The organism is Geofilum sp. OHC36d9 (genome assembly GCF_052400685.1).
In the GTDB taxonomy this organism is placed as follows: domain Bacteria; phylum Bacteroidota; class Bacteroidia; order Bacteroidales; family Marinilabiliaceae; genus CAZHHH01.
Window position 1 is genome coordinate 1 of the sequence record NZ_JBQTGJ010000018.1, and the last position, 57,671, is coordinate 57,671.

The window sequence follows — 57,671 nt, forward strand, 5'->3', positions numbered from 1 at the left end:
CAGAGCTCAAATATTTGCTGCCGCAATATATCGATAAATCACTGTTAATCTAGCATGCCCTTAATAGGGTGAATACATTTCAACAATGAATATGGGTGCAATTAAAATATTTTATATTATTAAAAAAGGGTTGACGAAATTTTCGTCAGCCCTTTTTTTAATGCTCTTTTATAATATGTATTGGTAATCTATTACCAGATTTTAGCTCTTTTTTCCGGCGCCATATAGCGTTTCCCGGATTCGGTAATGTTGAATGCCTTGTAAAATTCTTCCAGGTTATAAATGGTTCCGTTAACACGGGCTTCGCCGGGAGAGTGTGGATCTTCGTTAATTTGCTGACGTAAACGTTGCTCGCGTATGTGGTTGCGCCATACCTGTGCGTATGATATATAGAATCGTTGCTCAGGGGTATAGCCATCGATGAGTCCGGGTCTGCCGGTTTCTTTTAATTTATTTTGCAATGCCTGAAATGAGATGTTTAATCCACCTAAATCGGCAATGTTTTCGCCCAAAGTAAGTTCGCCATTAATGGTTAGTGTGTCCAATACTTTGTAGTTGTTGAAATGATCAACTAACACCTGGGTTTTTTTCTCAAAACGTTTGCTGTCGTCTTTGGTCCACCATTCCTGAAGGTTTCCGTTTTTGGCAAATTGTCGTCCCTGATCATCAAAACCATGCGTCATTTCGTGGCCTATAACCATTCCGATGGCTCCAAAATTTACGGCGTCATCACCATCAATATAGAAGAACGGGGGTTGAAGAATCGCAGCCGGAAACACAATTTCATTCATGGTTGGGTTGTAATATGCATTGACGGTTTGCGGGCTCATAAACCATTTTTTACGGTCTACGGGCTTGCCTATTTCTTTAATGTTGTCTTTTACATTGAAGGCATTAGCTGCCAAAACATTTAATATGTAAGGTTGGTTTTTAATCTCCAGATCTGAGTAATCTGTCCATTCGTCGGGATAGCCAATTTTTACGGTCATGCCCGCCAGTTTATCCAGTGCCTTTTCTTTGGTGGTATCGCTCATCCAGTCCAACTGGCCTAAGCGTTGTCCAAATGCTGTACGTAAGTGCTCCACAAGGTCCACCATACGGTTTTTCGCTTCGGGGGGGAAGTAAACTGCCACATATTCCTGACCTAATGCTTCTCCCAAACTGCCATTAATTTTTGCCAAAACGCGTTTCCAGCGGTCGCGTTGCACGGTTGTTCCGGTCATTGTGGTGCTGTAAAATGCGAAATCAGCTGCTTCAAAATCTTTTCCAAGATAATGGGCTGAGTTGTTTAAAATGTTCCATTTGAGATAGGTTTTCCAATCGTCGACGGCCATTTTTTCGATTAGGCCTGACATGTTTTTGAAAAATTCGGGCTGACCAACGTTTAAACTGTCAATGGTGATAGAACGTGCTTCCAGATAGTCATTCCAGTTAAATGCGGGTGTAAGATCCTGTAGTGCCGCAATATCTTTTTTGTTGTAAGTGGCATAGGGATCGCGAAGCGTGATCTTGTCCATTGACCCTTCGGCCAAAGCAGTCTCGATGTTCATGACAGATTGTTTGGCCGCCAAAGCCTCTTCTTCTGTGTATCCTGCCAGGACAAATATCTTTTGGATATACTGTTCGTAGCTGTTACGAATCTCGGTGCTACGGTCATCTTCTTTGAGGTAGTAGTCGCGGTCCGACATGCCCAGTCCAGCTTGTTCTATGTCAGCAATCATCATTTCCGTGTTTTTGCTGTCCTGGGTAGCACCCAGCCAAAATAAGGGATCAAGACCTTTTTGATGCATTTCGGCAACGGCATTGACAACTTCATCTTTGGAATTGATGAGGTCAATCATTTCCAGATAATTTTTTATTGGCTTGATGCCCTGGGCTTCCAGAGAGGCGGTGTCCATTGCGCTGTTGTAGAAGTCGCGTATTTTCTGACGATTGCTTCCTTGTTCTGCCGTTGCGTCATTTCTAATGGACGCTAATAATTCTGACAATTTGGCTTCGTTTTCTTCATTAAGCTTTTCAAAAGATCCGTAGCGACTGTAATCGTCGGGTATTGGGTTGTTTTTTAACCAGCCGTTGTTGACGAACTGATAGAAATCGTCGCCGGGATTAATCGTTGTATCCATATTTGCTACGTTAATTGCGGGCTCTGAATTTGAGCCGGTGCTACAGGCAACCATGCCTGCCGATAAAATTGCCATGGCAACAGAGAGTTTTTTGCAGTATTTGATGTTTATCATATTTGGGTGTTTTTATTACAGATTATAAAATTACACTTATTGATTAATATTAAGTGTAACATTTATCAGTGTGACGGTGAAAATTTAGTTTTTTTAATATTGAGTTCATAAATTAAGACTGTGTTTTGTAATACGCTTGATGATTTTTTTTTGGGTGGCAACCGTTTTGTATAAACATTGGCTGTTCGTTTTTTTTATTTTATGTGTTAAAATAGAAACACCGGATTAGTCAAACCTGACTAATCCGGTGTTTCAAAAACAAATTAGGTTAATGTTTAGTTTCGTTTCCGTCTTGGAAAATTACTTCTTTTGCCAAAACTTCCTTGAAAGTCATTTGGTTTACGGCGGGTTCTTTTTTCAGCACCCATGGTTTGAAGTGTCAATGGCACGCCTTTGTAACGGGCTTTTTTGAAGGCCTGAATGAGTTGTTGCTCATGTTCACCGTCGGCTTCAAAGATGGATATTTTCGATTGAATATCTATTTTCCCTATGGCGATTTTAGTGTCTGGTGTTTGTCTGTTTATCAGACTGATTAATACATCCGGACGCAGATCGTTTTTGGAGCCAATGTTGATGCTGTAACGCGTAAATTTACTGCGGCTGTCTCTGTCGCCTCTGAAACCTCTGGGACCTCTGTCTCTTGACGATGATCCGGCAGTGGCATTGAGGTCGGTTGCATTTTTATAATCGTTGTGTAATTTATTAAAGCCGAGTGCTACAAATTTTTCAATGATTTCATCCTTACTGAAACCACCTAGTTTTTCGGTAATTACAGCTTCAAATTTTGAGATGTCGAAACCACTTGCCTCAGCGGCAGCTACGGTATCCAGATAGTTTTCCATCCGTTTTTTGAAGACTTCCTCACCGGAAGGGATCGGACGGGCTTCAAATTTCTGACCAGTTTGTTTTTCAATGAAGGAGACTCTTCTTCGCTCTGCGGGCGCCAGAATTGCGATTGAGATACCTTTGTGTCCGGCACGTCCGGTACGACCACTACGGTGTATGTAGTTTTCGGGGTCGTCGGGTAAATGGTAGTGGATAACGTGCGTCAGGTTGTCAACATCCAGACCACGGGCAGCCACATCGGTAGCCACCAGGATTTGCAGGTGACGGTTACGAAAGCGTCCCATGACATAGTCGCGTTGCGCTTGTGACAGATCGCCATGCAAGGCATCAGCATTGTATCCGTCGCCCATTAATTTGTCGGCAATATCTTTGGTTTCCTGACGTGTGCGGCAGAATACGATACCGTAAATATCGGGGTTAATGTCGGCTATCCGACGAAGGGCCTGATAGCTGTTTGATGGTGTTGTAACACAGTATTCATGGCTAATATCAGCATTTGAGATGTTTTTTCGGCTCACCGAAATAATTTCGGGCTGATTCATATATTGGCCTGCCATACGTTTTATGTCCGGCGGCATTGTTGCCGAAAACAAAAGCGTTTGTTTAACCTTTGGTGTTTGTTCAAGTATGGCATCCATTTCTTCTTTAAAGCCCATCTTGAGCATTTCGTCGGCTTCGTCAAGTACCAAAAAACGAATGGCAGACAGATCCAGCTTGTTGCGTCGAATCATGTCGTTAACGCGGCCCGGCGTTCCAACGACCATATCGCATTTCTTTTTAATCGCCGATATCTGTTCGTAGATGGGTGCGCCACCATAAACGGGAATAACAGCAAAATTCATCTTGCTGGCATAGATTTTTATGTCACTTGTAATCTGTAAACAGAGTTCGCGTGTGGGGCATAATATGATGGTTTGGATACCATGGGTATTTTGCTCCATTTTGTGCAGGATTGGAAGCCCAAAAGCAGCTGTTTTACCGGTACCGGTTTGAGCCATCGCAATGAGGTCACTTTCTGATTCCAATATAAAAGGGATCGTTTTTTCCTGAATAGGGGTTGGCGTTTCAAAACCAATTTCTGTAATTGATTCGATGAGTTCCGGTTTTAAACCGGTTTCCTGAAATGTTTGCATTAATCATTGATTATAGGCTGTAATAGGCATCACAACCATGGGTAAATAATTTCGGAAAAACATAAACACACCATTTCGACAATAAAACAATCATTGCCAATTCAATTAATCGGATGTAATAATTTGTTCCTGAAATCAGTTCTTTAAGAATCATCGGATAATTTGAAACCAAAGAAACGTGACTACCTGTATAGTTTCACGTTTCTGTAACCATCGCCCTGTATTATTGGTTATCCTCACGTGAAGTAAGTCCCGCTCAGCGGGAAGGAAGCATCCTTTTCGGTATGCGTTTTTCATTAACGACGCAAAGATGGTCGTTTTTTTTTGTAATACCATGTTTTCGTTAGTAAATATGACTGATGTTAAGGTTTTTTAAACTCTTGTTTTTATTTTTATGTGTTGCTGATTTGTTTTGTTGCTCTTTTTTGTGCCGGTTAAAAAGCGCCATCTTTAGCGTTGCGCGTGCGTTTTAAATATTTATTCCGGCAGTGAACTCCCATTTTTTGAGCTGCGTAAGCCTTGAATTTGAACTTTATATTTCAAACACTTAGTTTATAGACAGACTCTATCTATAATTAAATAAGCCTTTTGGAAATGGAACTAAGTAATAGTTTTTTCGTTCGATAGGACTGTTTTAAGTGTTTTGTTGTCTCATTTTTTGGTTGCAATAAAAGTCCAGTTTCTGTTTTATGCTGGTTCTTAAAATAGTTATTTACGGTTTTAAAGTTTTGAATTTTAGTGTTATGGCACGCTTATGGCTTTCTGGACAGGTATTACTTCGTAGTGATGAATTAAATATTTGATAATATTTAATTTTGGTTTTGTAAAATTTATATATTTGTATCGTAAACATAACAGAACAGGATGGCTAAAAATTCTTCAAATAGTGATTTGAAATTTCATATAGAAGTTGATGGTGATGTGCCTAAATTTCGGCAAATTGTTGACTCGGTTAATAATGCAATAGCCGAAAAGCAGCTGAATATAGGTGATCATTTGCCTTCTGTCAATCAGGTTTGTCGTGATTATCAGTTGTCGCGCGATACGGTGTTTAAGGCATATACCATGTTAAAGGAGCAGGGAGTGATCGATTCAGTTCCAAATAAGGGGTATTTTGTGGCCAAAGCGATGCGGCGCGTGTTTTTGTTTCTCGATACTTTTAAAGCCTATAAAGAGGTTTTATATGATTCGTTTACCAAAAATCTGCCACGGAATATTTTGGTTGATCTTCATTTTCATCATTACAAGCCTGAGGTTTTTAAGCGACAAATAGAAGAGAGTATTGGGAAATATGCCAAGTATGTTATTATGCCTTTTGATCATGAAGGGATGGAAGATATACTTGGATTGATACCTGCTGACAAATTATTGATTCTCGATTGGAATATCCACTCTAAAGCAGGAGATAATTTATTATATCAGGATTTTGGGCAGTCGGTTTACGATGGCTTAACCGAGACGCTTGATTTGTTGCGTAAGTACAATGAGTTTCAATTTTTGTACCCTGAGTACACCAATCATCCGTATGAGTCGGTTGAGTTTTTTCGCAAATTTTGTAAGGCGCATCATATCAGGCATTCTGTAATAACCCAATCAGGTGCTTTTAAGGTGACAAAAGGGGTTGCTTATTTTAGTGTCAGCGATCGCATGTTGGGAAATTTTTTGGAGCAATGCTGGGAAAATGGGTTTGAACCGGGAAGTGATACCGGCATTATTTCATATAACGAAACGCCTATGAAGAAGTTTATTTATAAAGGTATTACCGTTATTTCTACGGATTTTAAGCTGATGGGTAAAAAAGCCGCTGAGTTTGTTGGTGGCGATTCTGAGATGCAGTTTTGTGTCCCTACAACTGTAAGAATCAGAGAATCGTTATAATATATTTGTTTTAATAAACAGAACAGAACAGATCAAAAATGATGTACACTTTAGGAATTGATGTAGGAAGTTCGTCGGTCAAGGTGAGTTTGTTGAATCTTGCTGATGGAAGTTGTACTGCTTCGTCTTTTTTTCCATCTGAGGAAATGGCGATAACAGCAGTTAAGGCCGGATGGGCTGAACAGGCACCTGATATGTGGTGGGGTAATATGAAGCTGGCTTTGTCCCAGGTGTTAAAGACATCAGGGGTTTCGAAAGAGGCGATTAAAGCCATCGGAATATCCTACCAGATGCATGGTCTGGTTGCGCTGGATAAGTCGGGTCGCGTGGTTCGCCCGTCTATAATATGGTGCGACAGTCGTGCTGTTGAAATCGGCGATAAGGCATTTAATGTGTTGGGAGCCGATTATTGTTTAAACCATTGTTTGAACTCACCGGGTAACTTCACGGCTTCAAAATTGGCGTGGGTAAAGGCCAATGAGCCTGGAAAGTACGATTCAATATATAAAATAATGCTGCCGGGCGATTATATTGCCTACCGTTTGACGGGTGAAATGCAAACCACCGTATCGGGACTTTCAGAAGGTGTTATGTGGGATTTTGCCAAAAATGGGGTGGCCAAAGAGCTGTTTGATTATTATGGCTTTTCGTCCGATTTGGTCCCTGATATTGTAGGGACTTTTTCTGTTCAGTCGACTGTTTCTGAAAGTGTCGCTGCCGAGTTAGGGTTAAAGGCAGGGATTCCTGTTAGTTATCGTGCCGGTGATCAACCTAACAATGCGTTTTCGTTGAATGTACTGGAGCCCGGAGAAGTGGCTGCAACTGCCGGAACGTCGGGTGTTGTTTATGGTGTAAATGATCAGTTGGCGCGTGATGAGCAGTCGCGTGTTAACACTTTTGCCCACGTCAACCACACGACTGAGCAAAAGCGATTAGGGGTTTTGCTTTGTATAAACGGTACGGGTATTTTGAATTCATGGCTGCGACGAAATGTTGCAGGAGGATTATCATATCCGCAGATGAATGATGTGGCTTTGAAGGCGCCTGTGGGGGCTGAGGGCTTATTGGTTTATCCGTTTGGCAACGGTGCCGAGCGAGTTTTGGGTAATGCCAATGTTGGTGCCGAGTTCAAGAACATGAGTTTTAACATCCATCAGCAATCGCATCTTTTGCGGGCAGCACAGGAGGGTATTGCGTTTAGTTTTCGGTATGGCGTTGATGTTATGTCGGGTATGGGCATTAAAACGAAAGTGGTTCGTGCCGGAAAGGCCAATATGTTTTTGAGTCCGTTGTTCCGTCAGACCATGGCCAATGTATTGAATGCCCGCATTGAGCTTTATGATACCGATGGTGCTTTGGGTGCGGCCCGTGGTGCTGCCGTGGGGGCCGGTTTATATAATAACACTTCCGAAGCTTTTGACCAGCTTAAGTGTTTAGAAACCATTGAGCCTGATTCGCAGCATGTTGTTGTGAATGATGTCTATAAAAATTGGAAAGATAAATTGAATTTTTAACATTTTAATAAAATTATTATGAGCGTTGTTTTAGGAAACAAAGAGTATTTTCCCGGTATAGGGGAAATTAAGTACGAAGGAAAAGAATCAAAAAATCCTTTGGCATTTAAATGGTATAACCCCGATCAGGTTATAGGTGGTAAAACCATGAAAGAGCATTTGCGTTTTGCCGTGGCATACTGGCATACGTTCTGTGGTGAAGGGGGCGATCCTTTTGGTCCCGGCACCAAACTATTTCCATGGAATGGCGCTTCTGATGCAATATCAGCTGCTAAAAACAAGATGGATGCTGCCTTTGAATTTTTTACCAAAATTGGGGCTCCTTACTATTGCTTTCACGATGTTGATTTGGTTAACGAAGCTGCTTCAGTCTCTCAATATGAAAAGAATATGCAAGCTATTGTTGATTATGCCAAGGCAAAACAACAGGCTTCAGGTGTAAAATTATTATGGGGTACTGCCAATGTTTTTAGTAACCCTCGTTATATGAATGGCGCTTCGACCAACCCCGATTTTGCGACAGTTGCCTATGCCGGTACTCAGGTGAAAAATGCCATTGATGCTACCATTGCTTTGGGTGGAGAAGGTTATACTTTTTGGGGTGGTCGTGAAGGCTATATGAGTCTATTGAATACCAATATGAAGCGCGAGCAGGAACATCTTGGGCGCTTTTTAACGATGGCTCGCGACTATGCACGTGCCCAGGGCTTTAAAGGTGCTTTTTATGTTGAGCCCAAGCCTATGGAACCCACCAAACACCAGTACGACTACGACACGGCTACTGTTATTGGTTTTTTGCGTCAGTATGGTTTGGAAAATGATTTTAAAATGAATATTGAAGTTAACCATGCTACCCTTGCCGGTCATACTTTCCAACATGAGTTGCAAGTGGCTTTTGATGCCGGTATGTTTGGTTCAATAGATGCAAACCGTGGTGATTATCAGAATGGTTGGGATACCGATCAGTTCCCGATAAATATTTACGAAACGGTAGAGGCAATGTTGGTTATTCTTGAAGGTGGAGGTTTTAAAACCGGAGGAATCAATTTTGATGCTAAAACGCGTCGTAACTCAACCGATCTTGACGATATTTTTATTGCTCATATAGCCGGGATGGATGTATTTGCCCGTGCCTTGGTGATTGCCGACAAGATGTTGCGTGAGTCTGATTATAAAAAGATGCGTGCTGAGCGTTATGCTTCGTTTGATTCAGGTAAAGGTGCCGACTTTGAAAAAGGTAAGTTGACGCTTGAAGATCTTCGCAATTTTGCTGCTGCCAATGGTGAACCAAAACAACTTAGTGGCAAGCAAGAATTGTATGAGCAGTTGATTAACCTTTATATTTAATTTTGGTTTTTATAACTGGTTAGTTCATATAGTCAGGGTCCGGTGGTTTATTTAATTAGTTATCGGGCCCTGACTTCTCTGTTTGAAGTGTCGTTATGGTTTTAAGAAAGGTTAAAGTCCGGTTGAGACCGTAAGAAGCGATCTTTTTTTATTTGCCATGATGTTTTATGTAAATTCCTTTAAATCATTGATTTATTCCAACTAAACAAACGAAAAAAATCTAGTCATGAACAATGGTCAAAGTAAGATATATGTTACCGCACTAACGTTGGTAGCAACCCTTGGCGGTCTGTTATTCGGTTACGATACCGCCGTTATTTCGGGTGCTGAAAAATCAATACAGGCTTTTTTAATAACGAGTCAGGGACTCAGTGCATTTATTCACGGAGCAACCACTTCGAGTGCTTTAATTGGTTGTATTATAGGTGGTGCTGTATCCGGTTTATTGTCTTCGCGTCTCGGACGTAAAAAGTCTTTGATGATAGCCGCCTTTTTATTTTTTGTGTCGGCACTGGGTTCCGGTTATCCGGAGTTTTTATTCTTTGAAAAAGGCGCGCCTACAATCGGATTATTAATGATGTTTAATTTTTACCGTGTAATTGGTGGTATTGGTGTGGGTTTGGCTTCAGCCATCAGTCCGGTATATATTGGTGAAATTGCACCTGCCAACATTAGGGGACGTTTGGTTTCATTAAACCAGTTTGCAATTATTTTTGGTATGTTGGTGGTTTACTTCGTAAACTGGGGTATTTCCAACGGTCAATCCATTGAATGGATTAATGCAATTGGCTGGCGTCGTATGTTTTTATCGGAAGCCATACCGGCCGGTTTATTTGGTGTTTTGTTGTTTTTGGTTCCTGAAACGCCCCGTTATTTGTCTTTGACCAATCGTCATGAAGAGGCCTTGAAAGTATTGACAAAGATAAATGGCGCTGATATGGCAAAACGTATCCTTTCGGATATTAAAAATACTGTTGAAAATCATTCTGGTAAACTATTTTCTTATGGTAAGCTGGTGGTTATTATAGGTGTTTTGTTGTCAGTTTTTCAGCAATTTGTGGGAATAAATGTGGCGTTGTATTATGCGCCCCGGATTTTTGAAAGTATGGGAGCCGGTAAGGATGCCTCGATGATGCAAACGGTGGTGATGGGACTTATTAATGTTGTATTTACAGTTGTTGCCATTGTTACGGTTGATAAAGTAGGCCGTAAGCCTTTGCTTATAATAGGGTCCATAGGGATGGCTGTTGGCATGATTGCTATTTCAGCTTTGTCGTTTTTTAATATTATTGGAATTGGGACTTTGGTCTTTATCATTGTTTACACGGCTTCATTTATGATGTCGTGGGGGCCTATTTGCTGGGTTTTGATTGCCGAAATATATCCCAATCAAATCAGGGGACGTGCAGTGGCCTTGGCTGTAGCAGCGCAATGGACGGCTAATTATTTGATTTCGTCGACTTATCCGGCCATGATGGAATTCAGTGGTGGTATGACCTATGGTTTTTATGGGCTAATGAGTATTTTATCGGCCATTTTTGTGTGGCGTATGGTACCCGAAACCAAAGGTAAAACGCTGGAAGAAATGGAAAGTCTGTGGAAAAGTAAGAAATAGTTGTGACGGTAGACCAATATGTTGTTATGATATAAGGTTTATCGATGATATAGGCTGTTTTGCCGAGAAATTGATGAGCCGGGATTTATCAACCGATAGGTTTTGGTTTAAAAGAATAGCATCCATAATGACAGGTTTTTACCTGTTGTTGCGGATGCTTTTTTGTGTGTCGTAAGCAAGGAAACACCATTTTGTTCGTTATTCTCGTTTTTATGATGGATATTTATGGTAGTAAACTCATGTTTACAGGTTTTGAAAGGTTTAAAGTTTTTGCGTATGGGAACCAAAATGTAAGTGGTTGCCATGCGTGAGGGATTGGAGCGGAAACCCCGCAGCGGGTTATTTGAAAAATGGGTTGAGACGGCCGACTGTTGTGTGACGCACAAATTGTTTTGCGAAGTGTATTTAAGCGAGGCGTTGCAGCGTAAAGCCCGACCCGAGGAACGAGGGACACGCCAAAATGTTAAATAGTTGGTTGGAAGTAGTTGTTTTTGTATTTTTAAAGTAATTTGTACTTTTAAAAAATATTTTTGAACTTAAATTGTGATTAATGAAAAAGGGATTTTTTCTTTTGTTGGTTGGCCTTCTGTCTGCTACGATGACTATACGGGCGCAGGACAACAGTATGACGCTTCGTTTTGACGAGGCTCAGCATGTGATTAATAAGAATATTTACGGCCAGTTTGCGGAGCATTTGGGCCGTTGTATTTATGATGGTATTTGGGTGGGCCCCGAATCGGATATCGATAATATTAATGGTTATCGTAAGGATGTGCTGGAGGCTTTGGAGGCATTGCAGATTCCTGTTTTAAGATGGCCGGGTGGGTGTTTTGCCGATACGTATCACTGGAAAGATGGTGTTGGTCCGGTGCAGGACAGGCCTTCGTTGGTGAATGTTTTTTGGGGTGGTTATCTTGAAGACAATAGTTTTGGGACGCATGAGTTTTTAAATCTGTGCGAAATGCTGGGTGCGGACGCTTATATTTCTGCCAATGTGGGCAGTGGTTCGGTGAAGGAAATGGTTGAATGGATTGAGTATATGACGTCTGACAAGGATGTGCCAATGGCCAACTGGCGCCGTGAAAACGGTCGGGAAAAACCCTGGGATGTAAAGTTTTTAGGTGTTGGAAATGAAAGTTGGGGTTGCGGAGGCGATATGACGCCTGATTATTACTCAAATTTGCTGCGTCAGTATTCGCTGTATGCCAAACAGTATGACAATAGTTTGGTGCGTGTGGGTTGTGGCCCTAATGGGGATGACATACACTGGACTGAGACTTTGATGAAAAATGCCGGTCGTAACATTGATGGTTTGTCATTGCACTACTATACAATTGCGACTGGGAGCTGGGGAAATAAATCGGCATCGACCGGTTTTGATGAGGCGTTATTTATAAAGGGGTTGAAACAGTCGCGCAGGATGGATGACATTTTGGCCCGGCATACTGCTATGATGGATAAATATGATCCTTCGAAACGTGTTGGTTTGATGGTCGATGAATGGGGTATATGGACCGATTCGGAGCCTGGTGAAACGGCTTTGTATCAACAGAATTCGATGCGGGACGCTTTGATTGCATCAACGACGTTCGATATTTTTCATAAATATTCGGAACGTGTGCAAATGGCTAATATTGCGCAAGTTGTAAATGTTTTGCAGTCGATGATTTTAACACGAGGCGATAAAATGGTTTTGACACCCACTTACTACGTTTTCCAGATGTATAGTCGGCATCAGGGTGCTACCTATATTCCTGTATCGCTAAAAACAGAATCGTATAGTTTTGGGGATGATACCATCCCAGCAATATCAGGTACTGCTTCGGAAAAAGATGGAAAGGTTAGCGTTAACCTGAGCAATACCAATCCACATAAATCAATAAAGGTGACGGTTGATTTAAGTAGTGGTAGTGTTAAGAAAGTGACTGAAGCCAGTGTTTTAACGGCTCCTGCCTTTAATTCTGTGAATACTTTTGAGAATCCGGATGTGGTGAGTTCTAAGTCGTTTAAGAAGTACAAATTGTCGAAGGGCATATTGGAGGTGGTTATGCCACCCATGGCTATTGTTTCTTTGGCGGTTGAATAATATACCAATGCTTTTTATACAAAAAGGCCGGATTCATATTTTGAATCCGGCCTTTTTTAGCTTTGTAGTGCGCCAGTCGTTTTTTAATATAATAATACGCTGCGACTGATAATATGCAGACTGAATTAGATTGGTTGTGTAAAAGAAGTATTTATGCAAACTCAATGGAGTTATTGATTCAACAATAAAACAAGTGGTTTTGTTGTTATAATAAAAGGGTGCTAATCCTTTTAAAAGTTTAAAAAAATGGATACATTAACCTAAAAAATATGTGATATATGCTGGTTATTATTTCTCCATCCAAGACCATGGATTTTGCGTGTAATTTTCCTGAGGTTAAAGCCACTGAGATTCGTTTTCCCATTGAATCGGAAATGTTGTGTGGGTTGCTAAAACAATATGCCCCTGGTGAGCTGGCGCAGTTTATGAGCATTAGCGGCAAGCTGGCCAGATTGAACGTTGAGCGTTTTCAACAATGGCAATGGCCGTTTCCGCAAGGCGCTTCGCGTCCGGCTATATATGCTTTTAAGGGTGATGTTTATTCGGGCTTCGGTGTTGAGTCGTTACCGGCCGACGCTGTTAGTTATGCGCAGAAATCGTTGCGTATATTATCGGGATTGTATGGTTTGTTACGTCCTTTGGATGATATAATGCCATACCGTCTTGAGATGGGGAAGAAACTGGTTAGTAGAGGTGGGGCTGATTTATATGAGTTTTGGCGGGAGCGTTTGACCAATCTGTTGAATGAAGATATAGCAGCGAGTGGATTTAAAACATTGGTTAATCTTGCCAGCCAAGAATATTTTAAGGCCATTGATGAGTCGGAGGTTAAAGTGCCAATTGTGTCGCCTGTTTTTAAGGATTTTAAAAACGGAAGTTATAAAGTGATCAGTTTTAATGCCAAAAAAGCCCGTGGTTTGATGTCGCGTTTTATTGTTGAAAATCGTTTGACTGAGGAGTCTGATTTGAAGGCTTTTGATATGGGAGGATATCATTTTAACAGCGATTTGTCGGGCGACACGGGACTGGTTTTTACAAGGGGATAGTTTACCCTGTCTGGAATTCAGATTATTAATAATTTAAATATATCATTATGAGTTCATCACCTTACATTGAACGTTATGGGAACTTGCTGAAGCAGGAGACGCTTCAGATTCTTGATGATCAGGTGCTGCCCAATACTTTTGTGCTTGAGGCACCGGAGCCTTTTCCCGGCTTTTCGGAGTATTATTCGGAGCATCCCGATGATGTGCGTCCGCTTTACATTTATTTTGTGGTTAAGCAGCTTTACACGCTTGAAGAGGTGACGCGGGCCACTCAGAATATACGTAAGTATTTTCAAAGTGATTTTAATGCCGCTGCCGGTGTTGTAAATATTTATAACAAGGAGTTTAATGTTATTCGTGTTCGTCATTTACAAGGCTTTGACCAGATACCTGAGTTACAGTCATGTTATATTGATGAGGGTATTGAATTCCGCAAAAAGCCGGGGGGTAAAATGGGCGGTCCTGCTGTTATTCGTATTAAGAAGTTTTTTATACTTGAAGAGAAGCACCCGGGTGTCTATTTTGATGTAACGGAGAAAGATCACGGTTATTTTTCTATACCAAAGCAACTGACGTGGAAGTATTTTGAAGATTTAACGAGGAAGGTTAAGTTCAATTGGGACCAATTGGCTTTTGATGCTGCTGTGGGGCATTTCCATGTCAATTATGGTATTCAGGATATGATTCGTATTTATAATCCAAAGCTGGATCTGGAGTCGTTAATGGAGGTTCGGAAGCTCTACTTTGACCGGATTAAGTAATGCCTTAACAAATGCCCAGATTCAGCGTTTTGCTCGTCCTGAAAATGGTCACTTACAGGAGTAAACGCACCTTTTTGGGACTTCGCAAGTCTTGAGTTTGAAGCCATCTTATCTGCCACTAAAATTTCAGGGCATTTACTGATTAAGGGGTTTCTGTTTGGATAGCCGTTTTGTTGGTTTGTTATTAATAAAAAAACCGCAGTTGCCAGTGTTTCACTGTCGACTGCGGTTTTATTATGGTGTGGTGTTGCCTTTATTTCAATCCGATTTGGGGAGTTGCGAATGTGGATTGTTTTAATTTATGCCACCCATTGCAGATGTTAATTTTTGGCCGCTTCATATCTTTTATTGACCTCATCCCAGTTTACGATGTTCCAGAAATTATCGACATATTCGGCCCTTTTATTTTGATATTTCAGATAATAAGCGTGCTCCCAAACGTCGAGAGTTAAAAGGGGCTTGCCTTTGACTTCAGCAACATCCATCAACGGGTTATCCTGATTTTGTGTTGAAGAGACGGCCAGCGAACCATCATTTTTAAGAACCAGCCAGGCCCATCCACTTCCGAATTGTGTTTTGGCCTTATTGGCAAAGGCTTCTTTAAAATTATCGAGGGAGCCAAAGGATTTATCAATGGCGGCGATGAGGTCGGCAGAGGGCATTCCCGCACCATTTGGCGCCATGTTGGCCCAGAATAGGGTGTGGTTGTAGTATCCGCCGCTATTGTTACGAACGGACCAGTTTTGTGTTGAGATGGTTTTGAAAATTAGCGCCATGGGCTTATGTTCCAGTTCTGTCCCTTTTACAGCGTCCATAAATTTGTTATAATACCCCCGGTGGTGTTTGCTGTAGTGTAACTCCATGGTTTGTGCATCGATGTATGGTTCCAGCGCATCGTAAGCGTATGGCAATGCTTTAAAGGTGTGTTCAACCGGAGTGAACTGCTCGGGTTCAGCGCTTTTTGTTTGTTGTGATGAAGGCCTGTTACATGCGGTAAAAGCAAGTAATAGTGCGCAACTGCTGATAATTATTCTTTTCATTGTTCTTTATTTATGAGTTTTGTGTTTTGTTATCGTTGAATTTTTATTGCTATTTGTAACGCGCCAGTATTAATTGCAGGTTTCGATTATCGCTGTTATGTTTAAATGAATAATGTTTGCTATAATAACAATTGTATACAAAGTCTGTTCAATGTTCAAAATTGCGGTTTTGTGGTTGCTTTATATAAAGCTTCGATTAAAACATGGATAATTCCTTATCTTTGACTTTTGTTAAATCTGATTTTTAATAAGGATGAAAGACGAAAGCCAGGTGAATAATCCGTTACATGGAAAAACACTGGAGATGATTGTTCAGTTTTTGGTGGATTATTATGGTTGGGAGCAGTTGGGTATTAACTTAAAGATGAATTGTTTTATCAATAATCCCAGTATGAAGTCGAGTTTAAAATTTTTGCGTCGTACGCCCTGGGCTCGAAAAAAAGTAGAGGATCTTTATCTTTATTTGATTGATTAATTATAGTGTTATGCGCTTTTCAAAATACAATTTTATAGCACCATTGCTAACGAATTTAAATGAGTTGGGCTTTAAGCGTCCGACCGATATTCAATATAAAACGATTCCCGCAATTTTGTCAGGCGAAGATGTGTTGGCCATTGCCCAAACAGGAACGGGAAAAACAGCTGCTTATGCGATACCTGTTATTCAATTGCTCTGTACCCGTCGTTCGTCGGTAGGTAGCTCCGGCCCGCGTTGTGTTGTCATGGTGCCGACGCATGAATTGGCCATACAAGTGGCGGGTGTTTTTCGGGATCTGATGAAGGACTCAGGTTTGGTGGTTATGGGGTTATTTGGTGGTGTCGACCAGATGCCACAAATTACGCAACTTAAAAAAGGTGTTGATGTTGTTGTGGCAACCCCGGGGCGTTTGTTTGATTTATCGAGCCAGGGCCATTTGTCTTTAGATGCGATTGAGATACTGATACTGGATGAGGCCGATCATATGCTGGAGCTGGGATTTTATCATGATATGCAGCAATTGGTTCGGAATTTACCCAAAAAGCGACAAACATTGTTTTTTTCTGCGACCATTGATAAAGAAATTAAAGATTTGGCGTATGGTTTGGTTCGGCGTGCGGTGAGAATCCAGATATCACCCAAGGATCCTGTGTCGCGAAATATTGATCATTCGGTGATGTACGTTGAAATGGATGATAAGCGTTTTTTCCTTGAAAATATTGTCAAAGGACATCCGGAAAGTAAAATACTGGTTTTTGTACGTACAAAAGTACGGGCCGAAAGGGTTGTGAATGCCATGGCACGTGTTAATATTGCCGCAGAAGCCATTCACGGCGACAAGGATCAGGCAGACCGTACCAAAGTGCTGGCCCGTTTCAGAACTGGTGAGAATAAGGTGTTGGTGGCGACCGATGTTAGTGCCAGGGGTATTGATATTCCAAATGTTGAGTACGTGGTAAATTATGATTTGCCGGATGTTGCAGAGAATTATGTTCACCGCGTTGGACGTACCGGACGTGGTACAAATCACGGTATTGCTATTTCTTTTTGTAGCCCCGACGAACAAGTATTACTGGACGAGATTGAATCTTATCTTGATAAACCAATTGCTGTAATTGAATTATCGCCGGATGATTACGAAACAACCATTGATTTCTCTCCGGCAGCTAAGCACGACTGGAAATCGGTGGTAAAGGAAATGGTTGAGATGGAAGAGTCGGGTACGAAAAAGAAAAGAAAGAAGAAAAAATAATTTATTCTGAAGTTTGCCTGCGAATGATTCAAAGAATTATGATTGTTGTTTCGGTTTACCGGCTGTTTATAGGGTATAGGCCACCCCAAACCGAATTCCGTTTTCGCGTATATGCTGCTGTGAGCGGTTGGTTGTGAAGGGGATCAAAGAATAGGTTTTAGCATAAGGGTTTATAGATAATGAGATCTTAAAATTGAAATCATATTTGATACCCAAGCCAAAGAGCGCACCAATCCCTGTTTGGCTGTCGATTGATGCGTTGTTAGAAAAATCAAAACCCAGGAATATTCCACTGTTAACAAAGATGTACTTCAGAAAAACAGCTTGCAATGCAACTGGCAGACTGATTACGGAAAGATTGCTGGTTTGATAGTGATTATCTTCGTGTGTTCGGTTTGTATATGTGATAATTTCATGCTGCGAATATTCAATTCCCGTTTCTGTTTTTAACCAGTTATTTATGTCGTCGATGTGATTTAAGCCAACTGAGAAGGATTTATTGACTTCATAGGTAGGGGCTTCGATGAGGACTTTAGATCTGAATATGTTGTTGTCGCCATAGGGTGAGAAATACAGTCCTATTTTACTTTCTTCAGGTTTCGTTATTGTTTGCTGTCCATTCAAAAATAAGATATTTATAAGCATAAATAGAATCGTAGCAATGTGTCTTTTCATGTTGGGTTTGGTCCTTTAAATCTTGTTTTCTGTTTCTTCTATTTAAACAGGTATTTTCTGTTCTGTTGTTTGCGCGTTGTTGCCGGGGTAAATTGGTTAGCCTCTACGATACGAATGAGTCAAATTTATATTGATTAAATTTTGGTAGGTGCGCCAGCTCTTAAAATGATTAAATTTTCGATTGTATATAAAATCCAGCGTTTCCATTCTGCTTATTTTTAAAGTAGTGATTTTTGAAAGATAAATCACGTTTGTGGGTTTGATCGTGCCTCAAAACCTGAAGTTTACTTTACCGCTACTGTTGTTTTTGAGTAAAATAAAATGTTACGCATAAATATACTATTAATTTTCGATATGGTTAAATGACTTTTTTAGTATGCTGTTTTTTCAGACGAAACATTTTCGTCCACTTCGCGATTGTGATTTTTAGTGGTTGGTTGGTTTTTATTATTTATAGGTTTGTATCTGAGGATGTTGTTTCAATAGTATCCATTTTTTTAATGTTGGCAAGGAAGCGTCATTCTTTTGTGCATTCTTATTTTTAACTGGATCTTTTTTTAAGGTTTTTAGCTTATTAAGGTGCTGGATCTAAATGTTCTATATAAAGTCTGTGTTTTTGTGACAGACATTATTTTATTACTTGATAAATAGGTATTCATGTTTAACAGTTTTTGCAATTTAAGTTAAAGGTACTTAATTGCGACAAATTGTATTGTGCAAAATATAATTTTACACTATGTTTGCATTCATAAATTAATTAAATGGATGATTTTTTAAAGTTGAAGAATCAGGTTTGTTTTCCCATTTATGCTTTGTCGCGGGAAATTATAAGTCATTATCGGCCATTTTTGGAGTCACTTGATATCACTTATCCTCAGTATTTGGTTCTAATGGTTTTATGGGAAGAGAAGACGCAGACCGTTAATCAGTTGGGAGGAAAGCTTCGATTGGATAGTGGCACGTTGACGCCATTGTTGAAGCGATTGGAATCCAAAGGGCTGATTTTGCGGCGTCGAAAATCGACGGATGAGCGGGTGGTAGAAATTTCGTTGTCGGAGCAAGGTAAACAATTAAGGGCTAAGGCGGTTGATGTTCCCACTCAACTAATGGAATCGATACCGGTAACCATGGACGAATTGATTCGGTTGAAAGAGATTGTGAATGATATTTTGGATCGTATGTGTTCCAAAAACAGAAATGCTTAAATGTTTGTGTTATTTCAATATATTATTAAAGACTAAAATTATGTTACTGGATAATTTGAATTGGCGTTATGCCACAAAGAAGTACGATGCTACAAAGAAAGTAGCCGAGGAAGATGTTAAAAAGATTGTAGAAGCTGCTCGTATGGCACCTACGTCATCGGGATTGCAGCAGTTTAGAGTAATTGTGATTACCGATCAGGCTTTGAAAGAGAAAATTGTACCGGTGGCAATGGGGCAGGATATTGTAGCCGAATGTTCGCATTTGTTGGTGTTTGCTGCATGGGATAAATATACTGAAGAACGGATTGACAATGCATACAATTTTATTACAGACGAGCGTGACTTGCCTCGCGGACGTTTTTCTTCATATACCGATCGGCTGAAGGCGATGTATTTGCAGCAGTCGGCCGAGGAGAACTTTGTTCATACGGCTCGTCAGGCTTATATTGGTTTTGGTCTGGCTATTGCACAGGCTGCCGAGTTGAAAGTTGACAGCACTCCTATGGAGGGATTCGTACCTGCCGAGCTGGACGAGTTACTTGGCCTACGCCAAATGGGATTGCGAAGCGTTACAATATTACCGCTCGGTTATCGTGCCGAAGAAGGCGACTGGCTGGCTGATATGAAAAAAGTTCGTATTCCTGAAGATGAATTTGTGATCAGAATGTAAGTCGTATCAACAAGACGACTCAATCACTTGCTAAGGAATGCTCAATTTTAAAGCCTGCGAAGTCCTGAAAAAAGTGATTTTGATATGGTAAATGACTGTTTGGAGGACAAGTATTACAGCTAAGTTGAACTTTTCTTGCAAGCATTAAGTATTTGGATATTTATTTGAAGGCTGCCGATATGGATTTTAATCCTGTCTGGCAGCCTTTTTTTATTTTCCTTCCAATTATCCCTCGTAATTACAGCATTGTTTTGTAGTTGCCTTATTTACCCTTTGTTTTTTTTCGTTAAAAAGGAATAATACGACAACCCGGTTTCTGGTCAAACCGGCTCTCCTCTCCATTGTGTTTATTTCAAAATACAAGTGCAACGTTTTAGTTTAATCGTTTGATGAATTTCCCACCAGAGTCTTCTGGCCGCGCAAGCTTTAACCCTGAACTTTCTGTTTTTAAATCAGGTTTTCATAATCAATGAATTTACTTAACAGAGATTTAGCCTTTAGCTGACAATTAGTTCTTATATGATAATTATTCTTGTGCTGAGAAATTAAAGCGATTCTTTTATAAAAGTTCGATTTTTAGGACAAAATCTATATAGATTGATTGTATTGTCTAGTTGTTTGAATAAATAATCCAGCGCACAAAGTGTTATGAAATGTAAATTTGGGTATTAAAATCTAAATTATCTTCTATGAAACAATTCATTTTAAAATTAGTCATGTTAACCTTTTTAATAGGTTATTCATTTAATACGTGGGGCCAGGCCATTCAATTGTCTGGAACTGTATTAGATGATCAGGGAAATACAATGCCGGGTGTTTCTGTTATTGTAAAAGGAACAACAAACGGTACGATTACTGATGTTGATGGTGAATTTATGTTACGATTACCTTCAGTTGCCAAAATTTTGGTTTTTTCTTTTGTTGGCTATGAAACGAAAGAAGTTGTACTTGATCAAAATACCACCAGTATCACAGTCAGTTTAAAGCCAAGTGTGATAGGTCTGGATGAAGTGGTCGCTATTGGATATGGAAAAATGACACGAAAGGATGTTACTAGTTCAATAACTACTATTAGCGCTAAAGATCTTAATACCGGCGTTTATAGCGATCCGTCACAATTACTGCAGGGAAAAGTTCCCGGTTTAACAATTACACAAACTTCTAACCCTAACGGTAGCTCATCTATTACTTTGCGTGGCGCTTCTACTTTGCGCACCGGCGAAGCACAGGAACCATACTACATTATTGATGGAACGCCGGGGATGTCACTGTCTCTGATTGCACCAGAGGATATTGAAAGTATCGATGTTCTGCGTGATGCCTCAGCAACTGCTATTTATGGATCAAAAGCTGCCAATGGAGTTATTCTTGTTACAACAAAAAAAGGTAATAAAAATGGAAAGACCAATGTAAGCTATAGTAGTTATGTAGCTACTGATAATGTATTAAATAATTTGGATATGATGACGGCCGGAGAGCTTCGTGCCTATGCTTCAGCCAATGGCGTTTCTCTGCCGAATGATGAAGGGGGTAATACCGACTGGCAAAAGGAAGTTCAACGTTCTGCATTTAGTCAGAATCACAATGTTTCTATTAGTGGTGGCGATGAACAGACCAGTTATAATACGAGTATTAATTATATGGACAAACAGGGGGTTATCAAGGAAACTGATATGAACCGTTTCATTGCCCGGTCTTTTTTACAAACTACAACACTGGCTGATCGTTTAACACTGTCGTTCAGTCTGAACGGAAGCATTACCAACAATCACAATGTACCTATGGGAAATCAGGGAACTAGTGTTCTTGATGCCATGAATTATTATTCTCCTTTGGTCCCTGTAAAGAATGAAGATAACAGTTGGTATCAAAGTTCCGGAATCTCTCAGAATTACAATCCAATGTCAATGATTTACGAGGATGAATACAATACGGAGAGCAAACGTTTACAAGGTATTGCCAATGCTTCTTTCAGTATTGTTGATGGTTTGGTTTATAATCTGGGCCTTTCTTATCAAAACGAGCAACATCTTTATAGTAATTATAACACTTCAGCTTCTCAGATTTATTCATCTCAGCATGGTCAGGCAAGTCGAACAGCAGTCGAGAATACGAAAACTGTTTTAGAGACTTATCTTAATTATGATAAGATTTTTAAAGATGTTCACAAATTTGGTCTTATGGCGGGTTATTCCTGGGAGCAGTCTGATAATAATGATGGCTTTGGACTTACTGTGTATAATTTTTATGATGATGCTCTGAAATATTATAATATGGGGTATGCCAATAGTATGGATATTTCAGGTATTAATAGCAATCATACACTCTCTACTTTGCGTATGATTTCTTTTTATGGTCGTTTTAATTACAGTTATAATAGCAAATACTTATTTCAGGCGACTTTGCGTCGTGATGGTAGTTCTGCTTTTGGCAAGAATAACCGTTGGGCCACTTTCCCTTCTTTATCAGCATCCTGGCGTTTGGCTGAGGAGGGTTTTATTAAAAATTTAAATGTGTTTGATGATTTGAAATTTCGTATTGGTTATGGCGTAAGTGGAAATTCATTAGGTTTTGACGCATATACAGCCATACAAACTTATGGTGCTTCAGGCTGGTTCTCTTACACAGATAAAAACGGGAACATTTTAGATTACCGTACTTTAGCCGCCACAAGCAACGCCAATCCCGATTTGAAGTGGGAACGCACCAGTATGCTTAATATTGGCATGGATTTCGGGTTTTTAAAAAACCGCATTACAGGTACTTTGGAATATTACGACAAAGGAACAGAGGACTTGATATATAGTTATGCTGTATCTACCAACCGTTATCCTTATGGAAGTATGCTTGCTAATGTTGGTGAGATTAGCAACAAAGGGATAGAATTTTCTTTGAATGTAATTCCTGTTCAATCGGAAAAATTTCGTTGGGAAACATCTTTAAATCTTTCTCACAATAACAATGAGGTTGTAAGTCTTTCTAATCAAACTTATTCAGTGGATTATATCAATGCCGGGAATCCGAATATTGGAGGCTACTCTACAGCTAATGTTCAGCGTATAATGGAAGGTGAAGCGATAGGAACTTTTTATATGTGGGAATGGGCTGGATATAATGACAGTGGCGTTTCTCAGTTTTATGTGCATGATCCGGAAACCGGCGAGCGCACCGGTGAGTTTACGACCAGTCCGCAGGAAACGGATCGCACTAAAGTTGGAAGTGCGCAACCTGAGTTAACTTATGGATGGAATAATACGCTGAATTATAAAAATTGGACTTTAACCGCATTTATTCAGGGGGTGACCGGTAATAAAATATTGAATTCAACCCGTGCTCAATACAACTATATTGCATTAGTTTCAACAGGAAAGAATGTATTACGCGAAGTTGCAACCAATCAGAAGTATACCGATGTCAATGCACAGGCGCCTTCAGATCGATATTTGGAAGACGGTAAATATCTGCGTCTTTCTACCTTATCTCTGAATTATAACTTTGGAAAAGTTGGGGATTATATTAACGGATTAAATGTTTATGCTACTTGCAACAACCTGTTGACAATGAGTAGTTATAAAGGGCTCGATCCAGAAATTTCTTTAGGTGGTCTCACGCCAGGCATTGACAGTCGCGAAACATATTATCCCCGAACCCGAACTTTTATGATTGGGCTTAATGTCAATTTCTAAAATTAAATTCCTATGAAAAAAATAAATATTAAAAATTATATATCGGCTGCATTTATAGCTTTGGCTGCAAGCAGTTGTACCGATTTGGATGTGGATATAAAATCTCAATACACGTCATATCCGGATTCTGAGATTGCCGTTGAGGCCAAGACTTCTGACGTTTATTATGCATTCCGGGGTGTTTTAGGTCGCCGATATAATGAGGCAATGACACTTTCGTCTGATGAATGTATGGGCGTTAGTTTTGATGGCGATTATTATGATTCTGGTAATTATGCACATCCTAGTCTGCATAACTTTATGGCTGATGATGCATGTATGGGATATTGGTCTGACCTGGCAAGTGGTATAACTAAATGTAATCAGGTTATTGTTGATTTGGGAGGTGAAGAAGAAGCCGTCAACGCGCCGGTTCGTGCCATTCGTGCTTTCTATCATTTCATTTTGATGGATAGTTATGGAGATGTTCCTATTTTAGATCATGCATTGGAGGCGGATGAGGTTTTGAATCGTAGTCCTCGCGCGGATGTGGCTGAATGGATAGAATCTGAATTGTTGACGATACGTGACAATATGCCAACAAATGTTGATGCCTCTACCTATGGAAAGCCAACTTATTGGATGGTTAATGCACTATTGGCAAAGTTGTATATCAATTGGAATGTCTACACAAAAGATGTTACCAACTCAAGTTGGTCGGCAACTGACGTAAATGAGAAATTGGATGATTGTGTATCTGCATGTGATGAAATTATTCAATCGGGCTTTTTTAATCTTAGTGATGACTACCTGACTAAATTTTATCCTACCAATGGTTACAGTATAAAAGATTTTATTTATGCTATGCCATACACAGCTGCGAATAAGGATGGATTGACTTACGGCCGTTTTCGTACATGGCGTAAAGGGGATAGTGATGGCAACAGTGGTGCTGGTCTTTACGGAATGCCCCTGGCAAAATCGGCTGCTGGTAATTTTGCTGTTAATCCGGAGTTTGCCGAATTATTTAATCTGGATGGTGATCGTCGTAATGAGGCTATATTTAAAGACGCATTGTATCAGTATGATCCTGCCACTTATCAGGTAACAACAACGCCGTTTGTTTATAAGGGCGAACCGGTTGTTTTGACTAAGTCTATTGTATTGGCGGTTGAGGATGAGAATCTTAATGTCGGGAATACTGTGTCTGGCTGGTCACAGGGGTATCGTTTCAATAAGTTTATAATGGATCCAAACGATTATGGATTATACAGTCGTTGCCAGGACAATGATGTGCCAATTTTTCGTTATGCTGACATCCTGCTTACCAAGTGCGAGGCGATTTTAAGGGGTGCCAACGCTACAAATGGCGATACGCCTATGGGGTTGTTTAATCAGATACGTTCTTATGTCAATGCACCTGCCATTAGTTCAGAACCTACATTGGATGAGTTACTTGATGAACGTGGTCGTGAGTTTTTCGACGAAAATTGGCGTCGTAATGACTTAATCCGCTTCGGCCATTTTGAAGAGGACTGGGGTTACAAAAATGCCATTAATCCAAATGCCAAAACTGATTATACCAAACGCATATTTCCTGTTCCAACAGGTGTTTTGAATGAGAATACCAACTGGACTCAAAATACAGGCTATTAATTTTAATTTGTTCTGTGAAAAGGAGGGTGTTCCTCAGAATATCCTCCTTTTTAAGTTTATTCAGGTGGTCTATGAATTTTTGTTTTTAATAAATAATATGGGCGCACTAACAATGTCGCATCGCTTTAGGATGTGAGAAGTATTGCCCTGTGTTTTGGTATTTTCAAATTAAATTAATATTCCGGAATGTCGACTAGCCATAATATTTTGATATATATCTTTAAGTGTTGTTTTTATCAAATCATAGGGGTTTTGTTTTGTCTTATTTTGGGAGCGTCGTGCGTGATAAATAAGAAAGCAAAAACATCAGAAAGCGCGTTTGTAAATAAAGTATATCCATTACTTGACACCGAAAATTCCCGATGGTTCTTTTTTTCTTCTGCTTCGCGGCCTTTTGGTATGGTAAATTTAAGTCCGGATACTGAAACCAATGGTGCCTGGGGAAGTGGATACCGATATAATACAGACACTGTTAAAGGATTTAGTCACGTTCATGCCTGGCAATTGGCAGGTCCATCTATAATGCCAATTGATCCCACTTTAATCAATGCTGATCGTTTATTTCAGAATTATTATTCAGATTTTAGTCATCAAACCGAAACAATATCCCCCGGATATCATCAGTTGTTTTTAAAGCGGTATCAAATACAAACAGAATTAACTTCAACAAAACGGGTTGGTTTTCATCGGTATACCTTTGGCGAAAATATTGCATTGCTTTTTAATTTAAATGGACAACTTGGTCCTAGTTTTATGAGTGACGGCGTTCTTAAAAAGTCAGGAAAGGCTGATTTTATTACAGGCCAGGTAACCAATAAGCCCACATTTCGCCGTCCTAAACCATGCACTATATATTTTGCCGTAAAATTTAACAGGCCTGTTGAAAAAATAGTACGAGATTCAATTACAGGTAATTATCTTGTCTGCTTTCGGAATGTTAAGTCTAAATCTTTACTGGTGAAATTGGCCATATCATATACTTCCGTCACAAATGCTGAAATAAATATGAAAGAAGAATTGCCTGGTTGGAATTTTGATCGGGTGGTTAAAGACTCTAAATCTGAATGGAATGGTTTATTATCGCGCATTGAAGTTGAAGGAGGGACCACTGAACAGCAGCAAAGGTTTTATACCGATTTATGGCATGCGCTTCAGGGGCGTAGAATTATTAGTGATGTAAATGGTGCGTATCCCGATAATACCGGTGACGAATTTAGGATAGGACAACTTCCGCTTAACGATAACGGGAAACCATTGTTTAATCATTATAATTCCGATTCGTTCTGGGGGGCACAATGGACCATAAACACGCTTTGGGGTTTAGTCTATCCTGATGTAATGGAAGAGTTTGTTCATTCGCTGATGCAGTATTACAAAGATGGCGGATTAATACCAAGAGGTCCTTCAGGCGGGAATTATACATATGTAATGACCGGAGCTTCATCCAATCCATTTATTATAAGCGCAATTCAAAAAGGTATTATCAAAAATGATTTGGATAATATTTATCAGGCACTAAAGAAAAATCAAATGCCTGGAGGTATAATGGATAAGGTTGGATATGAGCATAACACAAGTGTTGGAGGAGGTTTGTCATATTATATAGCGAACGGATATGTACCTTACCCGCTTTCAGACATATCTTATGGTGCACATCAGGATGGTGCTAGTCAGACTTTAGAATATGCTTATCAGGATTGGGCATTAGCGCAGTTAGCTTTAAAGTTGAATAAAAAAGTAGATGCCCGGTATTTTCTTAATCGGAGTTTAAATTATAAAAATGTATACGATACAATAAGTGGATGGATGCGGCCTAAAAATATTCATGGAAAATGGAAAGCTGATTTTGACCCTTATTTGATTGAAAATGGATTTATAGAAGCGAATGGTGCACAAAACACGTGGTATGTCCCTCATGATATAGAAGGTCTTAGTCAGTTAATGGGAGGAAACGAGGCTGCCTCCTTAAAATTAAACCAGGCGTTTACTGAATCCGAAAAACTGGGTTTTACGGCGGGCTCTTCGCATGAAAGAGAAAAGCATCCCGAATTTAGTCGAATACCTATTAATTATGGCAATCAACCATCTATTCAAACTGCCTTCATTTTTAATTATTTGAGCAACCCCTGGTTGACGCAATATTGGTCGCGTAAAGTTGTTGAGAACGTTTATGAAGGGGTTGGTACACAAAGAGGTTATAGTGGAGATGAAGATCAGGGATTGATGAGTTCATTATCGGTACTGATGAAAATGGGTTTGTTCTCAATGAAAGGGGGGTGTTCTTTAGAACCCCAATTAGAAATTGGAAGTCCCATTTTCGATAAAATCAGAATTCATCTATGTCGTGATTATTATAAAGGTAAGACGTTTACCATTGTGGCAAAAAATAACTCTGGTAAAAATTGTTTTGTTCAATCAGCATCATTAAATGGAGAAGAGGTTCGTTTTTATTCGATTCCTCAACATAAGTTTACGGATGGAGGTGTTTTAGTTTTACAAATGGATAGTGTCCTCAATAAAAACTGGGGATTTAAAAAATAGAAATAATGGTTAAGCTAAATGTTAAAGTTGTTGTGATTCTGGTGTCTTCATGGCTTTTATTGGTAACCATGGATGCACAGAATTTTAAGTATGTAGATCCTAAAATTGGATCAGAGGGATTGGGAAATGTTTTTATTGGGCCATCAACCCCCTATGGCATGGTAAAACCAGGGCCTGATAATGATGTGAATGCCAATAGTGGTTATTCTGCTGACCCTGATAAGGCAATTTATGGGTTTAGTCAGGTTCATGTAAGTGGTACAGGAGGTGGCGCCAAGTATGGTAATATTTCGGTCATGCCATTTTCATCTGAAGAAAATTCAATTTCAATTCATCAAGCATCACATAGAAGTGAAGAACAAATTGAACTGGGGTATTACAGCGTAATGCTTGATAACTGGGGTATTCAAACGCAAATAACCACTTCTGACCGGGCTGCGTTTTATCATTTTTCATATCCGCAAGGCGCCAAACAATTTGTTAAAATTGATTTAGGAAAGTTTTTAGGCGAACCTTCAATCCCCAATCCGGAAGCACGCGAAGCGCAGCAATTTGTGAGCTCGGAAGTTGAAGTTGTTTCTGACACTGAAGTTCGGGGCTATAGTCGAATTCGTGGCGGATGGAATAATGGTGGTGCTTATACCGTTTATTTTTCTGCGGTATTTGATCAGCCAATTGCCAGATTTATTACCTGGAAAGGCGAAACATTATACCCTGATCAAAAGACACAAATTGATACGGGTGATAAAACCGGTGCAATATTAGCTTTTGATGGGGCAAATGATGATATACAAATGAAAATAGGTATTTCATTTTTAAGTCAGTTAAAGGCTAAAGCTAATTTGGATAATGAAATACCGCATTGGAATTTTAATCAGACGTTAAATCAGTTACATGAGAAATGGGATGCCATATTTAAACGTCTGGAGGTAAATGAGGATGCCGGCACAGAGTTGAAAACAATGCTTTATACCGGATTGTATCATACCATGCTAATGCCTGTTGACAGAACAGGCGAAAATCCGTTGTGGGAGAATAATGCGCCATATTATGATGATTTTTATGCTATATGGGATACGTATCGTTCATCAAGTCCGTTAATCACTTTGCTTACGCCATCGCGTCAGGTTGACATTATTAATAGCATGCTGGATATCTATAAACGAGAGGGATATATGCCAGACGCCAGGAGTGGTAACTATAACGGCAGAACTCAGGGTGGATCAAACGGCGAGGTTGTTATTGCTGATGCTTTTGTAAAAGGGTTAAATGGCATAAATTATAAATTGGCACTGGATGCTATGCTTAAAGACGCTAATATTCCTCCCGGTGATAATGAAGAGAAGCATGGACGTGGAGGTTTGACTGATTATAACCGTTTGGGGTATGTTTCTACTGATTTTGTAAGAGCCGGAAACCGAACCCTGGAATATGCCTATAATGATTATTGCCTGGCTATAGTAGCTAAAAATATTAAACGCAGAGGTGAATATTGGCGATTTATTAAGCAGGCTGATAACTGGCAAAATCTTTGGCGTGATATTGAAGATCACGGATCACGAGGTTTTATTATGCCCAAAGATGCGTATGGGAATTGGGTGGACAGCATCCAATGCAACTCTAAATATGGACGAAATTCTTATGTGCCCTATACACCAGTGATGCAGGACTGGCCCATATGTGTATGCTGGTGGTGTGGCTTTTTTTACGAAGCCAGTTCATGGGAGTACTCTTTGTCTGTTCCTCATGATGTCGCTAAATTGGTGCAATTATCAGGCGGAAAAGACGCGTTTCAACGCCGGTTGAATACTTTGTTTGACTTAGGTTTATATAATGTTGCTAACGAACCATCATTTCTGAGCCCTAATCTGTATCATTGGATTGGACGACCGGATTTAAGTAATGAACGAATTCACGCCATTATTGATCAAAATTATAATTGCAGTCCCAGTGGTATTCCCGGTAATGATGACTCAGGAGCGATGTCTTCCTGGTTGGCTTTTCACATGATTGGTTTGTATCCAAACGCCGGTCAATCTTATTATCTGATTAATGCGCCTTATTTCAGGAAAACAATCATTCATCAGGAAAATGGCAATGATTTTATTATTGAAGTAAAAAATAGTTCATCGCAAAATACATATATTCAATCGGCACAACTAAATGGCGAAGAATATTCAAAAGCCTGGATTGAGCATCGCGATATTGTAAAAGGTGGAATATTGGTTTTAAAAATGGGCCCTGAACCTTCGGATAAATGGGGTACAGAAATATTGCCTCCTTCAAAATCTGATCAGGATATATAGGTTTAAATGCAAAAGGGATTATTTTTAAAACTCGCCGACATTATTGTGATTGATAATCAAGGCTTAACTAATCTGAACATGATGCCATATTAGTTAAAGAGAGAACCCTTGATTGGTAAATTTAAGGTAGTTGTATATTTTATTAAAAATATGATTTGTTTAAAAATGGGTATTATCCAAAGATTCGTAAGTGCTTGCCCGATAATTCCGGGAGCAGATAAGAAAGTATCATTTTTAAAGCTTTCGCAACTGGGACAATGTGATTTGACTGTCGTACACGATCATTTTGAATGCGAGAGTCGCAAAAAAAATGGCTTCTTTTTGCCGACACTTATTTTTATTTTGGTATTGGGTATTGCACCGCCAAACTATGGAAAGTCTTATAATATTCTTGATTTTGGGGCCATTTCAAATGGTATTGCTATAAATACCGAAGCCATACAGAGGGCTATAGACGAGGTAAATATTAAAGGTGGAGGCAAAATTATTTTTCCTTCAGGTAAATTCTTAACTGGGAGTATTCAGTTAAAAAGTAATGTTGAGTTGTGTTTTGAAGAAGGCGCTGTTTTATTGGGAAGTACAAGTCCCTATGATTATTTTAAAGTTAAGGGAAAAGAAGATATTTTAAGCTCAAACGCAAATGACAATTCAGAGTTGGGACTTATACTGGCTTTTGAAGCGAAAAATATAAAAATCTCAGGTTTGGGAACTATTGATGGTCAGGGATTACCCCTGGCCTTAACTATTGATAGTCTTCATCACGCAGGGGTTTTAATTGATAAAAATTACAATAGCAGGCGAATGCGGCCAAGTGAATTGGTCCGGCCAAAATTATTCCGTTTCCTTGGATGTGAAAATGTTGAAATAAAAAATATAACCCTTACCAACAGTGCTAGTTGGGGGTTATCATTTGACTTATGTAGAGATTTGGTTTTAGATAATCTTACAGTTATCAATCGTGCGTACTGGAATAATGATGGGATTGATATAACAGATTGTAAAAATGTAAAAATCACCAATTGTAATATAAATGCTGCAGATGATGGTATTTGTCTCAAATCATATCATCCCGAAACATGGAACGATAGTATTTATGTTGCTAATTGCACCGTTCGAAGTAGCGCAAGTGCTATAAAGTTTGGGACTGCATCTTTTGGCGGGTTCAAAAATATTACCATTGAAAATATAAAGGTGTTTGATACTTTTCGTTCTGCAATAGCCATAGAATCAGTTGATGGTGCGGTAATTGAAAACGTTATTGTGAGAGGCATCGTTGCTGAAAATACTGGTAATGCAATATTTATTCGTCTAGGTCATCGTGGAGGAAAAAGCCCCGGGGTCGTTAAAAATATTCATATTTCGGATATGAAGGTTGAGATTCCTTTTGGCAGACCTGATATCGATTATGATTTGCGTGGTCCTGAGGTTGATTTTTTTCATAATCCATTTCCTGCATCCATTACAGGTATCCCAGGCCATAAAGTAGCGAATGTTACAATTGAAAATATTGAAATTATTTATCCCGGAAGAGCAACCAAAGGCATGGCATATATTCCATTAAGTGATTTAAACCGGATTCCGGAACAAATTGAGAAATATCCTGAGTTTTCAATGTTTGGAGAACTGCCCGCCTGGGGCTTTTACGTTCGGCATGCTAATAGTATTGTGTTGAATAATATTTATTTGCGGCTGGAGAAAAAAGATTTTCGCCCGGCTTTTGTTTTTGATGACGTTGCCAATTTGATAATAAAAAGTGTTGAAGTAGAGAATGCGGGTGATCAGGCTCAGTTTGTTTTAAAAGATGTGGCGAATGGTGAAATTGATTTTCCGGATGAAAAAATTGTAAGAGTAAAATGAGAAATCAATGATAATTATATTGGGTTTGCTATTGACCTGAATGGTCGCTGGATTGACTAAATTTTACGAATACAGCAATCCTTAATGGGGTAGCTTATACAATAAAGTGTAGGTTTTTGCACAATAATAGTAAGAGAAATATTTTTTTAACTTAAATATTTAATCAAATATTATTACAGATATGAATGAAGCGGTAAAGACAAAGCCATTACGCTTTCTTTCATTGGACGTGTTTAGAGGAGTTACAATAGCTTTGATGATTGTTGTAAATACGCCTGGAACCGGTGCCGAAATGTATGGGTACCTTAGACATGCCGAGTGGTTTGGGTTTACTTTAGCTGACCTGGTGTTTCCATCATTCCTTTTTGCAATGGGATGCTCATTGAGTTTTTCCATGGAAAGGATGAAACAGGCATCAGCCAGGAATGTCTGGATAAGAATATTAAAAAGAACTATTATTATCTTTTTATTGGGCTATCTCATGTATTGGTTCCCATTTTTTAAGTTGGGAGATAATGGCGATTTAATTCTAAAGCCTATTTCTGAAACGCGGATAATGGGAGTGTTGCAAAGGATAGCTCTTTGTTACTTTTTTGCTTCGGTTATTTTTTATTATTTATCAGAGCGGGTTGCCATAATATTATCAGCCATGATACTATTGGGGTATTGGGGTCTTTTATGTGTGTTTGGTGATCCCGGAGCTCAATTTCAAATGGCGACTAACGCTGTCTCTAAATTTGATTTGTTGACTTTGGGCTTTGGGCATATTTATAAAAAAAGCTTGTTTGACCCTGAAGGTTTATTGAGTACACTGCCTGCTATTGTTAATGTTGTTGGCGGTTATATTGCCGGTGTTTTTATCCGGAAAAAAGGAAACTCATTTGAAGGAATCGCAAAACTTTTGCTTGTTGGATTTTTACTAACGTCAGTTGCCTTATGGTGGAATTTAATTTTTCCCATCAGCAAAAAATTATGGACTAGCTCATTTGCTTTGTTCACTATAGGTATAGATTTGTCTATTATGGCTGTTCTAATCTATCTTATTGAGTTGAGAAATCTCAAAAAAGGCGTTATGTTTTTTAATGTTTTTGGAAAGAATCCATTGTTTATCTACCTTTTTTCAGAGTTGTTTTATGTAACATTACGTTTAATTCCAGTTGCTCCAGGGTTAGATATCTTTGAATGGGGCAGTGAAAAAATATTTCAAAATATAATTCCAGGCCCTATGGGCTCATTGATTACTGCCCTGTTTTTTGCTTTGATTTGCTGGTTTTTAGGTTATGTATTACATCGAAATAAAATATACATTAAAATATAAGTATTGGGTAAACGAACCTTAACCTATAATCAATTAAAATGATACACAGAATTAGTATTATAATTGCTCTTTTCATTTCTACGAATGTTTTTGCAGAAGATATAAAGCTGGAACATTACAGCAGAGAGAATGGCCTGTCACATAATTCTGTACGTCATATTGTGCAGGATAAATATGGATTGCTTTGGCTGGGGACTTTTAAAGGTTTGAATAGTTTTGATGGGCAGAGGTTTACCCCTTATCTTAGCGATTTCAAATCGCCAAATCGGATTCATAATGATGACATCACCGCATTGGTGTTCGATGAGGATTCAGATGTCATGTGGATTGGCACAAGAGGTGGGTTGACAAAACTCAATCTTAGGGTTCACCAGTTTACAACATTTCTTCACGAAAAGGACAATCCCAAATCAATCCCCGATTCTGAAATAAGAGCCATCTTTATCGATAAATTTAAAAGATTATGGATCGGTACAAAAGATTATGGATTATGTGTCTATGATGAACGCACCAAGGAATTTTCAAAAGTACAGCTTGATGGATTTATTTATGTCAAAACAATATTTGAAGATATCAATGGGCATATTTGGGTAGGAAGTTTTGAGACTGGCGGTATTGCAAAAATTACTCTCGATAATAAGGGTGAAATACTTAATATACAAAAGTATACTTTGTCTGCATCCAGTTTAAATATCATTAATCCGTATGTTTATTTTATTTTTCAGGATGATAAATCTGATCTGTTTATTGGCACCAGAGAAGGCTTGTTTAAATGGAATAAGCAAGATGATATTTTTGAATTACAGCCTATCTGTGATTCTAAATTCAGAGAAACAATCGGACCTTATTTTGTGTGTGTGACAAGGGCGCCGGATGGAAAATATTGGTTAGGAACTATTGGTGGAATTATAGTTTGTAATCGTTTGGAAGACATTGCAAAAGGAGATTTTCAATGGTATTATTCCAGGCGATCAGATAAAACATCGTTAGTTGATAATTCTGTTTCTGCTCTTTATTTTGATAATTCAGGTTTACTATGGATTGGCACAGATAATGGATTGGATAAATATGACCCATTCAGAAATCAGTTTAAAACGATTAATTCATTTTCCTTAGTTATTGACGGTAAAATACCACGAATATCTGATTACGCTAAAACTTACGACAACCAATTGATTGTTGCGACACACAATAGTGGCTTGTTTTTAAAGGATAAAGATAAGTTTAGAGTCGTTCAGAGTGTTCGTAACGATATTTCTGGTATTTACACACCTGATGGCAAGATTTTTTATTGTGGTTTGTGGAGCGGGCAAATATTGATTTATAATTACGTTACTAAAACGTCAAAATTATTGGACGTCGGTTTTAAGTCAGTTCCTGTTTTCGCTTTTAATAAATTAGCAAATGGGAATCTTTTAATTGGCTCTCATGGCAGTGGGGCTGTTGTGGTTAATCCGCGCACTTTTAATGTCGATTTAACCCTTCAAAAAAAGTTTCCTGATATCGCTATTAATCAAGTGACAACCGCTAATGACAGTATAATATGGATTACCACTGAAACCGGCGTTATAAAATACAATTCTGAAAATTATCAGTCTAAAGTATATACCTCAAAAGATGACGAAATTAAAGGTTTGTCAAATAACAGCGCGAAAGCTATTTGTATCGATGATGCCGGAAAAATTTGGGTTTCAACGAGAATGGGGTTGAATTATTATAGGCCGGGCATTGATGATTTTGTACCGGTTAAGAATCCTCTGGAATTAAGAGAAAATTGGATCACGGATATCATAAAAGATAGGAATGGTTTTCTTTGGGTCAACTTAAATAACGGAAAGGTTGGGCGTTTTAATCCCATTGATAACAGCCTGAATACTTATGATGTTGGCAGTGGTAATCGATTGGATATTTTTAGTAATAAAGGTTTTTTCTTATTTAACGATTCGGTTGTATATATAACCGGTAAGGATGAAATTATCTATTTCACAATTAATGATCTCAAAGATAATTTAAAAGCAGATCCACCATTTATTAGTGAAGTGAAGGTTCAAAATAAGATAGTATTACCTGGTGATACAATTAAAGGGCAAGTGGTTTTAAATGAGGATATTAATTTTTCACGTAAATTAGAGTTGGAGTACGTGAACCGAAATTTTTCGTTGACTTTTTCTTCCCCATCGTATGCAAATACCAGATTAAACAGGTATGAATATAAGTTGGAAGGCTTTGATGAAGAGTGGATTATGGCTGATAATAATGCAACAAGTATTCAATATACCAATTTGTATCCCAGAGATTATACCTTTAAAATAAGGTCTTCAAATAGCAGTGGTTACTGGAGTGATGTGTCATCCTATCAAATAATTATTAAATCTCCTTTTTGGTTGACTTATAAAGCGATATTATTCGTGTTTGTTTTTTTGCTTACGACAATATATTTCGTTTCCCGGCAATTGAAAAAAAGTTGGATGCTAAAACAAGAACTATTACTGGAGAAAGTTCATCGTGAAAGGGAAGATAAGCTGAATCATGAAAAACTGCGCTTTTTTACTAATATTTCGCATGAGCTCCGAACTCCGATTTCTTTAATAATAGGCCCGGCCAAGCAATTAGTAGAAGAAGGGATGGCTTCTGAGTCTCAAAGAAATAGGGTGGAGCTGATTTTGAAAAATTCAAACAGGCTGTATAATCTGGTTAATCAGCTTCTTGATTTTAGGAAAGCTCAAAATGGTGAATTAAAGCTTAAAGTATCAAAAACAGATATTCTTTTATATACACAAGATATTTTTCATTCTTTCGACGGTTTGGTAAAGGAGAAGAAAATTAACTATCATTTAATGTGTGAGTATGATGAAATTATTGGATGGATTGATGGAGATAAATATGATAAAATATTATATAATTTGCTCTCAAATGCGATTAAGTTTACCAACAAGTATGGGAATGTTGATTTGTTTCTTGACATAACTCAAAATGAGAATGGATTACGTAAGCTTATTGTTGAGGTGAGTGATGATGGAATAGGGATTCCTCAGGAAAGTCAGAAAAAGATATTTACCAGGTTTTATCAGGTTGACAATACAAAAGAAGAACATACTGGCAGTGGAATTGGTCTGTCATTAGTAAATTCGTTAGTAAAAGTTCATAAATCAAAACTGGAGCTTTATAGTACGCCTGAAAAGGGGAGCGTATTTACCATTGAGATGCCTATTGATAAAGTATTTTACGATGAAAAGGAAATTTTTGATTTTGAAATTGAATCATCAAATTCAACACTTTCATTTAGTGCTGATAATAAGACACATATGTTGTCAGCAGAGCTCAAAGAAAAAGTTTTAGTAATAGAAGATAATCAGGAGTTGAGAGATTACATTGCGGACTATCTCTCAGATTATTACAAAGTTTACCAAGCTGAAAATGGTGCGGAAGGACTACAGATTTGCCGCCATAAAAAACCCATTATATGTATAGCCGATGTGATGATGCCAGTCATGAATGGATTTGAATTTTGTAAAATGCTTAAAAATGATGAAAGAATCAGCCATATTCCCGTTGTTTTATTAACTGCATTATCTGATAACGACAATCAAATGAAAGGTTATAAAATGGGTGCTGATGCCTATTTGACTAAACCTTTTGACCCATCTTTGCTTAAAATTCGTATCGAAAATATTGTTAAGGCAAGAACTGACCTCAAGAAAAAGTTTTCAGGCGATATGGAAAGCAATGTTGATGTATTAACTCATTCGCCGGTTGATGAAGAGTTTTTGAATAAACTGACTACGATTATTGAGGCAAATATCAGCGATGCAAATTTAGCCGGGAATCTTTTGTGTTCAGCATTGGGTGTCAGTTCATCTACTCTATACCGAAAAGTAAAAGAGTTGACTGATTTGTCGCCCAATGAATTTATTAGAACAATTAGATTAAAAAAAGCAGTTAAGCTAATAAAACTAAAACGGAATAATATTTCTGAAGTGTCGGATATGGTCGGATTTAACGATCCATATTATTTCAGCAGGTGTTTTAAAAAACAATTTGGATTTCCACCAAGTAGTTTGTTGTGAGGTTGTGACTAATAATACAATATAGATTGTATGAACGTGCTTAGGGATATTCTGTTTTTTATTCTTATTAATTGGCTCTAATGTGCAAATATGTCAATCTTGTTTATATAGTTGTGATCCAGGCGGGATTCGAACCCACGACCCACAGCTTAGAAGGCTGTTGCTCTATCCGACTGAGCTACTGGACCTGTTTGTTTTGCGGGGACAAAGATAGAAAAATATGGATAAAAACACGACTTTAGCCCCCTTTTTTGTGTAGTAATTTACAGTGCTGTTTTTGGGGGAGGCTATTTATTTGGTTGTGTGTTAAATTTGAATGAACCACGACTATTTTACTACTAATTGTTATTCCAGTCCGCTTTTGTGATAAGATATTTGTACGCCGGCGCATTCTGAATTGTGATCATCGAAATAGTGAGGCGCCGAAAGTTCGATTTTAATTTTCATGGTGTTTTGAATCACAAATAGCTGAGATGGTTTGAAGTTGACCGCCGCATTGTCGTACAATACGGTTTGATTCTCGTCGTCAGATATTAAACGAAAGTGTATGTCTCCCAGTTTTTTGCGCCCGCACACCGAGATGAAGTATTCGCGGTTGCCGAAAAATGTTTGGTTAATAATTACTTTACGTGCCTTGCGCATGGTCACAGAGCGGGAAAGTGAGCTTTGTTCAAAATAAGTAGGCGCATTTTCACATCTTTTTTCATAGTTTTGACAACTTTGAGCATGTACCTGAAAATAAGCTGAATGAATTATAAATAGGGTCGTTATGATGGCTAATATTTTTGCTCGTTTCATACAGATATTTTTAAGTAGAACATGAAAAATCTACTTCAATTATAATTTGCGGTTGATTGACTTTCAATCTGCTGTGTTGTAATGTTTTTGTGGATTTGAGTCAGTTATTTTCTGGTGTCCGTAAAATAACAAGTGTAGAATGGTTTTTATTTAATCCATCTGGCCCTTAATGCATCTACTTCCTGGTGTATTTTTAGTATTGGTTGAACTGCCGTTTCCTGCGGAGGACTTGGCATTCCAATTAAAACAGCACCATCGTTACGCGTGGCGGAGCTTGTTGTTGCATTTTTCTGGATGTACTGGTCAAAGGCAGTGGTTAATTCCGATACATCAGCTTTCATTTTTGTTCTTGTTGAGCCGGTAAGGTATTTGTCCAACATTTTATTGAGCTGATCCATAATCATTTTTTGTTCCCAGATGCGCAATTTGAACTCATCTTCCGTAATACGGGTCCCATTTGAATTTAATGCCAAATGCAGACTCTCAATAAACCCACCTGCCGAGATCATGGCATATTCCCCAAAACGCCCTGTTTCATGCAGATTCCCAATGATGGTGAGGTATACCTCGTCATAAAGATTGTTGAGGGAATCCATCCTGTTCATATTTTTCATGATACGCTGGCCCAGTGCTTCCACTTCCGGAGGGAAAATATTAAGATTTTTCCCCATTTCTTCAACAGTAGAAAAATAATCCAAAGCAGTTCCTGATTGGTCAAAGGTAATGGCATAGGCCATATCGGCAAGGTAAAAACCAAACGATAATAACTTGTCGGAATTCGTTCGGTAATTGTTCTTTTTTGATAAGTCCGTTAAGGTACTTGGCGTAAATTGTATTTGGTTATTGTGTATATAACTTAAGATTTCATCAGGAGCCGGTATAGAATAATATTCAACCAGCATGTCATCATCCTGAGGGGTTTCTTCCCTTTCCGCCCCAAAAGATGGTGTGAAAAGTATTAATGCAGCGGCCAGCAGTAAGTGTTTACTGGTCTTCGCCGTTAATTGTGTGATCAATGAAGTCATATTGTTTTAATTTTTATTCAACCTCTTTTTTGTTTGTCTTTCGTAATAAACAGATAAAGTTGTTGTTGTATTATGATGCAAATATAACTGATTATGTAATTCTTAATTGTATTCTTACTTATATTTAGGCTTAATTATTCTTCTTTTGTAAAAAGCTCCAGTGATAATTCAACCCCTTTGCTTAATTTTCGGTTTTCGAGGGTTACTTCTCCAAAATGTACCTGAGCTATCAGTTTTGTGATATGTAGTGATTGTGTGCCTGTGTAAAAAACGTCAAATATGGCCGCTTTATCTTCATCTGAAATGTACTCGCCATTGTCTTTAAAATAAATATAGGTCTTTTGCGCCTCTTTTTGTGTTTCGATGGTTAGTTGTGCACCTGTCAAATTTCGTTCCAAAAAGAAGTCAATGATATTAACAAGTGCTGCCATGATGAGTTGCGATTCGCCGTTAATATAAATAGGTTCCTGATTCGTGTAGTTTTCTATTTTAAACTGTTTATGTCTGATTTTATCATCCAGTTTAAAAACGGCGAATCCTATTAGTTTGTTAATTTCTATTCTTTCGAGCGAAAGGATTTCACCTTTAGACTGAAGTTCGGTGATGCGCAGTGCCGATCCCACAGAAATTTCAATTTTCGATAAAGAACGGTCGATGCGGTCGATAAGCTGAGCCACTTTTTTGGAGTCTACTTTGTATTTAACAACCTGAAGAATTCCTATTATTTCATTTAAAGAGCCTGATATTTCAGTTCCCAGCATATTCAGAAAGTGTTGCTTCGACTCTTCCAACACTTTTAGATTTTGGTTAAAATGTCTGAGCTCCTGATTTGTTTTGGTTAGTTGCTCATTGGTCTCAACTAGTTTTTGGGTTTTGTCTTCTACAAGTAATTCAAGATCTTTATTGGTTTTTTCGAGAAGTTCTCTGTTTCGTTTTAACTCGACCTGGTTTCTAATTCTTACAATCAGTTCTCTGGCATCGAATGGTTTGGTGATGTAGTCCTCTCCGCCTGCTTCAAAGCCTTGAATCATACTTTCGCGGTCGGTTTTGGCTGTCAGAAAAACAATAGGTATCTTTTTTAATCCCGGATTTGATTTTATGTTGCGACAAACTTCAAAGCCGTCTTCTTCCGGCATCATAACATCCAGAAGTATTACATCAAAAGGTTCAGACTCCAGCCATGTTAATCCGCCGGCCCCGTTGAGCGAAAATTCGCATTCATATCCGGCCTGCTCAAGGATAGAAACTGCAACCTGTATATTTTTGGGGCTATCGTCAATAATTAAAACTTTTCCTTTTGATACGCTATCCATAATTTTTTTATTTAGTTGCGCTGTGGTTGTTTTATGTAGTTGTCCAATTCGTTAATAGCTGTCGCCAGTGTCTCAACATCAAATGAGTCTACCGAATGTTCCATTTTTCTTAGTATCTCTTCTATTACAGCGTTTTGATATTTTTTGTTGACTTCTTTGATTTTATGGGTTATCCCGTCCACCTTTTTAAAGGAAGGACGTGTTTTAAATGTATCCCACTCAGGGGATAAGGCTTCCATAATATCTCTACAGCATTGGGGGTTAACAGGGTTTGTATTTGATTGTTTTGTTTCGTGGGTTTCTGTCTTAATTTCTGGCGATTCATCCAGACTGTTGGGGTCATATGGTGCCAGTTGTATGTCTGGTAGTGTTATTGTGAAGGTGCTTCCTTCGCCGGATTTGCTCTCTAAATCGATACTTCCATTCATTAATTCCACCAGGCGTTTTACGATGCCAAGCCCCAGTCCAGTGCCTCCATAGCGTCGGTTATCCTGGTTGTCTTGTTGTGAAAAGTCTTCAAAGACTTTTTTCTTTGAAGCTTCAGCAATTCCTATGCCAGTGTCAGTCACGCGGATGATTAGAGTGGTAGTTTCGTCTTTTGAAGGCTGATGCGTTATTGAGAAGGTTATTTGACCTCTATCGGTGAATTTAACAGCATTACTTAGAAGGTTAGTAATCACTTGCCGGATATGTAATTCATCAAGTAGTAAGGACCGGGGAATTGATTTTTCAATTTCCTGTTTGAATTTAATGTCTTTGGCTTGCAGGGCATGAATGAATAAATTGCTGGTTTCTATGCCTATGGTTACAATATCAGTTGGTTTAAGATAAAGTGTCATTTTGTTGGCTTCCAGTTTTGAGAAATCCAAAATGTCATTGATTAAGTTTAACAGATTTACGCCACTTTTTTTGATGCTCTTGAGATAATCCATTTGCATACCCGCTTCAGCATTGCCGATGAGAACATCTGTAAATCCTATAATAGCATTTAAGGGGGTTCTGAATTCATGACTGATGCGGGCCAAAAATGCACTTTTAGCCTTGTTGGCTTCGACGGCTTCTTCCCGCGATTGAATAATTTCATTATTCAGGTTGATTTGTTCGGTAATATCAACGGCAACCCCCATAATTCGATTGATGCTTCCATCTTCCGACAGCGCTGTTATACTGCCGGTGGTCATGATCCATTTGTAACTGTTATTTTTAATACGCAAACGCATATTTATTTTAAAGCTGGCACTGTTACTGTTGCGGTGTTCGTTTATTTGTGTAATTAATTTTTGGAAATCATCAGGGTGAATGCGTCTAAGTAGTCGGGTTAGCGTGATATGTTCTGATCCGTGAATGGTGGCAATGCCTAATATTTTGCACCACGATTGATTTATTATCAGTCGGTTTTGGTTTACAGCAGCATCAATTAGTGTCATATTCGCCACATTCATTGCCAGTTCCAGTTGCGCCAGCGATTCAGACAGTTGATTATTTGCTTTAGCTCGGTTTATTGCTACGGCAAATAGATTGGATAAGCTATTCAGATGTTCTGCATCTGTTTCGGTATATTGCGTTGAACGGCCCGCCACCAGCAACAGACCCATGTATTGTTCGTTGCTGAAAACACCTGTCATTACCATGTTTTTAAATGGTAATAATTGGTCGATAGTGGTGTCTCCTATTTTGAATTTTGATTTTGAGTTTATGATAAAGTCATGATGTGTGTCAATGTTTTCACCTCCGGTGTATAGTTCCGAGATATGTTTTTCTATTACGCGGACTTCCTCGTCGAAGTTTTTGTTTGTATCATTATAGATGGAAACTTTCAGCTCGCGTTTATCCGGGTCATGATAGATGATGAATGCAAATGAGCTGTTCGTTATTTCCAGAGCGTATTGGCGAACCAGAAGTTGGATGTAATTAAGCTTTTGCTTTTTTGCCAGTTCAGCACTTATTTCTGCCAGATTCTGATTGATCTTTGATTCTTTTAATAATGTTTCCTCAATATCATAACGGTCGGTAATGTTGGTACAATAGTAGGCATAAACCGGTGCTTGGGTTTCTGCCAGTTTAAACATGTTTACGACGACCGGATAAAGCGTGCCATTTTGTTGGTAGTGGCGGGTTTCAAAGATGTGGCGGGCTTCTGAATCTGTGCTGGTTTTTTGTTTGTTCCACCATTCTTCATTTGCCGATGGATTGAAGTGAGACAAATAGACGGGGGTATTTTTATCCAATGTTATTCCGGTGGCCTTTCTAGCTATTTCATTGGCCATTAAAATAACTCCTTTGTCATTGATCATAAAAAATTCAGTCTGGCTGTTATCAATTATCTGACTAAAAATAGCCGGTAACATCTGTGGAGGTATATATTCAGCCGCTTTGGGTGTTTCATTTTTTAATCCCAGATAGTTTACTAATGTGATAAGTACCAGTTCTTCTTTTTTCAGATAGCTCAGATTGCCTGTAATCGTTTTTTTTAACCCTTTGGAACGGATGCAGATTGCCTGGTTATTCGACAATAGATTATTTTGTATCAGGTCGTCGATGGTTTGAACGTTTAAGCAATCGCTACCAACGCATTCCAGACATATATTATCGATGCTGTTTACTTCAAAAATATCGACAGCCATTTTGTTTAAATAGACAGCTTCTAATTCCCGGTTAAATAGAAACAAAGGGGCTCCAACTGCTTCAAATATTTCTGTTAATGCTTGTTTTATGGCCATGTATATCAGGTCTTTTTCGCGGTTTGTATTATTGCTTTTTTGGGGAGTAAAATTAACGGAGCAATTTTATGGTTCCTTTTATGGTTCTTATTTGTTGATCATAGAGCATTACTTGTGCTACATAAGTATAAGTCTCGACAGGTTGAGGTGAGCCTTTATAGGTGCCATCCCAACCTTCATTAATATTATTTGATTCATAAACAATTTGCCCGAAACGGTTGTAAATTTTAAAAGTAATAAGTTTTTCGATGCCCCAGCCTTTAACAAATATCTTTTCGTTGATTCCATCATTGTTTGGTGTGAAAGCTTCTGGTACATCTACAGAGTATATTTTATTTACCGTTAAATTAAAAGGATATGTCAGGCTGAAACAACCGGTTGTATCTGTTACAGTTATGCTGTATTGTTTCGATTCAAGGGCTTGTAGAATGGGTGAGGGGCAATTATAGCACGATAGTTGAGTGGCTGGTGTCCAGTCGTAATAGGCAATGCCTGGATCTGTGATGTCTATTTGCATGGTCTCGCCTACAATGAGTGTGGTATCGGCCAGTGTTATTACCGGTTTTTGCTGAACATAAATATTGGTTGTTCCATAATTGATACAGCCAAATTGGTTGGTTACCGTAACCTGATACCATTCATCGTTTTTGGGAGTCGCCATTGTTACGGCGGCATCAGGTGTTGATAAGTGATCGGTCGGCCACCATTGGTAATGTAGCCCTCCTGCTGCTTGCAGGGTTGCCGCATCTCCAGTACATATAACGGTATCGGGACTTACTTTTACATCTGGTAAAGGATGAATGACAATCTCGCTTTTGGTGACGTATTCGCAGCCTAGTTTGGTATGTTGTATGGTTAAGGTTACAGGATAAGTCCCTGCTGTTTGAAATTCTTTTACCGGTTCCGGAAGGTCTGATAGTGTATTGTCATTAAATTGCCACAGCCATGAAGTGGCATTCACTGAATTATCTTTGAATGCGACCTGCGCTGGTGGGCAAAATTCATCTGATTGGTTATAATAATCAATGGTTGTGTGCAAATCCAGAATATGTAGTGTGTCGATAAGTGCCACGTTACAGGTATTTTCGGCATCGGTTCTTAAAAATAGTAGCGGATATTTATTGCCGGGAGTGGAATAGGCATGTGTGATATTGTTGTCATTTGTCCCTGCGCCATCACCAAAATCCCACGCCAAGTCATACACTTTTTCAAGGTTGGTTGCATTAAAAGCGATGTCGCTGTTAAGACAGGCTGAATCGGGTAAGGAGAATTGGGCGTATGGCCCGTCAACATTAATGAAATTTGTTTTTGTAATGGTATCGGTACAGCCGTAGGTTGTGCGGCTAATTAACCGAACATCGTGTGCGCCCGGGCGATTGTATATGAAAAAAGGGTCTTTTAATTGCGACTGGTTGCTGTTTTCTCCGAAATACCACTGCCATGTTCCCGGGTAATCGGTTTTTGTATCGTTGGAGAATTGAACAATAAGCGGGTAGCAATTTGATTCGGTTATGTCGGCTGAGAAATTGGCTTGCGGTGGTGCCTGAACATGAATATAATTTTCCATCTCGCCGAAGGCCTCGCAGCCGTGAATGTCGGTGATATGAAGTGATACAGTGTAATAGCCGGCTTCAGTGAATTGAATTTGTGGGTCGGAATCTGTGACGGTTATTCCATTGCTGAATGCCCATTGATAAGTATCTATTTCGTTGCCAGAGGTGCTGTGAAAAGTGGTGGTATCATTGATGCAAAGCTGATTGTTATTTGCTTTGAAGGTAGCTTCGGGTGTGATGGTTTTAATTAATTGTTCTTTGTTAATACTATTGCTGCACCCCTGTTCATCGGTAACGGATAATGATACACTATACTGGCCATATTGGGTATATTCGTGCGCAGGGTGTTGTATTGATGCCGTCGTATTGTCGCCAAAGTTCCATTCCCAATCGGTGATAACCGCATCTGAAGTTGTTTTGTCGGCAAATTTGAAAGTGATGGGCATACAGCCAACTTCGTAGTCGACATCGAAATCCGGTTCCGGTTGGTAAATCATGATTTCTTTGGTGAGTGTGTCCCGGCAACCGTTGATGTCCTGTGTTATTAATGAAATGTGATTTAATCCTTTATGTTTAAAAGTGTGCTGTAAAACGTCCATCGACCCGGTTATTTCGCTTTCTTCATTAAACAGCCATAGGTATCTAATCGTTTCTTTGTTGTATGAGAAGGGTGAGTATTCTTCAGAAGTACTGCCATCGAGAGTTAATGTTGCATTTAGACAGGGGGCTGCATCCTCAATGGTGAAATTACTTTTTATTTTGCGGGGGTAAACGTCTCTGACATACGAAAATTCACAGCCTGTTTCGCTGTTGGTGGCATTTAGTTGCACTCTGTAATTCCCCGATGTAGCATAAGTATGTGTTGGATTGGCCACATTGGAAACAAGTGGAGAGCCATCACCAAAATCCCAGGTGTAATCTGTTGCATCAATGACGTTACTTTCAAATTGGTATTGCAAAGGTTGACTGCAATTGGTTTCAATGGTAAAGCTGGCGTATGGACCCAGAATTTTTACGTAATTTTTTTTGATGATTTTAGACGGACAGCCATTGTTGTAGATGGTGAGCGTTACATCCATTAAGCCTGTTTTTTCGTAGAAGTGAGTTGGCATGGAAAGGCCCGGTTCTGCATCATCACCAAAATCCCATACTTCATTAGTGATAAATTTTTTATTGGGAGATGTGATTTCAAATGTAACCATTTCGTCGGCACAAGTTTCGTAGTTCGATGTACGTACAAAATTAGCCTCAAAGGTTTGGCCGGCATTGATGTATTCAGTGGCCGAGGCTACGCATCCTTTTTGGGTGGTCACAGTGAGCTGAATTGGCGTTTTTTTTGGGGCCAGGACGATTACGTCTGTCGAGGTCCCGGTACGGCGATCGCTGCCGTTAACAAGCCATTCGTAGGATATGATTTCATCAACATCACTGTTGTATTCCGATTGGTCGTTAAAAGTTAATCCCATTGGGATACAGCCATTCAGACTAGCGGAATTACCTCCATCGCCGGGATTCATCATAACATGTGGCAGATGGATTTCAACATTGTTTGGTTTTACCAGTGTGCTTTTGCATCCGTTAGCAGTGGTGATGGTCAGAGTGTCACTAAAAACAGCCCGAAAATCCGTTAGTTTGGTCGTCTCAGAAAAGTTAACCGTTGGAGATGCCTGTGTTGAAGTAGCCCCATTCCCAAAGCGCCAGTCGTAGCTTACAGCATTGCTTGATAAACTCTCATATGTTAATGTGGCAGGTAACTGACAGATGTATTGATCTGATACCTTAAAATCAATGTGCGCCTGCTCGATGTTTATAGTGATTTGTTTTTGTTCGCTGCAAGTACCATTGCTTGCGGTTAAAGTGATTTTGTAATCGCCCGGTTGTGTATATACTTTTTTAGGGTGTGAGACAGACGAACTGGTTCCATCTCCGAAGCTCCATTGGTATTGGCCGGCATCTTTACTTAAATTGGTGAAGTAAATGGTGTCTCCCACACACCCCTTTGTGGTTGATGCGCTGAAGTCGGAGGTTGTGTTTGTTATGTTAATAAGATTGTTGAAATACGTAGAGTCGGTACACCCTAAATCATCGGTTATTTTTAATTTAACATTATAACTGCCGGGTTCCTCGTAGTAATGGACTGGCGTTGTTTGGGTGGAGGTTGTTGCATCGCCAAAAGACCAGGATGAGTTGAAGCCGGTACGGGCAATTGAAAGGTTGCTGAATACCACGCTGAGCTCACCTGTGCAGGAGGCAGATGGGTTAACACCAAACAAAGCTTTGGGCTTAACGGCTTCTAGTTTTTGCGGAAGGGTATAGGCGGATTGGCAGCCAAATTCATTCTCGACTACCAATGTGATATCGTAGATGCCGGCAGCATTATAAATGTGGGTCGGAGTCTCTTCTGAGGCGCGTTCGCCGTCGCCAAAACTCCACGTATAGCTCAGTGGACTGTTAATCGGATCTGTTGATTGGTTTTCAAAAGTTGCTTCAAATGGAACACAACCTTCTGATGGCCCGTCGTATACAAAGAAGGCCACAGGATTTGCAACCACCGTGATATAGGCTTCTTTACTTTTGGTGTAGCTGTTTTCTCCATCTGAAGCTGTTAAGGTGATGGTATATTTGCCAGGTGTAATGAAGGTGGTTTGAGGGTTAGGAATTGTAGAGGTATTTCCATTGCCAAAATCCCATTCGTAACTTAGGTCTTCTGGTGATTGTGATGTGTTGTTAAATGTCACATTCAGGGGGGCGCAGCCCGAATCCGTGTTTACCGTAAAGTCAATCGTTGTTTGTGCTGACAAATGGCTTGCTAACAATAAAATTGCTATTGTTAATTGTGGCTTTTTAATATTGAGCGTTGGAAACATAAGTCGTAAATTAGTTGGCTTTATTGGTTTTTGGACTGGGAAATCTTTTTGCAGATTATTTTTATGCAATATAAGAAAATCAGTTTGTATACTAAAAATATATTCTTTACTTTAAACTAGGTTTTATGACTATAATTTTTGTTTATGAAGTTCAGGGTGTTTTCCACACTATTTGTTATACTGATTGGTTGTTTTTTCCTTGACAATGAGAGGTTGGTTGCTCAAACATTTCATTTTTCGGATGCATATTCAACCCACCTTGTTCTTAATCCGGCCAATACTGGTCGTTTTAATGGCGAGTGGCGAGCTGTTGGTGTTTATCGACAACAAGGGGAGAATAATGCCCACGATTATCAGACCGGTTTTTTCAGTTTTGAGCACCCTTTTTATTTTAAAAATGAACGTATTGATGCCGGTATCTATTTTTTAAGTGATAATTCGGCCAATGGAACCTTGCCTGTTAATCGGGTTAATTTGTCTCTGGGACATGGGGTTCGATTGGGTTTAAGGTCGATACTTTACGGCGGGATACAATTTGCCGGTGTTCATAAACAAGTGAAATGGGATGGTATAACGTTTCCGGACCAATACAACAGGAATACAGGCGGTTTTGACCCCACAATGCCCACGGGTGAATTATTTGAAAATTCTTCGACGTTTTATTTAGACGCCGGATTTGGAATGGTATTTTTAAAGCAATGGGATTTTGGAATGGCCAGTTTGGGTTACTCGGCTCAGCAATTGAACAGGCCTCGTGAAACTTTTTTTGATGTTGATAATAATTTATCGATGAAGCATGTTTTCCATGCCAAGGGCGATTTTGTAATTAATGAACGTCTTTTTGTGATTCCCTCTTTGGTTGGTATTTATGTGAATAAAGCATCCGAGACGATGGTTGGTGGGCATTTAGGGTATAATGTAAACGATTGGCTTAATCAAAAAAATAATATTATTGCAGGTTTTCACCTTCGAAACGTAACACAGAACTATCGTTCAATGGTTTTATCGGCCGGTGTTTCATGGCAATACTGGAGTTGTATGGTGGCTTATGATATGGATATTGGGGCTTCGACGGCGGCCAAATATAACAGTTCGACCATTGAATTGGGGGTAACCTATAAATTGCCGTCAACTGATTTAACCCGCAAAATAGTACCATGCGAAAGATATTGATTGTTATATTATTTTGTGCTTGTTACTCTTTGGGTGCTCAATCTGTTTTGCCGCACGGCGAGGAGATGAGTGCGCTGGAAAAATGGCAGTTAAAAGGTTACTATGAAAGTGCTTTGCGAATGAATGACCGATTACAGGCGACAGCTTTTCTGGCTGAATGGCATCGTCGGGATCCGCAAAACGATGAAGTGACTTTCAATTTAGGGCGTCTGTATTATCAGATTCGGAATTATGCCATGGCCGAAGATATTATGCGTGAGTTATATAATAACGATCAACGGCATAATTTGAACGCTTTGTACTATTACGCATTGGTGCGAATGCATTATCGTAATTATGAGGAAGCTTTTGATTATTTTTCACAGCTACGCGGGCGTTATCGTCGAATTGGAGAAAAGAATGTTACCCGTGATGTTATCGATCAGTTATTAATTGGTTGTGAAATGGGAATGGCTGCCAGAGACACCATGGTCACGACAGAGGTCACTCTTTTGTCTGATTCAATCAATACCTCACACTCTGAAGCCGGGGTTATTCTGATTAATGATTCTGTATTTGTGTATGGTTCTACAGCTCCTGATGCGCCCCTTTTTCACGAATTGAACAAACCTTACGTTGCTGTTCAAAATTTTTATGGTGCCCGACTCGCCGGTGACGAATGGATTGGAATGAAGAAGGTTGATCCACCTTTTTTTACTTATGGTGACTTTGACACTGGCCATGGCTGTTTTTCTGTTGACGGGCAACGGTTTTATTTTACCCAATGTGCGAATCAACCCAATGGGGAAAATATTTGTCATATTTATATGTCGCATAAAATTAAAGATGGCGTCTGGTCGGCACCACAGCCGCTAGATAAAGATATCAATCATGTTAATTATACGGCCACTCAACCGGCTGTGGGAAGTTGCTTTAATAATAATCTGGAAGTTTTATATTTTGTCTCTGATCGTCCGGGAGGAGCCGGCGGAATGGATATTTGGTATTCCGTGTACAATAAGAATAAGAAAACCTACACAAAAGCGGCTAATGCCGGTGTTTTTATAAATACCAGCGGCGATGAAATAACGCCCTTTTATGATTTACCTTCCCATAAATTATTTTTTAGTTCTAATGGTCGTGCCGGTTTTGGCGGGTTTGATATTTATAGGGCCGAAGGAAATATGGTCACCTGGGAACCCGCTGAAAATATTGGTTTGCCAATTAATTCTTCGTTCGATGACTTAAATTTTGTGAGAAACCGTTCAGGACAATTTGGGTTCTTTACTTCCAACCGACCTGGCAGCCGCGCGCTGTATTACGACAATTGTTGTGATGATATTTACGCTTTTCGGGAAACTAAGGCACCACGGGTGTTAATTACCGGGAAGCTTGTTAGAGAAGACCAGATCAGCAGTTCACTTTCAACAGTTGATAGTTTAAACGAACCATCTCCGTTGAAGCAAAATGTTTTAATGAACAAGGTCGTATCGGTTGAGATGTTAAGTGATTCCGCCTCTTCCGTATTTCTTCAGGAGGTTACAACTAACGAAAAGGGGGAATTTGAGCTTTGGGTTGACCCCGGTCGAAATTATAAAATTAATGTTGAAGATTCCACTTTGCTTGATCGTAGTTTTATGGTGTCAACCCGCGAGGTTCAAGGTGATGAGACCATTGAACTAAGTACTGTCGCATTGTCTGAAATACCTGAGAAATCAATCGTTTTGGAGAATATTTATTACCGGTTTGATCAGACTGAGTTAACCTCTGAAGCCAAGGAAACGCTAGAACGTACAATTTTGAAACTGATGAATCAATATCCGCAGATAACCATTGAGATATCAGCTCATACCGATAGTTTAGGTGATGCGTTGTACAATCAAAAATTATCGGAAGGTAGAGCAGGAAGCGTAGTGGATTATCTGGTTTCGAAAGGAATATCGTCAAATCGTTTGTCAGCCAGGGGGTATGGCGCCTCGCATCCAATTGCGCCAAACCTAAACGCTGATGGGACGGATAATCCTGAGGGACGGCGGAGAAACAGACGAACTGAATTTCGAATTACTGGCACGGTAAAGTCTAATATTGTTGGGGCCAACTAGTGTTTGTCCATAAAGGAGGGGACTTGAGCTAGAAGGTTTAAATTCTGGGTTTTTAAAGCTTGAGAAGTATGAGTTTATTTAGGTAAATGACCATTTGGGAAGTAAGTGTGATGAAAAAATGGCGTTTTCTTGCTGACATTTACGTAATGGTTGAATTAATCGAAAAATTAAATTATTTTCAAACGGGATTAGTTGTTTAATATGATTTAGAAATAAGGTTTTTTAGTCATATGTTGTTGGCTTGAAAGATGCTTTATTTCTGTGTTTTTTTTTCAATTAAAATATCATTAATAATGAGGCGCTTACTATTGAATATTGTAGTTTGTTTTTTGTTTATGGGGTCGTTGGAGCTGGTTGCTCAGACGGACTCTGTTCAATACGCGTCCATTCGTCGTCAAATAGTGGTTAAGGGCGATCAAAATTATCCGCCTTATGAGTTTCTTAATGATAAAGGGGAACCAGATGGTTTTAATGTCGATTTATTTAAGTCTTTGGCTGAAAAATTAGGGCTGAATTTTACATTGACCTTAGAACCTTGGAATAAAGTCAGAAAAGAACTTGAAGCTGGTGAAATTGATGTAATTACAGGTATGATTGTCACACCCGAACGAATTCAGAAAGTTGCTTTTGGAACGCCTCATAGTGTTATCACCCATGGACTTTTTGTTTCTGAAGAAAGTCGTATTTTAACCTTAGCGGATTTAAAAGGTAAATCGGTGGTGGTTCAGGATGGTGATGTAATGCATGATTTTATGCTTATGAAGGGATGGGCAGATACCTTGATTGCTGTTGCCGATCCTTTGGAAGCGCTGAATTTTATTAATGATAATGTTTATGACGCCGCACTTTTAGCGAGTTATCAAGGTGTTTATTCTATTAAGCAGTCAGATTTAAAAAATGTTGTGTTGCGTACTTCCGATATTGAGCCATACAAGTATGCCATGGCCGTCAAAAAGGGAGAAACTGAATTGTTATGGCTCCTTAATGCAGGGTTATACCAGTTAAAGGAAGACGGAACCTACGATGAGATTTATAATAAGTGGTTTTCGGTATATGAGAAAGGCCGGCTGATGCATCGATTGCTCCCATTTATTGTGCTGGTAGCAGTGAGTTTGGTTTTTTTGTTGGCTTTTATCGTTTTGCTAAGAAAGCAAGTGGCACGAGCCGTGTTGAAAAAAAGAGAAATTGAGGATCAGTTATCAGCGGTTTCCCGATTGGCCCCTATTGGCATCGGGTTGATTGCCAATGATCAAATCATCATGGTTAATGCGTTTATGAGTGAAATGACTGGCTATTCGTCAGAGGAGTTGGTAGGTAATGCGTTTCAGTTGTTGTTTAAGTCGGATGAAGCTTATTTAGCTTTGTATGAATCTGTAAATAAAGGTCTTGAAGAGAATGACTCTGTTTCATTGGAAGCTGAAGTCGTTAAAAAATCTGGTAAGTCATTGTTTGTAATGCTCTCGGCCAGCCGACGTTCAGAGAATTTGGATCAAAATGAGTTGCTGTTTACAATGACTGACATTTCGCTGTCGCGTGAAGCTTTGATGCAGGCTCGTGTAGCCAATGAAAGGCTTAATTTTCAGTTGGATAATTCGCCGTTGGGCCATGTTGAGTTTGATCGTGATATGGTTGTTAAATCCTGGTCTGCTCAGTCTGAATTAATTTTTGGCTGGACCAAAGAGGAGGTCATCGGGCGAGGTTTAACCGAATTTAATTTTATTCATCCGGATGATGTCTATACATTTTCAAAAGGCATATCTAGATTATCCAAAGGCGTAGAGCAACGTAATGTATTGCGCTTTCGTAATTATGCCAAGACTGGTTTGGTAGTGAATTGTGTTTGGTACAATTCGGCGGTATATGACGATTCGGGTGTTTTGTTATCTGTTTTCTGTTTGGTTCAGGATGTGTCACTGTTGCAGAAGGCCGAATCGTTGGCGGCTGAAAAACAGGAACGGTTGCAATGGTTTATGGAGGCAGCTAACGTGGGAACCTGGGAATGGAATATTGATACCGGTAATATTGATATTTCTGATAGTTATGCAGCGATTTTGGGCTATCAGCTGAACGAGTTACAGCCGACGACTCTTGAGAAAATACAACAAATGGTGCATCCCGATGATCGTTTAAAATTTTCAGATTTTTTTGATTTGTATCTTGATGTACCGGAAGGTCCCATTGGGCTTGAATTACGACTTCGTCACAAGGATGGCCATTACATGTATATGCTTGAAAAAGGGATGCCGTTGCCCGGGAAGCGAAAGGATCAAAGGCGGATTTTGGGTATTCAGGTCGATGTTTCTGAAATAAAAAATGCCGAAGAGGAAATTCGTAAATTGTTTGTAGCAACTGACCAGAGCCCTGCCTCTGTTATTATGACCGATGTTGATGGGCATATTGAATATGTTAACCGTAAGTTTATTGCAACCACAGGCTATTCATTCGATGAGCTCAAAGGAAAAGAACTTCGTATATTCAAGGATGGTCATTTGTCGTTTGATGCACATCAGGCAATGTGGAAAACCATTCATAGTGGCGCGGATTGGCGTGGTGAACACCTAAACAGACGAAAAAATAAAGAAAAATATTGGGAGTCGGTTCTCATCTCACCGGTTAAAAATAATGAAGGAAAAGTCCTTAATTATGTAATAGTTAGTGAGGATATTACTGAAAGAAAACGCATCGAGAATGAGTTGATAGAGGCCAAAGAAAAAGCCGAAGAAAGCGATCGTCTAAAAACTGCTTTTTTGAATAATTTATCGCATGAAGTGCGAACGCCATTAAATGCGATTGTTGGTTTTTCAGAAATATTGACGACTGAAAATGGTTCTAATCCTAAAATGGGCATCTATGCCAGAACAATATTAGAGAGTAGCCGACAATTATTATTGCTGATGGACAACATTATTAATACATCGATGATTGAAACAGAAAAATTAAAAGTAGTTAGAGTTCAGACAGATTTAAACCAGTTACTCAATGAGGTTTATAATCAGATGGCTATGGTGGCGGGGAAGAAGAATGTTGTTTTCCGTATAAATTCACTGATCCCTCGCGATAGCGAATTGGTTATGCTCGACCAGATGAAAATTGGTGTTGTGCTTAATAATCTTGTTTCAAATTCTTTAAAATTTACCGATTCGGGCATTGTGCAGGTGACGTGTAGAATGGACGATTTTAATGTTTATTTTGAAGTTCAGGATACTGGTGTTGGCATTCCTGAATCTGTTCAAAATACGGTTTTTGAGCGATTTGAACAAGGTGATAATTTTCTCTCTGGCTTGACTGAAGGCATGGGGCTGGGACTCCCAATCGTGAAAGCATATGTGGAACTAATGGGAGGAACATTGTCATTTACAACATCCGGTAGTGGAACAACTTTTAAGTTCAGTATTCCTCTTAATTTTGATGCGATTTCGGAGGAACAGCCGGAATCAAATTCTTTTACAAAGCCCAAATCCATTATTTTGGTGGTGGACGATTTAGAAATAAACAGTCAGGTTATCAGTGAAATGATTTCCGGGGTGAATGCAGATGTGGTGTATGCCTCAAGTGGGCAGGCAGCCATTGATATGGTCGCTCAAAACCCGGATATCGATTTGGTATTAATGGATTTAAAAATGCCTGGAATGAGCGGTTTGGAGGCTACGCGTGAGATCAAGAAGATGCGTCCGATGTTACCGGTTATTGCCCAAACAGCATATACTCTGGCCGCTGATCGTTCCGCAGCTCTTGATGCCGGGTGTGATGACTATATTGCAAAACCTATTATTAAAAATGTGCTTATTGCTTTGTTGAAAAGGTATCTTAACTAATGCCTGTCCATCTAATCTGGAGTTTGAACAATATAGTTCAAATTCAAGGCTTGCGTCGCTTTAAAAATGTGAGGTTACTGTCGTAAATGATCATTTGAGAGCAAGCGTAAAGCAGAAGTTGGATTTTATTAACAGACTCTGAATATGCAGGGGCATTTAAATTGTGTGTTACGTCGGGTAACTGAAAAATAAATTGTATGATGAAAGTTAGAGCTCTTGATTCTATTGTGTCGTTGTTTGCGTTGGTTGCTGTGTATAAACCCCAGAAAGGTTTTACTTTGATCACAAATACTCTGGAGGTCTATCTAAACTCGAGATTTTCGCGCCAAACCACTGATGCTTCAATTGACTTATTTCATCAGAAAGTGACGGCTTATATGGAGCAGCTTAATGAACGGTATTCGCTTTTTGATGAGTTATTGGGCGATGAAGTTTTGAAGCATTGTAAGCGAATTACTTTAAATATTCAACCCGATGAGCGTCTTCACATGATGGTCTATCTGCTCGAATATCTTCCATATATTTCTGATCATTTAATTGGAGATCTTTCGGGCGATACATATGAGATGATAAAGGGGATAGCTGGGGGACTTAATATTTCGGAAGCTGATTTTAACGATGCTATTTGTTTTATTCTGGATGATTTTGAGCTGGTGTCTGCCAAAAATCAACTTTTTATTATTTGTGATAACCCAAATTTGAAAATCCCCGGGGTGGCTGTTAAAGTGGTGGAGGATCTTAAAGGTCAAATTGTCTTTTTGCGACTTACGGCACTCAATGTTGTCCTTTTTAGAATTGTAGGCGATAGTATTTTTGATTTGAATGACAGACGTTTATATAAGCGCCGGACTTATTATTTGAAGCCGGGTGGCGTTATTCATTCCGATAGTGGGCATCATTTTTTCTTTAACGATATTTATAAAGCGCTAACAGTTACTGATGTTGATCAACATCTTGAACTGAATGTTGGTAATCTGGAGTATTTCTTTTCAAACGGACAACAGGGGATTCATCGGATGAGTTTTAAATGTGAATCCGGCGAAATGATGGCTATAATGGGTGGCAGTGGATCCGGTAAAACAACGCTAATGAATTTGCTTATTGGCGCTTATAAACCCTATAGTGGACATGTCAGAATTAATAACGTGGAGGTGTTTGCAAACCCGGAACTGGTAAAAGGGTACATTGGGTTTGTTCCACAGGATGATGCGCTTAATGAGGAGCTGACGGCTTTCGAAAATTTATTCTACGTGGCGGGTTTATCATTGGGAAACCTGAATAATGAGGCTCGTATCCAAAAAGTGGAATCTGTTTTGTCTGAATTGGGTTTGTCGGGTATTCGCAATTTAAAGGTGGGTAATCCGCTTGATAAAGTGATTAGTGGCGGGCAACGTAAGCGTTTGAATATCGCCATTGAATTAATTCGTGATCCCGGTATTTTATTCCTTGACGAACCAACATCCGGTTTGTCTTCGGCCGACTCTGAGATGCTTATTGATGTACTTCGGGAAGTTGCTGATAAAGGACGAATTGTGGTCCTTAATATCCATCAGCCTTCGAGCGATATTTTTAAGTTATTTGATAAGTTGTTGTTTATTGATCAGGGAGGTTACCCGGTCTATTTCGGCCCTGCCGTGCGCGTTGTTTCTTATTTGAAAGAAGCCTTAAAATTGGTTGATGCGCATGAGAGTGAATGCCCTTTATGCGGTAGTTTAAATCCTGATGATATTTTTCATCTGGTTGAACGACATCGAATTAAAACAAAAGTCCCGGAGGCCAAAGAGCGACTGTTTACTCCGGAACGATGGATGAATTATTTTTATGAAAATGCGCCCGAAGAAGATGATTTTTTCGAACAGGAATTTCAACCTCTTAAATCTCAAAAGCTCGATATTCCCCATCCTGTAAAGCAATTCCGACTCTATCTGTCGCGACTTGTAGCTTCTAAATTATCCGATTTTTCTTCTTTGCTGCTATCCATAGGACTTCCGGCTATACTTGCTGTTTTGCTTTCTATATTTTCTTATTATGAGGATCCTTTATTGGGATATTACTGCTATCATGAAAATGAAAATATGCCGGCCTATCTTTTTATGAGCATCATTGTTGCCATGTTTATTGGTTTAATGAGTGGCTCGGCTGAGATTAATAAAGATCGGCGCACGCTGAAGCGGGAATCTTTTCTCAATTTAAGCTTTGGCGCTTATTTGTTTTCAAAACTAACTTATTTGATGTTGCTGAATGCTTTGCAAATGTTTTTGTTTGTATTTATCAGTTGTCATCTTTTGAAAGTTGAATCCAGTGGTGCTGTTTTTTGGCTTATTATGTGGTCGTTGGCTTTAACTTCCAGTGTGATGGGATTATTTATTTCTGCATTGTTTAAATCAATGTCTTCGGTCTATGTCTCAATTCCGTTTCTCTTGATTCCACAAATACTATTTTCGGGAGCTGTTATTGATTTTAATAAAATTAATAAGATCTTCGCCTCTGACAAGTATGTCCCTATTGTCAGTGAATTGATGCCTTCACGATGGGGCTATGAGGCTTTGATGGTTGCCGACTATACCACAACCGCTTTTGCCGGTGTGTTTTTCGACATGGATCGGCAGCAGTATGAAAGCGGGTATTTTCGTAACTTTTTGATTCCTGAGCTGGATAAAGCTTTTTATGGCGATCATTGGTCTACTGATTTTGTAATATCTCCTGATTCTGCATCTTTTGAGTTGGTAATGAATGGTATTAAGCAGTTGGAAAGATATCTGAAGCATGATTTTAGTCGTTATTATGAAGATGAGCTTATTAAAGGCTCCGATTTTAGGCAACTGATTAGTCGCGCGCGTTCGATGCTGAGCGATATTCAAAATAATTCTCAGGAACGGGAAGATGCTTTGATCCTTTCGATGAGTGACGATGAATACATACAACTGCAACAAGGTTATAATAAAAAAATTCTACAGGTATTGACGGACGAATCCAACGTTCAGAAAATAAAGCGTAAGCCCCATGAGTTAATTAGAAAGATGTCGCCCCTGTATTTTGTGGCTGACAACAATTATGGCCGGTCTCATTTGTACGCGTCACACAAAAGATTTATGAACAAAATTATTTCCACCGGGATTTTTAATGTGGTCAT

General features: G+C 39.1%; 31 protein-coding genes and 1 tRNA gene (1 of these 32 running past the window's edge). 22 read left to right on the top strand and 10 right to left on the bottom strand.

Annotated elements, in window-relative coordinates:
- Nucleotides 1–191: 191 nt before the first annotated feature.
- Together ACT3CD_RS14180 and ACT3CD_RS14185 are read right to left on the bottom strand one after the other, a co-directional pair.
- On the bottom strand, nt 192–2,237 hold the full coding sequence (locus ACT3CD_RS14180) for a M13 family metallopeptidase (protein ID WP_444646305.1): 2,046 nt from the start codon (nt 2,235–2,237) through the stop codon (nt 192–194).
- A gap of 275 nt (nt 2,238–2,512) precedes the next feature.
- Nucleotides 2,513–4,216 (bottom strand): DEAD/DEAH box helicase, encoded by a 1,704-nt coding sequence (locus ACT3CD_RS14185; protein ID WP_444646306.1) that lies wholly within the window; start codon nt 4,214–4,216, stop codon nt 2,513–2,515.
- Nucleotides 4,217–5,080: 864 nt separating this feature from the next.
- Between ACT3CD_RS14185 and ACT3CD_RS14190 the strand changes: the two genes are divergently transcribed.
- From ACT3CD_RS14190 to ACT3CD_RS14220, 7 genes are all read left to right on the top strand, one after another.
- Nucleotides 5,081–6,094 carry a GntR family transcriptional regulator gene (locus tag ACT3CD_RS14190; RefSeq protein ID WP_444646307.1) on the top strand — a complete coding sequence of 338 codons (1,014 nt, stop codon included), beginning with the start codon at nt 5,081–5,083 and terminating at the stop codon, nt 6,092–6,094.
- A 38-nt stretch (nt 6,095–6,132) separates the two neighbouring features.
- Nucleotides 6,133–7,608, top strand: a complete 1,476-nt coding sequence (locus tag ACT3CD_RS14195) for a xylulokinase (protein ID WP_444646308.1) — start codon at nt 6,133–6,135, stop codon at nt 7,606–7,608.
- Between the two features lie 18 nt (nt 7,609–7,626).
- Nucleotides 7,627–8,955: a xylose isomerase gene (xylA, locus tag ACT3CD_RS14200; RefSeq protein WP_444646309.1), complete on the top strand. Its 1,329-nt coding sequence runs from the start codon at nt 7,627–7,629 to the stop codon at nt 8,953–8,955.
- A 226-nt stretch (nt 8,956–9,181) separates the two neighbouring features.
- Nucleotides 9,182–10,570, top strand: a complete 1,389-nt coding sequence (gene xylE / locus ACT3CD_RS14205) for a D-xylose transporter XylE (protein ID WP_444646310.1) — start codon at nt 9,182–9,184, stop codon at nt 10,568–10,570.
- 550 nt (nt 10,571–11,120) lie between these two features.
- On the top strand, nt 11,121–12,656 hold the full coding sequence (locus tag ACT3CD_RS14210) for an alpha-N-arabinofuranosidase (RefSeq protein WP_444646311.1): 1,536 nt from the start codon (nt 11,121–11,123) through the stop codon (nt 12,654–12,656).
- Between the two features lie 278 nt (nt 12,657–12,934).
- Nucleotides 12,935–13,702 (top strand): peroxide stress protein YaaA, encoded by a 768-nt coding sequence (gene yaaA / locus ACT3CD_RS14215; protein WP_444646312.1) that lies wholly within the window; start codon nt 12,935–12,937, stop codon nt 13,700–13,702.
- A gap of 47 nt (nt 13,703–13,749) precedes the next feature.
- On the top strand, nt 13,750–14,463 hold the full coding sequence (locus tag ACT3CD_RS14220; RefSeq protein WP_444646313.1) for a hypothetical protein: 714 nt from the start codon (nt 13,750–13,752) through the stop codon (nt 14,461–14,463).
- 320 nt (nt 14,464–14,783) lie between these two features.
- On the opposite strand, the gene ACT3CD_RS14225 is transcribed toward ACT3CD_RS14220, so the two are convergent.
- The gene (locus ACT3CD_RS14225; protein WP_444646314.1) at nt 14,784–15,503 is read right to left on the bottom strand and encodes a Fe-Mn family superoxide dismutase; all 720 of its coding nucleotides are present in this window, start codon (nt 15,501–15,503) and stop codon (nt 14,784–14,786) included.
- Nucleotides 15,504–15,756: 253 nt separating this feature from the next.
- Here ACT3CD_RS14225 and ACT3CD_RS14230 point away from each other — a divergent pair, with 253 nt between their 5' ends.
- Nucleotides 15,757–15,978 carry a VF530 family protein gene (locus ACT3CD_RS14230; protein WP_444646315.1) on the top strand — a complete coding sequence of 74 codons (222 nt, stop codon included), beginning with the start codon at nt 15,757–15,759 and terminating at the stop codon, nt 15,976–15,978.
- Nucleotides 15,979–15,988: 10 nt separating this feature from the next.
- Nucleotides 15,989–17,233, top strand: a complete 1,245-nt coding sequence (locus tag ACT3CD_RS14235) for a DEAD/DEAH box helicase (protein WP_444646316.1) — start codon at nt 15,989–15,991, stop codon at nt 17,231–17,233.
- A gap of 66 nt (nt 17,234–17,299) precedes the next feature.
- Here ACT3CD_RS14235 and ACT3CD_RS14240 read toward each other — a convergent pair whose 3' ends face one another.
- On the bottom strand, nt 17,300–17,908 hold the full coding sequence (locus ACT3CD_RS14240) for a hypothetical protein (RefSeq protein WP_444646317.1): 609 nt from the start codon (nt 17,906–17,908) through the stop codon (nt 17,300–17,302).
- A 761-nt stretch (nt 17,909–18,669) separates the two neighbouring features.
- On the opposite strand from ACT3CD_RS14240, the gene ACT3CD_RS14245 reads away from it, so the two are divergent.
- The 9 genes from ACT3CD_RS14245 to ACT3CD_RS14285 all read left to right on the top strand — a co-directional run bounded on the left by ACT3CD_RS14245 (nt 18,670) and on the right by ACT3CD_RS14285 (nt 37,193).
- Nucleotides 18,670–19,113, top strand: a complete 444-nt coding sequence (locus ACT3CD_RS14245; protein ID WP_444646318.1) for a MarR family winged helix-turn-helix transcriptional regulator — start codon at nt 18,670–18,672, stop codon at nt 19,111–19,113.
- 40 nt (nt 19,114–19,153) lie between these two features.
- On the top strand, nt 19,154–19,783 hold the full coding sequence (locus tag ACT3CD_RS14250; RefSeq protein WP_444646319.1) for an NAD(P)H-dependent oxidoreductase: 630 nt from the start codon (nt 19,154–19,156) through the stop codon (nt 19,781–19,783).
- A gap of 689 nt (nt 19,784–20,472) precedes the next feature.
- A complete protein-coding gene (locus ACT3CD_RS14255; RefSeq protein ID WP_444646320.1) occupies nt 20,473–23,469 on the top strand; it encodes a SusC/RagA family TonB-linked outer membrane protein in 2,997 nt (998 codons plus the stop codon).
- 12 nt (nt 23,470–23,481) lie between these two features.
- Nucleotides 23,482–25,104, top strand: coding sequence for a RagB/SusD family nutrient uptake outer membrane protein (locus ACT3CD_RS14260; protein ID WP_444646321.1), 1,623 nt, complete (start codon nt 23,482–23,484; stop codon nt 25,102–25,104).
- 252 nt (nt 25,105–25,356) lie between these two features.
- Nucleotides 25,357–27,645 carry a GH92 family glycosyl hydrolase gene (locus ACT3CD_RS14265; protein ID WP_444646322.1) on the top strand — a complete coding sequence of 763 codons (2,289 nt, stop codon included), beginning with the start codon at nt 25,357–25,359 and terminating at the stop codon, nt 27,643–27,645.
- A gap of 5 nt (nt 27,646–27,650) precedes the next feature.
- Nucleotides 27,651–29,951 (top strand): GH92 family glycosyl hydrolase, encoded by a 2,301-nt coding sequence (locus ACT3CD_RS14270; RefSeq protein WP_444646323.1) that lies wholly within the window; start codon nt 27,651–27,653, stop codon nt 29,949–29,951.
- Between the two features lie 150 nt (nt 29,952–30,101).
- Nucleotides 30,102–31,808 (top strand): glycoside hydrolase family 28 protein, encoded by a 1,707-nt coding sequence (locus ACT3CD_RS14275; RefSeq protein ID WP_444646324.1) that lies wholly within the window; start codon nt 30,102–30,104, stop codon nt 31,806–31,808.
- Between the two features lie 181 nt (nt 31,809–31,989).
- Nucleotides 31,990–33,126, top strand: a complete 1,137-nt coding sequence (locus tag ACT3CD_RS14280) for an acyltransferase family protein (RefSeq protein ID WP_444646325.1) — start codon at nt 31,990–31,992, stop codon at nt 33,124–33,126.
- Nucleotides 33,127–33,164: 38 nt separating this feature from the next.
- Nucleotides 33,165–37,193: a two-component regulator propeller domain-containing protein gene (locus tag ACT3CD_RS14285; protein WP_444646326.1), complete on the top strand. Its 4,029-nt coding sequence runs from the start codon at nt 33,165–33,167 to the stop codon at nt 37,191–37,193.
- Between the two features lie 114 nt (nt 37,194–37,307).
- On the opposite strand, the gene ACT3CD_RS14290 is transcribed toward ACT3CD_RS14285, so the two are convergent.
- From ACT3CD_RS14290 to ACT3CD_RS14315, 6 genes are all read right to left on the bottom strand, one after another.
- Nucleotides 37,308–37,381: transfer RNA gene (locus ACT3CD_RS14290), tRNA-Arg, on the bottom strand.
- Between the two features lie 157 nt (nt 37,382–37,538).
- Nucleotides 37,539–37,991, bottom strand: coding sequence for a hypothetical protein (locus ACT3CD_RS14295; RefSeq protein ID WP_444646327.1), 453 nt, complete (start codon nt 37,989–37,991; stop codon nt 37,539–37,541).
- A gap of 146 nt (nt 37,992–38,137) precedes the next feature.
- Nucleotides 38,138–39,016: a hypothetical protein gene (locus ACT3CD_RS14300; RefSeq protein WP_444646328.1), complete on the bottom strand. Its 879-nt coding sequence runs from the start codon at nt 39,014–39,016 to the stop codon at nt 38,138–38,140.
- Between the two features lie 134 nt (nt 39,017–39,150).
- Nucleotides 39,151–40,329 (bottom strand): hybrid sensor histidine kinase/response regulator, encoded by a 1,179-nt coding sequence (locus ACT3CD_RS14305; protein ID WP_444646329.1) that lies wholly within the window; start codon nt 40,327–40,329, stop codon nt 39,151–39,153.
- A gap of 11 nt (nt 40,330–40,340) precedes the next feature.
- Nucleotides 40,341–43,049 (bottom strand): ATP-binding protein, encoded by a 2,709-nt coding sequence (locus ACT3CD_RS14310; RefSeq protein WP_444646330.1) that lies wholly within the window; start codon nt 43,047–43,049, stop codon nt 40,341–40,343.
- Between the two features lie 52 nt (nt 43,050–43,101).
- A complete protein-coding gene (locus tag ACT3CD_RS14315; RefSeq protein WP_444646331.1) occupies nt 43,102–47,469 on the bottom strand; it encodes a PKD domain-containing protein in 4,368 nt (1,455 codons plus the stop codon).
- Nucleotides 47,470–47,613: 144 nt separating this feature from the next.
- Here ACT3CD_RS14315 and ACT3CD_RS14320 point away from each other — a divergent pair, with 144 nt between their 5' ends.
- From ACT3CD_RS14320 to ACT3CD_RS14335, 4 genes are all read left to right on the top strand, one after another.
- A complete protein-coding gene (locus ACT3CD_RS14320) occupies nt 47,614–48,642 on the top strand; it encodes a PorP/SprF family type IX secretion system membrane protein (protein WP_444646332.1) in 1,029 nt (342 codons plus the stop codon).
- The gene (locus ACT3CD_RS14325; RefSeq protein WP_444646333.1) at nt 48,627–50,723 is read left to right on the top strand and encodes an OmpA family protein; all 2,097 of its coding nucleotides are present in this window, start codon (nt 48,627–48,629) and stop codon (nt 50,721–50,723) included. Before ACT3CD_RS14320 ends, ACT3CD_RS14325 begins: the two co-directional genes overlap by 16 nt.
- A 293-nt stretch (nt 50,724–51,016) precedes the next feature.
- Nucleotides 51,017–54,538, top strand: coding sequence for a PAS domain S-box protein (locus ACT3CD_RS14330; protein ID WP_444646334.1), 3,522 nt, complete (start codon nt 51,017–51,019; stop codon nt 54,536–54,538).
- Between the two features lie 197 nt (nt 54,539–54,735).
- Nucleotides 54,736–57,671, top strand: partial view of an ATP-binding cassette domain-containing protein gene (locus ACT3CD_RS14335; RefSeq protein ID WP_444646335.1) — the 5' portion only. The gene runs 61 nt beyond the window's last position; 2,936 of the gene's 2,997 nt are visible here — the first part of the coding sequence; the start codon lies at nt 54,736–54,738; the stop codon falls past the right edge of the window.

Excerpts from the sequence above, each read along its gene's own strand:
- ACT3CD_RS14285 (WP_444646326.1), top strand. The coding sequence starts at position 33,165 with ATGATACACAGAATTAGTATTATAATTGCTCTTTTCATTTCTACGAAT.
- ACT3CD_RS14330 (WP_444646334.1), top strand. The coding sequence starts at position 51,017 with ATGAGGCGCTTACTATTGAATATTGTAGTTTGTTTTTTGTTTATGGGG.
- xylA (WP_444646309.1), top strand. The coding sequence starts at position 7,627 with ATGAGCGTTGTTTTAGGAAACAAAGAGTATTTTCCCGGTATAGGGGAA.
- ACT3CD_RS14185 (WP_444646306.1), bottom strand. The coding sequence starts at position 4,216 with ATGCAAACATTTCAGGAAACCGGTTTAAAACCGGAACTCATCGAATCA.
- ACT3CD_RS14190 (WP_444646307.1), top strand. The coding sequence starts at position 5,081 with ATGGCTAAAAATTCTTCAAATAGTGATTTGAAATTTCATATAGAAGTT.
- ACT3CD_RS14225 (WP_444646314.1), bottom strand. The coding sequence starts at position 15,503 with ATGAAAAGAATAATTATCAGCAGTTGCGCACTATTACTTGCTTTTACC.
- ACT3CD_RS14305 (WP_444646329.1), bottom strand. The coding sequence starts at position 40,329 with ATGGATAGCGTATCAAAAGGAAAAGTTTTAATTATTGACGATAGCCCC.
- ACT3CD_RS14325 (WP_444646333.1), top strand. The coding sequence starts at position 48,627 with ATGCGAAAGATATTGATTGTTATATTATTTTGTGCTTGTTACTCTTTG.
- ACT3CD_RS14320 (WP_444646332.1), top strand. The coding sequence starts at position 47,614 with ATGAAGTTCAGGGTGTTTTCCACACTATTTGTTATACTGATTGGTTGT.
- ACT3CD_RS14230 (WP_444646315.1), top strand. The coding sequence starts at position 15,757 with ATGAAAGACGAAAGCCAGGTGAATAATCCGTTACATGGAAAAACACTG.
- ACT3CD_RS14235 (WP_444646316.1), top strand. The coding sequence starts at position 15,989 with ATGCGCTTTTCAAAATACAATTTTATAGCACCATTGCTAACGAATTTA.
- ACT3CD_RS14180 (WP_444646305.1), bottom strand. The coding sequence starts at position 2,237 with ATGATAAACATCAAATACTGCAAAAAACTCTCTGTTGCCATGGCAATT.
- ACT3CD_RS14310 (WP_444646330.1), bottom strand. The coding sequence starts at position 43,049 with ATGGCCATAAAACAAGCATTAACAGAAATATTTGAAGCAGTTGGAGCC.
- ACT3CD_RS14280 (WP_444646325.1), top strand. The coding sequence starts at position 31,990 with ATGAATGAAGCGGTAAAGACAAAGCCATTACGCTTTCTTTCATTGGAC.
- ACT3CD_RS14300 (WP_444646328.1), bottom strand. The coding sequence starts at position 39,016 with ATGACTTCATTGATCACACAATTAACGGCGAAGACCAGTAAACACTTA.
- ACT3CD_RS14210 (WP_444646311.1), top strand. The coding sequence starts at position 11,121 with ATGAAAAAGGGATTTTTTCTTTTGTTGGTTGGCCTTCTGTCTGCTACG.
- ACT3CD_RS14315 (WP_444646331.1), bottom strand. The coding sequence starts at position 47,469 with ATGTTTCCAACGCTCAATATTAAAAAGCCACAATTAACAATAGCAATT.
- ACT3CD_RS14270 (WP_444646323.1), top strand. The coding sequence starts at position 27,651 with ATGGTTAAGCTAAATGTTAAAGTTGTTGTGATTCTGGTGTCTTCATGG.
- ACT3CD_RS14255 (WP_444646320.1), top strand. The coding sequence starts at position 20,473 with ATGAAACAATTCATTTTAAAATTAGTCATGTTAACCTTTTTAATAGGT.
- yaaA (WP_444646312.1), top strand. The coding sequence starts at position 12,935 with ATGCTGGTTATTATTTCTCCATCCAAGACCATGGATTTTGCGTGTAAT.
- ACT3CD_RS14260 (WP_444646321.1), top strand. The coding sequence starts at position 23,482 with ATGAAAAAAATAAATATTAAAAATTATATATCGGCTGCATTTATAGCT.
- ACT3CD_RS14275 (WP_444646324.1), top strand. The coding sequence starts at position 30,102 with ATGATTTGTTTAAAAATGGGTATTATCCAAAGATTCGTAAGTGCTTGC.
- ACT3CD_RS14295 (WP_444646327.1), bottom strand. The coding sequence starts at position 37,991 with ATGAAACGAGCAAAAATATTAGCCATCATAACGACCCTATTTATAATT.
- ACT3CD_RS14240 (WP_444646317.1), bottom strand. The coding sequence starts at position 17,908 with ATGAAAAGACACATTGCTACGATTCTATTTATGCTTATAAATATCTTA.
- xylE (WP_444646310.1), top strand. The coding sequence starts at position 9,182 with ATGAACAATGGTCAAAGTAAGATATATGTTACCGCACTAACGTTGGTA.
- ACT3CD_RS14245 (WP_444646318.1), top strand. The coding sequence starts at position 18,670 with ATGGATGATTTTTTAAAGTTGAAGAATCAGGTTTGTTTTCCCATTTAT.
- ACT3CD_RS14220 (WP_444646313.1), top strand. The coding sequence starts at position 13,750 with ATGAGTTCATCACCTTACATTGAACGTTATGGGAACTTGCTGAAGCAG.
- ACT3CD_RS14195 (WP_444646308.1), top strand. The coding sequence starts at position 6,133 with ATGATGTACACTTTAGGAATTGATGTAGGAAGTTCGTCGGTCAAGGTG.
- ACT3CD_RS14250 (WP_444646319.1), top strand. The coding sequence starts at position 19,154 with ATGTTACTGGATAATTTGAATTGGCGTTATGCCACAAAGAAGTACGAT.